We start from the raw sequence: 57,078 nt of genomic DNA, 5'->3' as shown, positions 1-57,078 counted from the left end.
GCCATTGGCGAGCAGATCCGCCACCTGCGCGAACTGGGCATCGATTACCAGATCGTCCCCGGCGTCACGGCCACCGCAGCCAGCGCGGCGCTGCTCGGCTGCGAACTGACCCTGCCAGAGGTCGCGCAGACCGTCATCCTCACCCGCTACGGCGACAGCTCTCCGATGCCTGCAGGCGAACAGCTCGGCGACCTGGCACGGCACGGCAGTACCTTGGCCATTCACCTGGGGGTCAAGCACCTGCCGCGCATCGTCGAAGAATTGCTTCCCCACTACGGCCCAGACTGCCCGGTCGCCGTAGTCCATCGTGCCACCTGGCCAGACCAGGACTCGGTGCGCGGCACCTTGGCCGATATCGTCGAACAGGTCGCCAGCAAGGGTTTCAGGCGCACCGCCCTGATCCTCGTCGGCCATGTACTCGGCGATGCCCCCTTCACCGAGTCAGCGTTGTACCGCGCCGGCCACGCGCACTTGTTCCGCCCCGGCGACTAGCATTGCCAAGCCGGCGAAGGGCGGCGCAGACTGCGCTTTCCACCACCGGAGGACTATCCATGCTGGAGCTGCGCCCTAATTGTGAATGCTGCGATGCCGACCTGCCGGGCGACAGCCCTGACGCCATGATCTGCTCGTTCGAATGTACCTTCTGCCGCCACTGCGCTGACCACCGCTTGCAGGGCCGCTGCCCGAATTGCGGCGGCCAGTTGCTGGCCCGCCCGACGCGGGTGGGCCAGGCCTTGACCAACAACCCCGCCTCGACCCAGCGCGTGCTCAAGCCTCACCCGGCTTGCGCCTGACCCTCGGCCGGTTACAGGCCTCGCCGCTTGCAACGAGGCCTGTAAGACCATTCTTGTAGGAAATTTCCACAATACCGGCTCGCTTGTTCAACACATCTATACTCGCCATTACTACGGATCCGGAATGGTCGTATCGTGCTGCACAGCCGAAAAAGCTGGCAGACGTACCCCCTGATTACTTCAGGAAGCCGACCACATTCCGACAGGAGTTGATGACATGACAACCGTGCTGATCGTTGATGATCACGCCATCGTTCGTTTTTCCCTGCGCATACTGTTCGAGCGCGAGCGCTTTCGTATCGTCGGTGAACTGGACAATGGCAGTGAAGTCGCACAGAAGGTGCGTGAATTACGCCCGGATGTAGTGGTACTGGACATAGGGCTTCCCGGGCTGGATGGCATGGAGGTCATCAAGCGTCTGCAACAACAGGAGCCGGCACCGAAAATCATGGTGCTGACCGGGCAAGCCACCGACCTTTACGTGCGCCGCTGCCTGGATGCCGGTATCGGTGCCTTCGTCACCAAGGGCGAAGACCTGGAAGCTGTGGTGTTCGCCCTCAAGGCACTGATCAAGGGCTACTCGACCTTCCCCCAGATGGCGGTCAACAGCAATACCCTGGAGAGCGAGCCCGCCCGCCTGGGCAGCCTGTCCAACCGTGAAATGGAAGTACTGCGGCGCCTGAGCCGTGGTGAAAACAACAAGAACATCGGCGCTTGCATGAACCTCAGTGCCAAGACCATCAGCACCTACCGTGGCCGCATCATGGAGAAGCTCAAGACCGAATCATTGGTGGAGATGGTCGATCTGGCCAAACGCAACCACGTCAACTGAGCGCGCGGCGCGTATGAAACCTGTCCTGGCTGGCCTGATCCTGTTCGTCGCCCTGCTCGGCTGCCCGCTCATGTCACTCGCCGACGGTGAGCCGCGGCATTTGCTGGCACGCGCCACCAGCGCCGCACAGCCGCTGCAATTGAATGATGCCGACCGCCAGTGGCTGCAGCGACGCGGCGCATTGCTACTGGGTACCTCACGGCCGGATTACCCCCCTTTCGAAATCAACGTCAGCCTGGATGCTTACGAAGGCCTCAGTGCCGACTATGCCGGGCTGATTGCCGAACAACTGGGGGTACCGGTGGAAGTCAGGCGCTACGCCAGCCGCCATGAGGCGATCGCCGCTCTGCGCGCTGGCAGGATCGACCTGCTGGGCAGTTCCAACAGCTTCGAGGCCGCCGATGCCAAGCTCAGCCTCAGCCTACCCTATGCCGAAGACCTGCCTGTTATCGCGACACGCAAGGATGCCCCGCTGAGGCAAGACAAGGCGCTGGCCGGATTGCGCCTGGCAATGGTCGATCACTACCTGCCGGGCGAGGCCGTCCGGGCGCTCTATCCAGAGGTGCAACTGAGTCTGTATCGCTCCACGCTGGCAGGCCTGGCAGCAGTCGACCTGGGTCAGGTCGACGCTTATCTGGGCGATGCCATCAGCACCGACTACCAGATTGGCAAAAGCTACCAGGGCACCGTGAAGATCGACCACTTTTCCCAGATGGCGTCCGGCACCTTTGCCTTTGCCTTCGCCAATGACAACCTGCGGCTGCGCCGCCTGGTCGATAGCGCCCTGGCCAGGATCAGCGAAAGCGAGCGCCTGAACATCCTGCGCCGCTGGAGCAGCAGCAATACCAGTTTGTTGCTGGAGCGACACCTGTCAGCGCTGACCGAGGAAGAAAAAAACTGGATCGCCCAGCATCCGATCGTGACCGTACTGGTCGACACGGCCCTTGCCCCGCTGACGTTCAACGACGCCCAGCAGCATGTCAGCGGGATCACCGTCGACCTGCTCAAGCAAATCACCCTGCGCACCGGCTTGCAATTCAAGTTCATCGAGCAGGACACCGTGCAGGAGATGGTTGAAAAGGTCACCCACGGCAGGGCACAGATGATCGGCGCACTGGGCTATGGCACAGAGCGCGCGGCGCGGCTGCGCTACACCCGCCCCTATCTGGTCAGCCCCAGGGTGTGGGTGACGCGCAACCAAGGGCCCTCGCCATTGCAGGCCAAGAATTTCGACGGGCAGCGCATCGCGCTCCTCCATGGTTCGCACCTGCGTGCCGAGGTATTGCGGCGCTTTCCGCAGGCGACACTGGTGATGGTCAACAATCCCCTCGGCCTGATGGAGGCCGTGGTCAATGGTGATGCTGACGCTGCCTACAGCAGTTATATCAATGCCTCCTATTACATCAATCAAGTGTTCAAGGGGCAGCTGCGTATCGCCAGCGTCATGGACGACGAGCCGGCCGTCGCCGCATTCGCCGTAGCCCCTGACCAGCCGCAACTGCAAGCTATCCTCGACAAGGCACTGATAAGCATTCCCCCCGATGAGCTGGACCAGCTGTTGAACCGCTGGCACACCAGCACCCTGGTCAGCGACAGCCCTTGGCGCGACTACCGCAGGCTGGCCCTGCAGGTGCTGGTGCTCTCAGCCCTGCTGCTCGCGGGCGTAGTGTTCTGGAACAGCTACTTGCGCAAGCTGATCCAGCAGCGCACCGAAGCTCAACGGGCGCTCCAGACACAACTGGCATTCAGCCGGGGGCTGCTGGAGCAACTGCGCCAGGCCAAGGACGAGGCCGAACAGGCCAGCAAGACCAAAAGCGCGTTCCTGGCAACCATGAGCCACGAAATCCGCACGCCCATGAACGCGGTAATCGGCCTGCTGGAACTGGCACTGGAAGACAACCGTACCAGTCGCTGCGACACCCAAACCTTGCAGACCGCTCACGACTCAGCGGTCGGCCTGCTCGGGCTGATCGGCGACATTCTCGACATCTCGCGCATCGAATCCGGGCAGATGACGCTGCAGCCGGTGGCAACCGACCTGCTGGACCTGGTCCGCAGTACCTTGCGTGTATTCGAGGGCAATGCCCGAATCAAGGGCCTGCACCTGCGCGGCGAACTGCCTGAAGGGCCACTCTGGGTCCTGGCTGACCCACTGCGAATCAAGCAGATCCTCTCCAACCTGTTGAGCAACGCAATCAAGTTCACCGACCGTGGCGAGGTCCTGGCCCAAGTCAAGTTCAAAGCCTCGACGGCAGGCGACAGCGCAATGGTCGAACTGGCTGTGAGCGACACCGGCATCGGCATAGCCGCACAGGACCAGGCTCGGCTCTTCAACAGCTTCACCCAGGTTTCAGGCCCAAGGGCGAGTCAAGGGGCGGGTTTGGGTCTGGTGATAAGCCGGACCCTGGCCGAACTGATGGGGGGCAGGCTCGACCTGCAAAGCGTTGAAAGTGTCGGCACGCGCGTGCAGGTCCAGTTGACGCTGCCGCTAAGCGAGCCCCCCATAGCCGTGATGCACAACGCAGCCGACGACGAAGCCGACGTCAGAAAACTGAATGTGCTCGTGGTCGATGACTATCCGGCCAACCTGCTGTTGCTGGAAAAACAGCTCGACAACCTAGGCCACAGGGTGACGCTGGCCGAGCATGGTGAAGCGGCGCTGGCCTTGTGGCAAACGCATGCTTTCGACCTGGTCATCACGGACTGCAGCATGCCGCTCATGGACGGCCATGAACTGACCCGCAGGATTCGCCAGTTGGAGCGCCAACGCGGGCAGCCCGCCTGCTGCATTCTCGGGGTGACCGCCAATGCCCAGGCCGAAGAGCGCCAACGTTGCCAGGAAAGCGGCATGGACGATTGCCTGTTCAAGCCCATCGGGCTGCGAACCCTGAAGGCTTACCTGTCGCAGATACGCGTCACCGTACCGCTATCGAGCGGATTCAACCTGGACGAACTGCGCAACCTGACCCAGGATGACCCACAGTTGACCAGGCAGCTGCTCGAGCAACTGACGCAAAGCGCCCGCGAAGACCTCAACGCCTTGCAAGCCCTTGATCAATCCACTGACCGCGAGGCATTGCGCACCCTTGCCCATCGCATCAAAGGGGGGGCCAAGATGCTGCGGGTACGCGAGGTGGTGAAAGATTGCGAAGCCATCGAGCAGGCCCATGCCCAGGGGCTGCCAACAGACGCGCTGCACCTGCAGCTGGAGACGAGCCTGCAGGCCTTGCTGCGTGAACTGGGCGACACGCTCAGTGCAATTGCAGCGTCGAGTTGATCTGGCTGATCGCATCGACCACATGCCGCGAGCCTTGCTGGATCTCCATGATCACCGTCCCCGCCTCGTTGGCCAGGGCAACGCCACGCCCCGTGCGTGACAGGCTCGACTGCATGCTGGCCACGGCGGTCAACGACAGGTCATGGTTCTGCCGTACCACATCGACAATCTCCAGTGTCGCCTTGCTGGTGCGCGCCGCCAGGCTGCGCACCTCGTCGGCCACCACGGCAAAGCCGCGGCCGTGCTCACCGGCCCGGGCCGCCTCGATGGCCGCGTTCAGGGCCAGCAGGTTGGTCTGGTCAGCAATACCGCGGATGGTCAGCACGATCTGCCCGATCACATCCGACTGCTTGCTTACCGCATCGATGCTGCGGGCAGCATCATTGAGCTCCTGGGAGATCTGCTCGATGACCGCTACGGTCTGCTGGACGACCTCGGTGCCTTTACGCGCGCAGGCATCGGTCTGCACCGAACTGGCATGGGCCGCATCGGCGGCACTCTGCTGGGTATTGACCTGCGCCGTGATATCGCTGGCGAACTTGACCACTTTGTACAAGCGGCCTTTGTTGTCGAAGATGGGGTTATACGAGGCCTCCAGGTAAACCGTCTGGCCCTGCTTGTTGATGCGTTCGAAGCGGTGCGAGTGATATTCACCACGGTTGAGCGATGCCCAGAACTCACGGTATGCGCCCGATTCGCGCTCATGGGGCAGGCAGAACAGTCCATGATGACGCCCCACGACTTCCTCCAGGCGATAGCCCATGGTCGCCAGGAAGTTCGGGTTGGCCTTGATCACCCGGCCTTGCGGCGTGAACTCGACCACCGCCATGGAGCGCCCGATTGCCTTGAGCAGGCTTTCGCTCTCGTGCTCGTCCTTCACCCGCTGGCTGATATCGGCCGCCACCTTGATCACACTGGTCACCTGCTGTTGCTCGTCGAGCACCGGCATGTAGCTGGCCTCCAGCCATACCTCGCGGCCTGCCTTGTCGACACGCTCGAAGGTACCGCTGATGGCCTTGCCTTGCCCCAGCTCACGCCACAATTGCTGGTATTCGGCGCTTTTGGCATAGGTTGGGTCGCAGAACAGGCGATGGTGCTTACCGCGCAATTCGTCCACGCTGTAGCCCATCGCCTGGCAGAACTGGGCATTGGCATCAACAATGGTGCCGTCGGGGGCGAACTCGATCATCGCCATGCAGCGGCTTATCGCCGCGAGCTTGGCCTGGGCGTCGGCCAGGGCCTTGCGGGTGCGCTGAATCTCGATCAAGTCAGATTTGCGGTGGAAGTCGAACATGGCGCCAGGATCCTTGATGCCCAGTGTTTTCTGAGCATAGATCGGCTTTGATGGCGTGCAAGCAACTTGATATCACGTTGTGATTAGCCAGTTAGCGATGTTTCTTCAGGCATTTCATGAGCTCTCGCGCACCATCAGTTCGAAGCCCAGGTCCTGCTGTTCGGTGGCTACCCGCTTGCCATCGAGCAGTGCCAGGAGTGCCTGGGCGGCGCCCCGACCAACGGCTGCCCGCGGGGTGCGGATGGAGGTCAGGCGCGGCACCATGTGCGCCGAAGCCGGCAAGTCGTTGAAACCGACCATGGCCACCTGCCGTGGCACCTCGATCCCTTGCCGCAATGCCTGCAATACCGCGCCCTGGGCAAGGTCGTCGTTGCAGAAGAAGATCCCGTCCACATCCGGCGCCTGTGCCAACAACTGGCTGAACAGTTCGCTGCCCAGTGCAATGGATGACGGTTGCGGCGCCAGAATCTCCAGCTCGGTGGCCTGCATGCCGGCTTCGGCCAGGGCCTGGCGAAAGCCTTCGGCGCGCTGCATCACCCGTGGGTCGAGCTGCGCGGCAATGAACGCCAGGCGCCGTCGGCCGCGCTCGATCAGGTGCGTTGCCGCAGCCCGCCCGGCCTGCTGCTGGGAAAAGCCCACCGACAACGCGCCAGCCTCTCCACCCAGTTCCATCATGTGCACGCAGGGCACGCCGCTGGCTGCCAACATCTGCCGCGCGGCATCGCTGCGATCGAAACCGGTCAGCAGCATGCCGCACGGCTGATAGGCCAGGTAGTTGCGGATCAGGTTTTCTTCTTCGTCGAGATCGTAGTGGTAGTTACCTATCAGCACCTCTAGCCCACGCGGGCGCATCACCTCGTGGATGGCCTCCAGGGTGTCGATGAACAACTGGTTGGACAACGACGGGATCAGCACCACCACCGACTGGCTGCGTGCCGACGCCAGTGCCCGCGCCGCCGGGTTGGCGACATAGCCCAGGGACGTGGCGGCGGCCATGACCTTTTCCACCAGCCCAGGGGCAACCGTACTGACCCCGCGCAGTGCGCGCGAAGCCGTGATCGGGGAAACCCCGGAGAGCCTGGCGACTTCAGCCAGCGTGGGACGACCTGTGGTGCGAGAGCCTGTGCGGGACATGGATGTTGTAATTTTACTACTTGCAGGAATGGGGAACGGCCACTAAGGTAGCGCTGTCTCAGGACGCAGGCAATGTAATCTTTGGTAGTGGCCACTGCAGCACGCTGCCAAGCGTCCATACTGCGTAAGGACAAGATCAATAACACCGGGGAGCTGGCGTTTCGTTTGCAACGGGACAGCGCTGTCTCACCCCGCAGGAGGTACTGATGAATTCTCCCCTGTCCGCCATCGTGGTGATGGGCGTGGCCGGCTGCGGCAAAAGCTGCGTCGGCGATGCCATTGCCAAGCGAAGCGGCGGTCGCCTGATCGAAGGCGACGCATTCCACCCTGCCGAAAACATCCGCAAGATGAGCGCCGGCATCCCCCTGGACGATGACGACCGTGCCGGTTGGCTGGTGCGCCTGGGCCAGGAACTGCAAGCGACGGTGAAAGCGGGCGAACGGCCGATCCTCACGTGCTCCGCCCTCAAGCGTCGTTACCGCGACACCTTGCGCGCGGCGATGCCCGAACTGGTGTTCGTGTTCCTCGAACTCACACCCGCCGAGGCGGAAAAACGCGTGCTCGCCCGCCCAGGCCACTTCATGCCGGCGAGCCTGATCGACAGCCAGTTCGCCGCCCTCGAGTCACCCCGTGGCGAGCCCCTGACCCTGGCGCTGGATGCCACTCAGCCGATTGCGGTACTTGCCGAAACGGTCGACGCCTGGCTAAAGCCCTGCGGTGAGCGGAACCTGGCGCGCACTGCCTGACCCGGCGGTTGTCCTGCCCACCAAAGACAGCGCTGTCTCTGAAATTCACTTGAAGCACGCCAAAAACAACGATAAGACCGAGGCATCAAAACCATGTTCGGACTGGCTACAGATACCTACCTGCTGCTCGACGCGCTGGTCACCATCGTCGGGCTGATCCTGCTGATCACCCATTTCAAGGTCCACCCCTTCGTCGCCCTGACCCTGGCGGCCGGCTTCCTCGGCCTGACCTCCGGCATGCCGGTGGCCAAGGTCATGAAGTCGTTCCAGGACGGTTTCGGTGGCGTGCTCGGCTTCGTCGGCATCGTCCTCGCCCTGGGGACGATGCTCGGCAAGCTGATGGCCGACTCCGGTGGCGCCGACCAGATCGCCCAGACCCTGATCCGCGCCTTTGGCAAGAAGAACGTGCACTGGGCGATGATGTTCGCCGCCTTCCTGGTGGGCATCCCGCTGTTCTTCGAGATCGGCTTCGTGCTGCTGATCCCCCTGGTGTTCATTGTCGCCCGGCGCTCCGGGGTGTCGCTGATCAAGATCGGCATCCCGCTGCTGGCCGGCCTTTCGGTGGTCCATGGCCTGGTCCCGCCACACCCGGGGCCGCTGCTGGCGATCGGCATCTTCCATGCCGACATCGGCAAGACCATCTTCTATGGCCTGCTGGTGGCGCTGCCCACGGCGATCATCGCCGGCCCGCTGTTCGGCAACTTCATTGCCCGCTACATTCCGGGCAGCCCGTCACAGGAGCTGATGGACCAGATCGCCAAGGAGTCGGACCAGAACAACCTGCCAAGCTTCAGTGTCACCCTGATCACCGTGCTGCTGCCGGTGGTGCTGATGCTGCTCAAGACCTTGGCTGACGTGGTGCTGCCGGCCGAGCACATCGTCCGCCAGTGGATGGACCTGATCGGCCACCCGATCACCGCCCTGCTCGCCGCCTTGTTGCTGGCCTTCTATACCTTCGGCTCGGCCCGTGGCTTCAACCGCCAGCAGATCATGAAAATGCTCGACCAGAGCCTGGCACCGACCGCGGCCATCGTGCTGATCGTGGGCGCCGGTGGCGGCTTCAAGCAGATGCTGGTGGATACCGGCGTCGGCAACGTCATCGGGCAGATGGCCGTACAGGCGCAGATCTCGCCGATCCTGCTGGCATGGCTGGTGGCAGCGGTAATCCGTATCGCCACAGGTTCTGCGACCGTGGCCACCATCACCGGCGCCGGCATCGTCGCCCCGGTGATCGACCTGGTGCCGGGGGTCAACCGCGAATTGCTGGTGCTCGCTACCGGCGCTGGCTCGCTGATCCTGTCCCACGTCAACGACGCCGGGTTCTGGCTGGTGAAGCAGTACTTCAACATGACCGTGGCGGAAACCTTCAAGACCTGGAGCATGATGGAGACGATCCTGTCCATCGTCGGCATCATCTTCATCATGGCGTTGTCGACGGTGGTGTGACCGCTGATCGGGGGGATGGCACCTGAGCAACCCGGTAGGGCCCAACGCAAGTATGCGCCCTACCCTAAGCAAAGGAGCTTGCCATGCCCCGTTCAACCTTGCTGCTGGTTGCCCTGCTCACTTCACCGCTGGCCCTGGCAGTCGGCACCGGGCCAACCTACCCCGATGACCCGCACAACCCGGCGCCGCAGCCGGGAGTCGACAGCACCCTTGATCCGATCGAAAAGCCCCTGCCTCGTGATACCGACCCGCGCATCCAGGGCAATGACCCGGAAAGCCCGCCAGCCAGGCAGAATGACAACCGCGACTTGCCGGGGATGGATGGCAGTGGCTCCGAGGGTTCCGGGCGACAAGGCGGAAAGGGCTCAGGCGGCAGTCAACAATAAAGTCCAAGGGGCGCCAGACGCCCCTTGCGTCACCACTGACGTTTGTCAGGCCGGGTCAGCCCCAGCTTCTCGATGCGGTAACGCAGCATGTCCCGCGACAGCCCCAGCATCCGCGCCGACTTGGTGACGTTCCAGTCAGTACGATCAAGGGTCTTGCACACCAGGTCACGCTCCATGTCCGGCAGGCTGGTGCCAGGCTCCGGTTCATGACGCGGCAGTTCGTACACCGTCGCCGTGGGTTGAGCCACCAGCGGCTCGTCGACCAAGGTCAGGCACAGGTTCAGCTGATGCGCCTGTATCACTTCATTGGGCGCCAGCAACACGGTCTGCTCCAGCATGTTGCGCAATTCACGCACGTTGCCCGGCCAGCTGTAGCTCAACATCAAGGCTTCCGCCTCGGCACTGAAGCGCAAGTTCGGCTTGCCATAGCGGCGCCCGTGATGCGCCAGGAAATGCCGCGCCAGCAGCAGCACATCCTGGCCGCGGGCGTATAGCCGTGGCACTTTCAAGGCGATGATGCGCAGGCGAAAGAACAGGTCACGACGGAACTTGCCTTGCTGCACCATCTGTTCAAGGTTGCAGTTGGTGGCACTGATCACCCGCAGGTCGACCTTGCGCTCCTTGACCGCACCGATGCGGCGGATGCTGCGATCCTCCAGCAGCTTGAGCAGCTTGGCCTGCAGCACCAGGTCCATCTCGCCGATCTCGTCGAGGAACAGCGTACCGCCATCGGCCGCTTCCACCAGGCCCACACGGCGCTCCTTGGCGTCGGTGAACGCGCCCTTCTCATGGCCGAACAGCTCGGCCTCGAGCAGATTGGCCGGGATCGACGCGCAGTTGAATTCGATGAACGGCCCCTTGCTGCGCGAACCGTCGAAATGCAACGCGCGGGCGACCAGCTCCTTGCCGGTCCCGGTCTCGCCTTCGATCAACACGGGCGGCAGGTCGTCACTGGCCATGCGCCGCTCGGCGTCCAGCACCTGATGCAAGGTGTGCTTGAGGGTGAGCATCGCCGGCGATTCGCCGATCAGCGCCTGGAACCCTGACTTCTGCGCCTCGCGCTCCTGGTAGAACGACAAGGTGCGTTCCATGCGCTCGGCCGCCAGGGCCTTTTCCAGGGTCAACTTGAGTTCGGCCAACACCACCGGTTTGGTCAGGTAGTGGAATGCGCCCTCTTTCATGGCCTGCACGGCGTCTTCGACATTGCCGTACCCGGTCATCATGATCACCTTCAGGTCCGGCGCCTGCTCCACCAGGGTGCGTAGCAGGTCATGCCCGCTCATGCCCGGCAATGAGTTGTCGGTCAATACCGCATCGGGCTGGGCCCGCTTGATCTGTTCCAGCGCCAGCTCCGCACTGTTGCAGAGCGTCACCTCAAAGCCCTTGAGGCTCAGGTAGGTGCGAATGTTGTCGCCGAGGATTTCGTCATCCTCAACTACCAGGATGCTGTGCTCCATGGTCCTCTCCCGCTGCGATATTGAAAGTGAGGCTGACGCGGGTTCCTTCCTCTTCACGGCTGCTCAGGCTGACCGAGCCGCCAAACCGTTCCATGATCCGCTTGACCAGGGCCAGGCCGACACCCAGGCCGCCCTGCTTGGTCGTGAAGAATGGCTTGAACACCATTCTTTCCTGCTGCTGGCTCATGCCCTTGCCGGTGTCGCTGAGCACCAGTTGCGCACGCTGCCCATCCTGCACGCTGACCTGCGCATGCAGGACGCCGCCCTTGGGCATGGCTTCCAGGGCATTGGAAAACAGGCTGTTGAGGATCTGCGTCAGTTGCAGGGGCTGGCTGGCCACCCATTGCACGTGCGGCCCTTCGAAGCTGAAGCGCACGCCGTTGCGCTCGATCTGCTGGGCGAAGGCCTGGTGGGTATCTTCGATGGCTGCCACCAGGTCCACGGCCTCCGCGGTATCGCTGGCCGGGCGCAGCGACACCAGCAACTCGCGCACCCAGCGCGACATGCGGTCGACCTGGCAGATGATGTCATTGATGTTCTTCTGCGCCAGCGGGCTGGCTATGCCCTCGGCCAGCTCGGCGCTGGAGCGGATATTGGCCAGCGGGTTGCGCAAGCTATGGGCCACTGCGCTGGACATCTCGCCCAGGGCTACGTAAGTTTCGCTGGCCACCAGCCGGTTCTGCTGCTGATTCAGCATGAATGCAGCGCGGCGCACGATCCAGAACAGGCCGAAATAGATCAGCGCGCCACCCACCAGCGTCGAAGCCCAGATCAGCACGTAACCGCGCTGGATTCGCCGTACCAGGTCCTGCGGCTCCTTGTAGATCTCGACCATGGCCAGGACCTGCTCGCCCTGGCTATCGAACAAGGGAATGTAGTTTTCGATGAACAGGTACTTGGGTTCACGGAGGAATTTCTGCTCCTCACGGCCGCCTTCGACCCTGTGGTAGCTGGCAGATACCGCCTTGCGCGAGCTGAATGCGCGGTTCAGGCCACCATCGTCTTCGATGCGCTTGCCGATCAGCTCGGGGTTGGTGGACCAGACGATGGTGCGGTCTCGGGCATAGGCATTGGCCAGCAAGGTATCCGGCAAATGCTCGACGTGGTCGAGGAACTCCGCCCGGGTCGCCGCGACAAGGCCCGGGCTGATCTGCAGGTGCTGCTGGTCCAGCTGCGGGTTGAGCAGTTCGCCCATGGTGGCGCCCGGGGGGAGCTGCGAATGACGCACTTCGGCCACCGCCAGGGACTGGATGAACTGGGCGGTAAGCATGGCATCCCGCTCGACGCTGTCGCGCACCACGAAGCGGGTCGACACGTAGCCCAGCCCGCCAGCCACCGAAGCGATGATCAACAGGCTGATCAGTGAAAACCAGCGCAGCAGGTTGAACTCGCGAAGCGGTACGGCCAGGCCACTGCTAGCGGGCAGTGCAGCGGGTTTCACGGGAACATCTTCATCCAGCATCTGCATCGCGTCGTTCCCGTACAGGGAGTCCGTTCAGAAGGTGGTCATCGCATTGCTACCGATAGTAGCAAATTGACGCCATCCCACCCGGGCAGCTAGTGCCGCCAATGTCGCGCGTTACCTGTCGAGAGCACCTGCAAGAACTTCGCCACGCCCAATAACCAATCGTCACATCTTTATAAATCAATAGCTTAAGCAGCATTATTGATTTAGGTTCGAGGTTCATCCCCCACATTTGGGTGCCGTATACCCATAAATCTGTAAATACTTACAAATCAATAAGTTGCACGTTTTTATTGATGCCCGTTATCACAAGCGCGCCAACCTGAAGCTGAGCGAGACCCGCGTGCCATGGCCTTGGCTGCTGCTCAGGCGGACCGAGCCGCCAAAGCGCTCCATGATGCGTTTGACCAGTACCAGCCCCACACCCAAGCCACCTTGCTTGGTGCTGAAAAACGGCCGGAACGCCAAACGCTGCTGCTGCTCGCTCATGCCTTTGCCGGTGTCGGCAAGGCGCAGGGTCAGGCTGCGCCGGTCACGTTTGACCACCTCGATGCGCAACCGCCCACCGTTCTCCATCGCCTCGAGGGCATTGGCGATCAGGCTGTTGAAGATCTGGGCGAGCAACGCCGGCTGGCCAAGCACCTGCACCGGCGGTAACGGCCGCAGGTCCAGGGTTACTCCGCTGCGGGCCAGCGGTACGGCGAAGCTCTGCAGGCTTTCCTGCAGGACCTGGGGTAAATCGACCGGCACCGCTTCGTCATTCAGCGGCCGCAAGGATTGCAACAATTGACGAATCCACTGCGACATGCGGTCGACCTGGCTGATGATGTCATTGATGTTGCGCTGCGCCGGGCCTTCATCGAAGGCCTGGGCCAGCTCGGCGCTGGAACGGATGCTGGCCAGTGGGTTGCGCAGGCTGTGGGCCACCGCCGAGGACACCTCGCCAAGGGCCACAAAGGTCTCGCTGTTGATCAAGCGTTTCTGTTGCACCGCCATCACCCGCGCGGCGCGGCGCATGATGCCGTACAGGCCGATATAGACCAGCCCGGCACCGACGGTGATGGCCAGCCAGATGAGAATCAGCCCGTGCTCGATGCGCACGATCAGGTCCCGGGGTTCCTTGTAGATTTCCACCATCGCCGTGACGGTATCGCCGTCGGCATCGAACAACGGGATGTAGTTTTCGATCAACAGCTGTTCCGGCGGGGTCACGAACTTCTGCTCGGCACGGGCCTGCTCGAAATTGTGGTAACTGGCCGAGACCCGCATCTTGTATTCGAAGGCACGGTCCAGGTCGCCATCGCCTTCGATCAGCTTGCCCTCCAGCGCCGGGTTGGTCGACCAGATCACCGTCCGGTCAGGGGCATAGATGTTGGCCAGCAGCGTGTCTGGCAGGTGGGCGATATGATCGAGGAACTCACCGCGAGCCTTGCGCCGTGCTTCGGGGTCGACATCGGGCATTGCCGCACGGTCGGTGCGTGGGTCAAGCAGTTCGCCCATGGTGCGCACATTGGGGATCGCCACATGGCGCACTTCGGCGTCGGCGATCGAGGTGATGAACTGCGCGGTGAGCAAGGCGTCTCGCTCGATGCTTTCATCGATGATGAAGCGACTGGAGATCAGCCCCAGGCCAGCGGCCACAGACAGGATGACCGCCAAACTCACCCAGGCGTACCAGCGCAACAGGTTGAATGACCGGTGCGCAGCAGCGGCTTCGGTGCCCGCAGGCGCCTCGAGTACTTCGGAACGGGGGGCGATGACCATGACGGACTCCACTGCCGGGCACCTTTGAAAGGTTATAGCCCAGAGTTGGGTAACCATGGCATTGCTTGAGGACGAGTTGCGCCACTTTCGCGACGCAAGGCCCATTCAGAGTGGCGAGTCATCAGCCAGCCCCTGCAGCTTGCGGTATTCGCGCAACACGGTTGGCACGTAACGGCGGGTCTCGGCGTACGGGGGGACCGCGCCGCGCCGCCGCACGGCATCGGGGCCGGCGTTGTAGGCGGCCACGGCCAGGGTAATGTCATTGTCGAACAGGGTCAGCATGCGCTTGAGGTAACGCGCCCCGCCCTGCACGTTGTCTTCGGGGTCCAGCAGGTCCTCCACGCCCATCTCCCTGGCCGTGTCCGGCATCAGTTGCATCAGCCCCACCGCCCCGGCAGCCGACCGGGCCTTCGGGTTATAGCCTGACTCGGCCTTGATCAGGGCATGCAGCAGCGCCAGCGGCACATCGTAGTCACGGGCGGCCGCCGCCACCAGTTCGGCATAGGGCCGCCCGGTGATCATCTGCGCGTCGACCGGGCCCGCCTGGGCAAGCGATTCACTGATCACCCGTTCGTAATGGCGTCCTGGCCGGTGCACGTTGCTCAGTACATAACCACCGTTGGCATCGATGGAAATGTACATGTCGGCCTGGGCGCTTGCCGCCACCAGCCAGGTCACTACCAGGATCACCACACGCATGTCGGCTACCTCCCCGCCGTGCTCCCCCGATGTGGGGGAAATGCCCCGGAGAACCCGGGCTTTTCTGCTACGACGCAAGCACCGTGCCGCCTGCCATGGCGCATGGCGCAAGGCCCCGTGACAGACGTGCACGGCTGTTGCATGGGCCTGGGCAACCTGTGTCCCCATGCAGCGGAGGGCTTCACCATGCAGCGCAAATCCAACCCCCAACGTGGTTTCACCCTGCTTGAACTCCTGGTGGTCCTGGTGGTGCTCGGTTTGTTGGCCGGTATCGTCGCGCCCAAGTACTTCAGCCAGCTCGGTCGCTCGGAAGCCAAGGTGGCGAAGGCGCAGATCGAGGGCTTGGGCAAGGCCCTGGACCTGTATCGCCTGGAGGTGGGCCATTACCCCAGCAGTGAGCAAGGCCTGCAGGCGCTGGTCACCGCCCCCAGTGGCGAGGCGCACTGGTCGGGGCCCTACTTGCAGAAGGCCGTGCCGCAGGACCCTTGGGGCCGCGCTTACATCTACCGCCAACCCGGGGAAAACGGCGGCGAATACGACCTGCTGTCGATGGGCAAGGACGGCCAGCCCGGCGGCGATGGTGAAAACGCCGAAATCACCAGCTGGCAATGAGGAGAACCGCCATGCGCTATAGCCTCAAGGCCCTCGGCAGACAGGGCATCGTGCAGTTGCAGATCGACGCCGAGGATGCCGAGCACGCGCGTCGCCAGGCCGAGAACCAGGGGCTGCGGGTGGTCAGCGTGCGCGGCCAGGGCAAAGCCCTGGGCGGCCTGGCCTGGCGCCGTGCGGCGGCGTTCGACCTGGTGCTGTTCAGCCAGGAACTGACCACCCTGCTGCACGCTGGCCTGCCGCTGATCGATGCGCTGGAAAGCCTGGCGGAAAAGTCCCCCATCGGCGCTACGCGCAAGGTCCTGACCGAGCTGGTACGCCAGCTCTATGAAGGCCACTCGCTGTCGCAGTCGCTGGCCAGGCAACCGCGGGTATTCCCAACGCTGTACGTGGCGCTGGTGCAGTCCAGCGAGCGTACCGGCGCGTTGGGCGACGCCCTGGCCCGCTACATCGGCTATCGCCAGCGCCTGGACCTGGTTCGGCAGAAGCTGGTGGGGGCTTCGGTCTACCCATTGCTGCTGTTGCTGGTGGGCGGTGGTGTGGTGCTGTTCCTGCTCGGCTATGTGGTGCCACGCTTCAGTTTGGTGTTCGAGGGCATGGGCAGCGAACTGCCCTGGTTGTCCCGGGTGCTTATGGATGTCGGGCTGTTCCTGCATGCCCAGCAGATGCCACTGGCACTGGCGGTTGCCGGCGGTATCGGGACCTTGCTGATAGTGCGGCGCAACCCCCTGGTGCGGCGCTGTGCCTCCCGACAACTGCGGCGCTTGCCAGCCTTGCATCAACGCCTGCTGATGTATGAACTGGCGCGCTTCTACCGCTCGCTGGGCATTCTGCTGCAGGGCGGCATCCCGATCCTTACCGCCATGGGCATGGCCCACGGGCTGCTCGGCAGCGCTTCGGCGCAAGGCCTTGAACAGGCCAGCCGACGCGTCGGTGAAGGGTTGCCGTTGTCGGACGCGCTGGAGGCCGGGCAGTTGGTCACGCCGGTGTCACTGCGCTTGCTGCGGGCCGGGGAACAATCGGGGAACCTGGGGGAGATGCTCGAACGCTGCGCGGATTTCCATGATCAGGAAATCGGCCGCTGGGTGGAGTGGTTCGTGAAACTGTTCGAGCCGCTGCTGATGACCTTCATCGGCCTGCTGATCGGCGGGATCGTGATCCTGATGTACATGCCGATTTTCGACCTGGCTTCAAGCATTCACTAGCTGGTACCGGCCTCTTTGCTGGCGTGCCCGCGAAGAGGCCGCTTCAGATCAGTAGTCGAACCGGTCCACCGCACGCCGCCGCTCGTTGTCATCACGCCGGTCATATGCGGCCGTGGTCTGGATGTTGGCATGGTGCGCAAGCTTCTGCGCGATCGACAGGTCATGCTCCTCGATCACCCGGGTGATGAACGCGCGGCGAAAATCATGGGGCATGATTTTCACTCCGACCTGGGCACCGCGCTGGCGGGCGATGTAATAGATCGCATGCTTGGTGATGCGCGCACGGGTGATGTGGTTGCCACGGCGGATGCGGTTGAACAGGAACGGGTCATCCGAGGCCCCTTCGGGCAGCGCCTGCCGGCGCAGGTCCAGCCAGGCCTGCAGCTTCTCGAAAGCCCAGGCCGGGGCATACTTGATCAACTGCCGGTTACCTTTGCCGGTCACCTGCAGGCTGCGCGCCTCGAAGTCGACCTGACTGAGATCGATATCCACGGATTCCGACTTGCGCATGCCGGTGCCGTAGAGCAAGGCGATGATCGCCGCATCGCGCACACCCTGGGGCCGTGGGTCAGCCTCGCACAGGTCCATCAGTTCGCGAATCAGGCTGCGACGCAGGTTGCGCCCGGGCGGCAGCCGGCTGCCGGACGCCGGCTTGACCTCACGGATTCGCAACAGCTGTTCATGGTCGATCAGACCTTGGCGCCACGCTTCGTTCATCACCCCGCGTACCGCGTTGACATACAGCGAAGAACTGTTAGGCGCGTACCCATCGGCGCGCAATGCCGCCACCAGCGCAATCACATGGCCAGGCTCAAGCCGGTGCCACGGCACGTCGACCAGGTTGCAGTCAACGAAACCAAGCCGGTCGGCAGCATCCTGCAGGATGTAACGCATGGTCTGCTGGCTGGACGGTGCCAGCCGGGCCAGGTATTGCAGCAGTGGATTTTGTGAAAGGTCGGACAAAACGTGAATCCTGAAGCGAATCGAAGCAACGGCGCGCAATGGTACCGTAAACCAGACGACTTGATCGAACCCTCGCCTTGGCAAGTGATCTGTGGTCTAGAGTTCAGCCCAAGCCCTCACCTGCGAGCCCCCATGGTATTCCACCGCCTGACCCGTACTCACCCGCGCCTGAGCATCGCCGCACTGGTCGGCCTGCTCGGTGCCTGGCTGATCCCGGCCGACGATATCGTCCAGCGCATCCTTGCTGGCTGGAACCTGGGCGTCTGGCTGTACCTGTTGCTGGTGCTGTGGCTGACCTGCCGCGCCACCCCCGACAAGGTGCGCAAAGTCGCCCGGGTCGAAGACGAAAACGCCGGCCTGGTGCTGTTCACCGTGTGCATCGCCGCCATCGCCAGCCTGGCCGCCGTGACCCTGCAACTGGTTTCCAGCCGTGGCCTGCAAGGCAACGCACAGGCGCTGCACTACCTTTACACCGGGCTGACCGTGGCCGGCTCATGGCTGCTGATCGGTTGCATCTTCAGCCTGCACTACGCCCGCCTGTTCTACACCGGCGAACGCGATGCGCCGGCGCTGCGCTTCCCCGACGGCGAGTGCAACCCGGATTACTGGGACTTCCACTACTTCTCGTTCACCCTCAGCGTTGCCGTGCAGACCTCCGACGTCGGTGTCGGCGGGCGCGGCATGCGCCGGGTGGTGCTGGCGCATTCGTTGGTGGGCTTCGTGTTCAACACGGCGATTCTCGGTTTCACCATCAACATCGCTGCAGGCCTGCTGGGTTGAATGAACGGCAGCCGGCGTCCAAGGCCATTCGTCCGAAACAAAAGCGGCCGGGGATCCTCGAAAACCAGTGCGATTTCGCCCACCCTCCGTCACAGAGCGTTAGCCACGGCGCTCTGCTTGCCGTCGGCGCCATTGCTCACCTTGTGATCACCGTCATGCATTAGCACATTTGTCATGATTTACACGGAACATGCGCTGTGGCAGGTGCTATGGTTACCTTCCCGGCAGCCGCGCAAGGTTGCCCATCACCCTGACCAGGCAAGGACAAGGAGGCTGGCATGAACAAGATGACGTTCCCCAACGCCTGCCAGGTGATGCGCTGGCATTTCCATCCGCTGGGCTTCGAAGCCACCATGGATGCCCCACGCAGCATGGTTGCACGGCTGTTCGACCGGGCCACCGGCGAGACCCTGCTGGCCATTGCCGGTATCCCCTGCACGGCGATCATGGCCGCAGCGGACGTCGAACGCATCATCGAAGCCGTGGAAGCCGAGATGGATGCGTTTGCACCGGCCTTCGCCTTGCGTGACGCAGGCTAGACAGCCGCGACGCTTTCCTCGCGCAAGGTTTGCAACCTTGCCATGAACTGCTCGGCTGGCACCGGCTGGCCCAACAGGTAGCCCTGCAGCGAATCACAGCCCAGGCGGGTCAGGAAGTCCTGCTGGCGGTCAGTTTCCACGCCTTCAGCCACGATACGCAAGCCCAGCGCCTGGCCCAGGGCGACGATCGCCGAGACAATCGCGGCGTCGTCGCTGTCCTGCTCCAGGTCACGCACGAAGCCCCGGTCGATCTTCAGCTCGTTGGCCGGCAAGCGCTTGAGGTACATCAGGCTCGAATAACCGGTGCCGAAGTCGTCGATGGACAGGTCCACGCCCATGTCGGAAAGCCGTTGCAACACGGCCAGGCTGGCATCGGCGTCGTGCATGGCAGTGGTTTCGGTGATCTCCAGGGTCAGGCGGTTGGCCGGCAGGCCGTTTTCCTGCAGGGCGCGGGCGACACTGTCGACCAGGCCGGCATGGCAGAACTGGATGGCCGACAAGTTGACCGCCATGCGCCATTCGCTGTGGCCTTGCTCGAGCCACTGGCGCATCTGTCGGCAGGCTTCATCCAGCACCCACTCGCCGATCGGAATGATCAGGCCAGTCTTTTCTGCCAGACCAATGAAACGGTCCGGAAGCATCAGGCCGTGCTGTGGGTGTTCCCAACGCAGCAAGGCTTCGGCGCCGATCGGCAGGCAGGCCTGGGCGGCGAACTTGGGCTGGTAGTGCAGGCGGAACTGGCCCTGCTCCAGGGCCGTGCGCAAGTCCTGCAACAGCTGCAACTGCTGGCGGGCGTTACTGTTCATCGAGGCGTCGAAGAAGCTGTAGCCATTCTTGCCGGCGCTCTTGGCGTGGTACATGGCGGCGTCGGCGTTGCGCAGCAGCTCAAGCTGGTCCTGGCCATTGCCGGGGTACAACACGATACCCAGGCTGGCGGTCAGTTGCAGATCATGCTCGGCAACGCGGAACGCGCGCGACACCAGGTTGACCTGCTTGGCCGCCACATCCATGGCGTCTTCAGGCTCCTGCAGCTCCACCAGCAGCACGAATTCGTCACCGCCGATCCGCGCCAGGGTGTCCTGGCTGTGCAGGTGGCCACGCAGGCGGGCCGCGACGGCTTTGAGCAGCAGATCGCCGACATGGTGGCCAAAGGCGTCATTGACCGGCTTGAAACCATCCAGGTCGATGAACATCAGCGCAAAGCAGCCGCCCTGCTCCGCCACCTTGCCAATCGCCTGCTCGATGCGGTCGGACAATAGCGTGCGGTTGGGCAAGCCGGTCAAGGTGTCGTGCAAGGCCAGCTGGGTCAGCTCCTGGTTGGCCAGGGTCAGTGAATGGGCCAGCGCTGCCGTTCGGGCTTCAAGGCGTGCATCCAGCACCGAGGTGAGCAGCACCACAGCCAGCACCGCCAGGGTGGTGATCAGCACCAGATAGACCAGGCCATCGCCCTGCAGGCCATCGGTCAGCGCACCACAGAAACTGCCCTCGGGAAAGTTCGCTGCCGCCATGCCGGTGTAGTGCATGCCGACGATCGCAACACCCATCACCATCGCCGCCAGGCCGCGGATCTGGCGCACGTATGGGGTGTGCTGACGCAGGCGAAAGGCAATCCACAGCGCGGCCGCAGAGGCACCTACCGCGATGGCCAGCGAGGCGCCGAACAAGGCCGGGTCATAATCGATGCCGGGCAGCATGCGCAGCGCCGCCATGCCGACGTAATGCATGCAGGCGATGCCAGTGCCCATGATCAGGGCGCCAAACGCCAGCTGCAACCGGGGCATGCTGGGCTGGCTGACCAGCCACAGGGCGAAGCCGGAAGACAGCACGGCAATCAGCAGCGAAAACGCGGTCAGGCCGATGTCGTAGCCCAGGGCGATGGGCAGGCTGAAAGCAAGCATGCCGATGAAGTGCATCGACCAGACGCCGATGCCCATGGCCAACGCGCCGCCGCCCATCCACAGATGCACGGCACGGCCCTTGGCCGTGGCGATACGGCCAGTCAGGTCGAGAGCGGTGTAGGAAGCAAGGATCGCCACGCAGAGTGATATCAGCACCAGCGCGGAGGAGTAAGTACCGGTCAACATTGGGAAATCCAGCTCGGGACAGGGGGCCCGAAAAAACTGACGATTGTACTCAAGCTTTGGCGAAACGCACGGGCTTTGTGCGAATGGGAATGGATCCAACGAATGAAAAGCACCCTCGGAATGCTTGAGTCAGAGCCTTTTCAACGCAGAATGAAGGCACATTGCCATTTGTCGGCTGACCCGCTCACTCTGAGCGGGTCAGCCGGTCATTCCTGCCGGGCAAACGCCTGCTCGGCATCCCAGCCACCGCCCAGCGCTGCGATCAGTTGCACGCTGGCCACCAGCCGCCCTTCCAGCAGGGTCAGTGCACTGCGCTCGTTACTCAGCGCAGTGGTCTGCACGTTGACCACATCGAGGTAACCGATAAGGCCCGCGCGGTACTGGTTCTCGGTCAGACGCAGCGATTCGCGGGCCGCCTCCAGCGCTTCCTGGCGCACTACGGCTTCGTCGGCATACACCTTCAGCTGCACCAGGAAGTTTTCCACCTCCTTGAAGCCGTCGAGTACGGTCTGGCGGTACTGCGCCACCGTCTGGTCATACACCGCCCGGGTGCGATCAACTTCGGCGCCGCGCTTGCCGGCGTCGAACAACGTCATCGCCAGTTGCGGCCCCACCGACCAGTAGCGATTGGGCAGTTCGATCCAGTTGCTGAAGCTGCTGCTGGAATAACCACCGCTCATGCTCAGGCTCAAGTCCGGGAAGTAGGCGGCGCGGGCCACGCCGATATTGGCGTTGGCGGCCATCACGTTGCGCTCGGCCGAGGCGATATCCGGGCGGCGTTCGAGCAGTTGCGACGGGAGCGTCACCGGGATCTGCGGCAGCGCCGGAATACGCTGGCTGTCAGCCAGGGAGAATTCGGCCGGGGCCTTGCCCAGCAGCACGGCGATGGCGTTCTCGAACTGTGCGCGCTGCCAGACCAGGTCGATCAGGTCCGCTTGCGTGGACTTCAACTGGGTCCGCGCCTGGGCCACTGCGTCCGGGCCGGCGACGCCAGCGCGGTACTGGTTTTCGTTCATCCGCAGTGAGCGCTCGTAGGTTGCGACGGTGGCTTCGAGCAGGCGCTTCTGTTGGTCGATCACCCGCAGTTGCAAGTAGTTCTGTACCAGTTCGGACTGCTGGCTCAGGCGAATCGCGGCCAGGTCGGCAAAGCTGGCTTCGGCGCTGGCCTCGTTGGCGTTCAGGGTCTCGCGCAGCTTGCCCCACAGGTCGACTTCCCAACTGACGCCGAGCTGCGCGTTGTAGGTGTTGCGGATGCCGCTGCTGTTGTTGGACAGGCTCGAACTGGAACTGCCGGTGCCTTGTGCCGAGCGGTTCTTGCTGGCACTCAGGTCCAGGCTGGGGAACAGCGACGCCCGGCTGCTGCGCACCAGGGCCTGGGCCTGACGATACTGGGCTTCCGACTGCGCGACGGTCTGGTTGCTGCGGTTGAGTTCCTCGACCAGCGCATTCAACCCGGCGTCGCCGTAGATTTCCCACCAGGCGCCACGGGCAATGGCATCGGACGGATTGGCCTGGGTCCAGCCTTCGGCCTGCTTGTACTGCGCCGGGGTGCTCAGCTGCGGGCGGTGGTAGTCCGGGCTCAGGGTACAGGCGCTGAGCATGGCCACGCACAGACCGGCGCCGGCCAGGCGAGAGCCCCGCCCACGGGTCAACAGCTGCAAGGCACGGTGAAGTCGGGTCTGGGCGAAGTTCATAGCGGTGTGTCCAGGGCGGCGTCGGTGCGTACACCACGCCAATGGTTGAATCGGTGACGCAGGCGGTCCAGGTACAGATAGACCACCGGTGTCGTGTAAAGGGTCAGCACCTGGCTGACGACCAGGCCGCCAATGATGGTCAGGCCCAGCGGCTGGCGCATCTCCGCACCTTCGGCACGGCTGATCAGCAGCGGCAAGGCGCCCAGTATGGCGGCCAGGGTGGTCATCAGGATCGGCCGCAGGCGCAGCAGGCAGGCGCGGCGGATAGACTCCTCCGGGCTCAGGCCCTGGTGACGCTCCAGCTGCAGCGCCAGGTCGATCATCAGGATGGCGTTCTTCTTCACCACGCCGATCAGCAGGAACAGGCCCAGCAACGAGATCAGGCTGAACTCGCCGCCGGTGGCGTACAGGGCGAGCAAGGCACCGACGCCGGCCGAGGGCAAGGTCGACAGGATGGTCAGCGGGTGGATGTAGCTTTCGTAGAGGATGCCCAGCACCAGGTAAACCAGCACCAGGGCGCCGAGGATCATGAACGGCTGCCCTTCCTGGGTCTTGGCGAAGGCACTGGCCGTGCCACCGAGCTTGGCGATCACCTCCTCGGGCAAACCCAGCTTGGCAACCGCCCGCTCCACGGCAGCCATGGCCTGGTCGGGGCTGTAGCCTTCGGCAACGTCGAAGGCAATGTCTTCGGAGGCGAACTGGCCTTCATGGCTGACCCGATCGTTGGCCAGGCTGTTCTCGTAACGGGCGATGGTCGACAGCGGCACCCGCGCACCGTCACTGGTGATGACCTGCACCTGTTCCAGCGTGCTCGGGTCCCAGGCGTATTTCGGGTTGATCTCCAGCACCACCTGGTACTGGTTGAGGCTGTCGTAGATGGTCGAGATCTGCCGCTGGCTGTAGGCGTTGTTCAGCACGGCGGTGACCATGTCCATGTCGATGCCCAGGCGCTTGGCCTGGTCACGGTCGACCACCAGGGTCACCTGCTGGGTGCCGGAACCGTCGCGGGCATCAATGGCGGTCAGCTCGGGCAATGCGCGCAGTGCCGCGACCACCTTGGGGAACCACTGGCGCAGGGCCGCCAAATCGCCGCTCTGCAGGGTATACAGGTATTGCGAGGAGGACTGGTCGCGGCCACCGCCGCCCAACTGCAGGTCCTGGTCGGCCATCAGGAACAGCCGCCCACCGGCGACCTTGGGCATTTCCTTGCGCAGGCGCTCAATGATCTTCTGCGCGTCGAGCTTGCGCTCGCTGATCGGTTTCAGCCGCACCAGCACCATGGCGTTGTTGGTGCCGCTGTTGCCACCGATGAAGCCTGCCACGCTTTCCACTGCCGGGTCGGCGAGCAAGGCGCGGCGGTAGATTTCCATCTTCGGTTGCATCACGTTGAACGACAGGCCGTCGTCACCACGGATGAAGCCGATCAGCTGGCCGGTGTCCTGTTGCGGTATCAAGGTCTTGGGCACCACCACGTACAGGGCGATGTTCAGGCCGATGGTCGCCAACAGGCTGATCAAGGTCAGGCGCCTGTGGCGCAAGGCCCAGCCAAGGCTTCGATCGTAGACATCGACCATGCGCTGGTGCGCCTTGTCGCTCCAGCGCTGCAGGCGTGTCGGCTCGGCGCGGTGAGGCTTGAGCCAGCGGGCGCAGAGCATCGGCGTGAGGGTCAGCGAGACCACCAGCGAGACGATGATCGCCGCGGCCAGGGTGACCGAGAACTCCTGGAACAGGTTACGTACGATGCCGCCCATGAACAGGATCGAGACGAACACCGCCACCAGCGATACGTTCATCGACAGCAAGGTGAAGCCGACCTCCCTGGCGCCCAGGAACGCCGCACGCATCGGCGGCTGGCCATCCTCGATGTGCCGGGAGATGTTCTCCAGCACCACGATGGCATCGTCGACCACCAGGCCGGTGGCAAGGATCAGCGCCATCAGCGACAGGTTGTTCAGCGAAAAACCGCACAGGTACATCACCGCGAAGGTGCCGACCAGCGACACCGGCACCGCCAGGCTGGGGATCAGCGAGGCGCGCAAGCTGCCGAGGAACAGGTACACCACCAGGATCACCAGCACCACGGCAATCAGCAGCGTGTGCTCGGCCTCCTTCAGGGTCGCCTTGATCACGGGCGAGCGGTCCATGGCCACGTTCAACTGCACGCTGGCCGGCAGCAATGACTGCAGGGCCGGCAGCTGCGCCTTGATCTGGTCGACGGTTTCGATGATGTTGGCGCCGCTCTGGCGGTTGACCACCAGCAGCACGGCGCTCTGGTCGTTGAAGAAACCGCTGTTGTAGCGGTTCTCGACGCCATCGGTAATGGTGGCCACGTCCGACAGCCGCAGGATGGTGCCATTGGACTGGCGGATCACGATCGGCTCGTAGTCCTTGGCGGTTTCCAGCTGGTCGTTGGCCCGCACCTGCCAGTTGCGCTCGGCATCCTCGACAAAGCCCATGGGCCGGCGCTGGTTGGCGTTGGACACGGCCGTGCGCACCTCGTCCAGCGACAGGCTGTACTGGTTGAGCAACTGCGGCTCCACGGCGATGCGCACCGCTGGCAGCGAGCTGCCACCGATCTGCACTTCGCCGACCCCGCTGACCTGCGCCAGGCTCTGCGACAGGATGGTATCGGCCAGGTCGTACAGCTGGCCCTTCTGCAGCACGCTGGAGGTCAGCGAGAGCACCATGATCGGCGCCTGCGACGGGTTGATCTTCTTGTAGGTGGGCATGCTGCGCATGCCGCTGGGCAACAGGTTGCGGGTGGCATTGATCGCCGCCTGCACCTCACGTGCGGCACCGTCGATGTCGCGCCCCATCTCGAAACCGATGATCACCCGGGTCGAGCCCTGGTTGGAGCTGCTGGTCAGGGTGGTGACGCCGGCGATGCTGCCAAGCTTGCGTTCCAGCGGCGTGGCCACGGTGGCGGCCATGACCTCCGGGCTGGCCCCGGACAGGTTGGCTTGCACCACGATCACCGGAAAGTCCATCTGCGGCAACGGCGCCACCGGCAGCAAACCGAAGCTGACACCACCGAGCAGCATGATCGCCAGGCTCAGCAGCATGGTCGCCACAGGCCGGCGGATGAAAGGTCCGGACAGGTTCATGCCTCGGCCTGCTGTGCATCAGCGGCCGGGCGCCAGCGGCGGGCCAGGCGGTCGAAATACAGGTAGATGACCGGTGTGGTGAACAGCGTCAGCACCTGGCTGACCAGCAGGCCGCCGACCATCACCAGGCCCAGCGGCTGGCGCAGTTCGGCACCGGAACCGGTGGCCAGCATCAACGGCACGGCGCCGAACAGCGCGGCCAGGGTGGTCATCAGGATCGGCCGGAAGCGCAGCAGCGCCGCCTGGTAGATCGCATCACGCGGGCTCATGCCCTGGTTGCGCTCGGCCTCCAGGGCAAAGTCGATCATCATGATCGCGTTTTTCTTGACGATGCCGATCAGCAGGATGATGCCGATGATGGCGATCATGCCCAGGTCGTTGCCGCTGAGGATCAGTGCCAGCAACGCGCCGACCGCCGCCGACGGCAAGGTCGAAAGGATGGTCACCGGGTGGATGTAGCTCTCGTAGAGCACGCCCAGCACGATGTACATGGTCACCACGGCCGCCAGGATCAGCAGCAAGGTGCTCGACAGCGAGGCCTGGAAGGCTTCGGCGGCGCCCTGGAAGCGGGTCTGCACGCCGAGCGGCATGCCGATGTCCTGCTGCACCTGCTCGATCACCTTGACCGCCTCGCCCAGCGACGCACCCCGGGCCAGGTTGAACGACAGGGTCACTGCCGGGAACTGGCCGATATGCGAGATGGCCAGCTGCGCCTGGCGCTGCTCGATCCGCGCCAGTGCCGACAGCCGCACCTGACCGCCATCGGTGGCCTTGACGTGGATCGATTCCAGCGCCTGCGGGCCGATGACTGCCGCGTCCTGCGACTGCAGCACCACGCGGTACTGGCTGGCCTGGGTGTAGATGGTGGAAATCTGCCGCTGGCCGAAGGCATCGTACAGGGCGTTGGTGATCTGCGACACACTGATGCCCAGGCGGCTGGCCATGTCACGGTCGATCACCAGGTACACCTGCAGGCCCTTGTCCTGCAGGTCACTGGCCACATCCTGCAACTCCGGGCGCTGCTGCAGGGCGTGCACCAGCTTGCCGCTCCACTGCGCCAGCAAGTCGGCGTCAGGCGAAGACAGGCTGAACTGGTATTGGGTGCGGCTGACCCGGTCCTCGATGCTCAGGTCCTGCACCGGTTGCATGAACAGGCGGATACCGACCAGCTTGTCGAGCTGCGGTTGCAGGCGGCTGATCACTTCCGCGGCGCTGACATCACGCTCGCCGTGGGGCTTGAGGTTGATCAGCAGGCGGCCACTGTTGAGCGTGGCGTTGTCGCCGTCGACACCGATGTAGGACGACAGGCTCTGCACCGCAGGGTCTTGCAGGATCACCTTGCTCAGCGCCTGCTGGCGCTCGCTCATGGCGGCGAACGAGGTGGATTGCGGCGCTTCGGAAATGCCCTGGATCACCCCGGTGTCCTGCGCCGGGAAGAAGCCCTTGGGCACCACCATGTACAGCAGCACGGTGAGCGCCAGGGTCGCCACGGCCACCAGCAAGGTCAGCGGCTGGTGCTTGAGCACCCACTGCAGGCCGCGGCCGTAGTGTTCGATCATCCAGTCGATCCAGGCACCACTGGCGCGGTAGAAGCGGCCCTGCTCTTCCTCCTTGGGCTCGCGCTTGAGCAGGCGCGCGCACATCATCGGGGTCAAGGTCAGCGACACCACCAGGGAAATCAGGATGGCCACCGCCAGGGTGATGGCGAATTCGCGGAACAGCCGGCCGACCACATCGGCCATGAACAGCAACGGGATCAAGACGGCGATCAACGAGAAGGTCAGCGAAATCAGGGTGAAGCCGATCTGCCTGGCACCTTTGAGTGCCGCCTGCAGCGGCGTTTCGCCTTCCTCGATGTGGCGCGAGATGTTCTCGAGCATGACGATGGCGTCGTCAACCACGAAACCGGTGGCAATGGTCAGGGCCATGAGCGTCAGGTTGTTCACCGAGAAGCCGGCCAGGTACATCACGCCGAAGGTGCCGATCAGCGACAGCGGTACGGCAATCGAAGGAATGATCGTGGCACTGAAGCGGCGCAGGAACACGAAAGTGACCATCACCACCAGCACGATGGCGATCAGCAGCTCATGTTGCACGTCCTTGACTGCGGCACGGATGGTTTGCGTGCGATCGGTCAGCACCGACACATCGAGGCCGGCCGGCAGGTTGTCGGTGACCGATGGCAGCAGCGCCTTGATGCGGTCGACCACGTCGATGACGTTGGCCCCAGGCTGGCGCTGGATATTCAGCAGCACGGCCTGGCTCTGGTTGGCCCAGGCAGCCAGGCGTTCGTTCTCGGCGCCGTCGACGATCTCGGCGACGTCCTTCAGGCGCAGCGGCGCGCCATTGTTGTAGGCGAGGATGAGGTTGGCGTATTCCTCAGGCGAACGCAGCTGGTCGTTGGCGTCGAGCATCGACACCCGGGTCGGGCCGTCGAAGTTGCCCTTGGGCTGGTTGACGTTGGACGCGCCGATCAGGGTACGCACATCGTCGAGGTTGAGGCCGTTGGCTGCCAGAGCGTCGACGTTGACCTTGATCCGCACCGCCTGGCGCTGGCCGCCGGCGATGCTGACCATGCCCACGCCGCTGATCTGCGCGAGCTTCTGCGCCACCCGGGTGTCGACCAGGTCGTTGAGCTTGGGCAGCGGCATGGTCTTGCTGGAAATGGCCAGGGTCAGCACCGGGGTGTCGGCCGGGTTGACCTTGTTGTATACCGGCGGCGCAGGCAGGTCGCTGGGCAACAGGTTGCTGGCGGCGTTGATCGCGGCCTGCACCTGTTGCTCGGCGACGTCCATGTTCATGTCCAGGCTGAAACGAAGGGTCAGCACCGAGGCGCCGCCGGAGCTGGTCGATGCCATTTGCTCAAGGCCGGGCATCTGGCCGAACTGGCGCTCCAACGGTGCGGTGACCGCACTGGTCATCACCTGCGGGCTGGCGCCCGGGTACAGGGTCATGACCCGGATGGTCGGGTAGTCGACCTGGGGCAAGGCGGAAACGGGCAACAGCTTGTAGGCGATCAGCCCGGCCAGGACGATGGCCAGCATGGTCAGCGTGGTGGCGACCGGGCGCAGGATGAACAGGCGTGACAGGTTCATGCGCCCGCCTTGGCTGCCGCTTTGCCGGAAGGCGCCTCATCGCTCTGGGCTGATCCCTTGGCGTCCTGGCCCTGCAGGTGCTGACCCGGGGTGGTCGGCACTTGCGAGCTGTCTTCGACCACTTCGACCTTGGTCCCTTCGCGCAGGCGGTCGGTGCCTTCCAGCACCAGGCGCTCACCGGCCTTGAGGCCCTCGAGGATGACACTGTTCTGGCCATCGCTGGCGCCAACCTTGACCTTGCGGATGTTGACCGTGCTCTGGTCATTGACCACGTAGGCGAAGGTGCCCTCGTTGCCGAACTGCACGGCCGCGGCCGGCGCCATCACCACCTGCTTGAGGGTGTCGGCCAGCAGACGCACGTTGACGAACTGATTGGGGAACAGGGCCAGGTCCTTGTTCTCGAAGCGGCCTTTGAACTTCAGGGTACCGGTGGTGGTGTCGATCTGGTTGTCGATGCTGCCCAGCACGCCGGTCGACTGCAGTTTGCTGTCGGTGCGGTCCCAGGCCTCGACCGGCAGGCTGGCGCCGCTGCGGTAACGGTCAAGCACGGTGTTCAGCTCGGTCTCGGGCAAGGTGAAGGCGACGCTGATCGGCTCGGTCTGGGTGATCACCACCAGGGCGGTGGTGTCGTTGGCCGCCACCAGGTTGCCCAGGTCGAGCTGGCGCAGGCCCACGCGGCCGTTGATCGGGGCGCGGATCTGGGTGAAATCGAGGTTCAGGCGGGCATCGTTGACCTGGGCCTGGTTGGTCTTGACCAGCCCCTGGAACTGCGCAACCTGGGCTTCGGCGGTATCGAGGGTCTGCTTGGCGATGCTGTCCTGGGCATACAGGCCCTTGTAACGCGCCAAGTCGACCTGGGCGTTCTTCAGTTGCGCCTGGTTCTGTGCCAGGGTGCCTTCGGCCTGCTGCAAGGCAATGCGGTAAGGGCGTGGGTCGATTTCCGCGAGCAGGTCGCCTGCCTTGACCTGCTGGCCCTCCTTGAACAGGATTTTCACCAGCTCGCCGGCCACCCGGCTGCGCACATTCACCGTGTTGGTCGCCGTGACAGTGCCCAAGGCCTTGTAGTAGAGCGGGAAGTCGCCCACTCGCACCGGCTCGACACGCACCGGCACCGGGTCGGTGGAGCCGCCGAAGCCCGGCCGGCCCATGCCCATCCCCATGCCCTTGCCGCCGCGCCCTGCGCTGGCCGCTTTGTGGGCAGGCGTTGCCGCAGGCCACAGCCACCAGGCCAGCAGGGCCACCAGCAGCAGGATCAGCAGGCCGACGAGCCAGCGACGAGGGGATCGGGAATTGGACACTTGCATGGGTTGAACGAACCTTGTTCAGAAATGGCGGCTTGGGAAGGTTGAACGATAAGCACTGGCACTGTTTTAGCAAAGGCCCTTTACCAGAGGTTTACCTTTGCCTGACGTTGCCAAAAGGCTGAACTTTAAACGAAAACGGCCCGGAAAGCGTTCCGGGCCGTTACAGGGTGTTGCTTGGAGAGGGGCCAGGCAGAAGAGTTCCTGTACCCCAGGCAACCCTTACTTGAGTACCGCCAGGGCTGCTTCGTAGTTCGGCTCGTCGGCGATCTCGCCAACCAGCTCGCTGTGCAGCACCTTGTCGTTCTCATCCAGTACCACCACAGCACGGGCAGCCAGGCCGGCCAGCGGGCCGTCGGCGATGGCAACGCCATAGTTCTTGAGGAATTCGGCGCCACGCAGGGTGGACAGGTTCTTCACGTTGTCCAGGCCTTCGGCACCGCAGAAGCGCGCCTGGGCGAACGGCAGGTCGGCCGAGATGCACAGTACGACGGTGTTGGCCACGTCGTTGGCCTGGGCGTTGAACTTGCGAACCGACGTGGCGCAGGTCGGGGTGTCGACGCTCGGGAAGATGTTCAGCACCTTGCGCTTGCCGGCGAAGTCCTTCAGCGACTTGTCAGCCAGGCCTTCACCGACCAGGGAGAAAGCCGGAGCCTGGGCACCGACCTGCGGCAGAGTGCCGTTGACCTGAACCGGGTTGCCTTTGAGGGTCACTTGAGCCATGACGAAATCCTTATGCGGGGTTTTGAAAAGGACACTGAGTTAATCATGAAGGCGGCCGGGTGCCTATGGGGGCATTGAAATTGTTCTATCTCCGGACTGTTCCTGTGGACAAAAAAAAGCCCGGATGGCGACAACCACCCCGGGCCTTTTCCGATTCAGGCAGTGAGTCAGCTGATCAGGCTATACACCACGGAGGTCAGCGCAACCAGGCCGACCACCACCACGAACACGTTCGACAGCGCACCACTGTATTGGCGCATCGACGGCACGCGACGGATGGCGTACATCGGCATCAGGAACAACAGCACGGCGAGGATCGGGCCGCCGAGCGATTCGATCATGCCAAGGATGCTCGGATTGAGGGTGGCGACGATCCAGCAGACCACCAGCATCAGCGCGGCGACCACGCGGTCCAGGGTCTTGGCGCCTGGGCGGGCACCGGCCTTGGCGATGATGCCCTTGAGGCCTTCACTGGCACCGATGTAGTGGCCCAGGAACGACTTGGCAATGGCGACAAAGGCGATCAGTGGCGCGGCAAAGGCAATGGTCGGATTGCTGAAGTGGTTGGCCAGGTACGACAGGATCGACAGGTTCTGCGCCTTCGCCTCGGCCAGCTGGGCGCTGCTCAGGGTGAGCACGCAGCTGAACACGAAGAACAGCACCATCACCACCATCAGCAGGTGGGCACGGCGCAGTATCTGGCCGCTGCGCTCGTCGGCGTGTTCGCCATAGCTGCGCTTCTGGTCGACGGCGAAGGCCGAGATGATCGGCGAATGGTTGAACGAGAACACCATCACCGGAATGGCCAGCCACAGGGTGTGCAGGAAGGCCGAGCCCGACGGCACCTGGGCGGCGCTGTCGAGGATACCACCGGTCCAGTGCGGAATCAGGTACAGGCCCAGTAGCCCCAACGCAACGATGAACGGGTACACCAGCAGGCTCATGACCTTGACCGTGGCCTGCTCGCCGCAGCGCACGATCGCCAGCAGGCCGAGGATCAGCACGAATGACAGCACTGCCCGTGGTGGCGGCGCCATGTGCAGTTGGTGCTCCATGAAGCTGCTGACGGTGTTGGTCAGCGCCACGCTATAGATAAGCAGGATCGGGAAGATGGCGAAGAAGTACAGCACGGTGATCAGCGCACCGGCCTTGATGCCGAAGTGCTCTTCGACCACTTGGGTGATGTCGCCGCCGCTGCGCCCGGACAGCACGAAGCGGGTCAGGCCACGGTGCGAGAAATAGGTCATCGGGAAGGCCAGCGCGGCCAGGATCAGCAGCGGCCAGAAGCCGCCCAGACCGGCGTTGATCGGCAGGAACAAGGTGCCTGCGCCGATGGCTGTGCCGAACAGGCCCAGCATCCAGGTGGTGTCGTTACGCGACCAGCTGCCGAGGGTGGCGGGGGTCGATTCTGCAAAGCGTTGTTCAACGCTTGGGGCCTGCTCATTCATTCCGGGTGAAGCTCCACTCGCAAGACTGCAACAGGCTGAGAATGGCGAAATTGCGTGATCGCCCAACTCAACCGGGAAAGAGGGGCGCGATTGTGCACCGAAAGGTTGCACTTGCGAAGCCCCTTTCCGAGAGGCGGTTGCACTTGTCTTTACAAGCAGGTTGTGCCGGGGGCTGCGCTGCAGCCCCCGGCAGCCTTACTTCTGTACTGCGGCGAAGGCTTCGGCAACCCGCTGCAGGTTGGCCGGGCGCAAGCCAGACATGCACACCCGGCCGCTGTCGATCAGGTACACGCCGAACTCGTCACGCAGGCGACGCACCTGCTCGACGCTGAAGCCGGTGTAGCTGAACATGCCGCGCTGGCGCACGAAGAACTGGAAGTCCTGGCCTGGCAGCAGCACCGCCAGGGCATCGACCAGCGCCTGGCGCATGTCGAGGATGCGCTTGCGCATCACTTCCACTTCTGCGGCCCACTGGGCGTTGAGCGCGGCATCGCCGAGCACGCCCGCCACCAGCTGGGCACCGAAGTTGGGCGGGCTGGAGTAGTTGCGGCGCACGGTGGCCTTGAGCTGGCCGAGCACGCTCTGGGTGGTGGCTTCGTCATCGCAGACCACCGACAGGCCGCCTACCCGCTCGCCGTACAGCGAGAAGATCTTGGAGAACGAGTTGCTGACCAGGCACGGCACGCCGGCACGGGCCATTTCGCGGATGGCGTAGGCGTCTTCCACCAGGCCTGCGCCGAAGCCCTGGTAGGCGATGTCGAGGAACGGGATCAGCTGGCGCGCCTTGACCACTTCCACCACCTGCTGCCACTGGGCCGGCTCGAGGTCGGCACCGGTCGGGTTGTGGCAGCACGGGTGCAGCAGCACGATGCTGTTGGCCGGCAGGCCTTGCAGGGCCTGCAGCATGCCGTCAAAGTCGACGCCACGGCTGGCCTGGTCGAAGTACGGGTAGGTGTGGACCTTGAACCCGGCACCTTCGAAGATGGCGCGGTGGTTGTCCCAGGTCGGGTTGCTGACCCAGACTTCCGACTGCGGGAAGTAGCGCTTTAGGAAGTCGGCACCGACTTTCAGCGCGCCGGAGCCGCCAACGGTCTGCACGGTGGCTACGCGCTTGCCGGTCACGGCCGGGTGGTCGGCACCGAACAGCAGCGCCTGGATCGCCTGGCGGTAGCTGGCCAGGCCTTCCATCGGCAGGTACAGCGAGGCTTCATGGGCCTGGCCGGCAATGCGTTTTTCCACCGCATCCACCGCTGCCAGCTGCGGCACCACACCGGCCTCATCGTAATACAGGCCGATACTCAGGTTGACCTTGTCGGCGCGCGGGTCGGCCTTGAAGGTTTCCATCAACGAGAGGATCGGGTCGCCGGCATAGGCATCGACATGTTTGAACACAGCGTGCAGCTCCTTGGATCAGGACAGTTCGGAAAGACTGCCCTGAGGATACCCGGAGTCAGGCCCAAGGAACATCACATAAGTGCAAGGTTGTCTATGCAACTTTGCACAGCCGGGGATTCGTGCTGGATTCTTCGCGGGTAAACCCGCGAAAGGGGCGGTTCAGCCGAGCAATTCTCTCAGGCCTTGCAACTCCTGTTCAGTCACCGCCACCCCTTCCCGCTCGGCCTGTTCCCGCTCGCGGTAGCGACGCTCGCCTGGCATGCGCGACAACCCGGCGGCTTGCATCTGCTCAACCAGTTCGCGGCTGCGCTGGGCAAACCGCTCACCCTCGGCCTTGCTCGGGTCGATGACGATGATCAGTTGCCCGGTCCACGGCGTTTTCGCCCCCGGGTGGCCGGACCAGTCGAATTCCCAGGAGAAATGCCCGCCGGTCAGCGCCGCCGCCAGCAATTCGACCATCATCGACAGCGCCGAGCCCTTGTGCCCGCCAAATGGCAACAGCGCGCCGCCTTCGAGGATGGCCTTGGGGTCGGTGGTCGGCTGGCCTTGGGCATCCACGCCCATGCCCTCGGGCAATGCCTGGCCGGCCCGCGCAGCGATCTGCACATCGCCGTGGGCCATGGCGCTGGTGGCCATGTCGAAAACGATCGGGTCATGCCCGGCGCACGGCGCGGCAAAGGCGATCGGGTTGGTGCCGAACAGCGGTTTGCGCGCACCGTGCGGCACCACGCAGGTCATGCTGTTGACCACGCTCAGCGCCACCAGGCCCTCATCGGCAAAGGGCTCGACATCCGGCCACAGTGCAGCGAAATGGTGCGAGTTGTGGATCGCCAGCACGGCAATGCCGGCGCTGCGGGCCTTTTCCACCAGCAACCCACGCGCTGCGGCCAGGGCGGGCTGGGCGAAACCACCGGCGGCATCCACGCGCACGTAGCCTGGCGCCAGGTCGGTTACCTGGGGGATGGCACGCCCGTCGACCCAGCCACTGGCCAGGGTCGAAACGTAACCGGGAATACGGAACACGCCATGGCTGTGGGCGCCATCGCGCTGGGCACTGGCGCAGTTGTGGGCCAGCACGTTGGCTACCGCCTCGCTGCAACCGTGCTGCTGGAGGATCGCTTGCAACAGCCCCTGCAGCTCGGCGAAGGGCAGGCGCACGAGCGGGCTGGTGGAAGGTGCGGACATCTGTAGCTCCTTTCTTGGAATTGGAATGGCAACAGCGTATGCAACGACAAAAACTTTCCGATAAGTGACAGCTATCTGTCAAATGTTGACGCGATGACAGAAAACAGCCATTTTCTATTCCACGCCTCACCTGGAGCCGCAGCATGAGCCAACCGATCAAGCAACGCCTGGAAAACAGCCTGCAAGGGGCCGCAGCCTCAGGCCGCAAGATCGCCAGCTACATGCTCGCCAACCTGCACGAACTGCCGTTCCAGACCTCGGCCAGCATTGCCGCCAAGCTGGGTGTCAGCGAGTCCAGCGTCGGGCGTTTCTGCCGCTCCCTCGGTTATGCCCATCTCAAGGCGCTCAAGCAAGACCTGCAGAGCGACCTCGGCGACGGCCCCTGGCTGATGGGTGATCGCCTGCAAGAATACCGCCAGAACCAGGATGTCAGCGACAACGCCGGCAGCCTGGAGCGGGAAATCGCCGCGCTGGTACGCGTCCACGAATACCGCCAGAGCGACGCCTGGCACGCCGTGGCCCAGCGCCTGGCAGCAAAGCCACGGGTGTGCATCGCCGGCTTCCAGACCGAACGCGGCATCGCCATGTGCATGAGCCACCTGCTGCAATACCTGCGCGATGGCGTGCAGCTGGTCGATGGCAGCGCCGGGCACTTCGGCGAGGTGCTGCTCGGCCGCAGTGAAGACACCGCGCTGGTGGTGTTCGAGGCCCGCCGCTATTCGCGCCACGCCCTGCAGCTGTGCCAGAAGGCACGCGCCGCCGGCATCCCGGTCACCCTGGTGACCGATACCTTCTGCGACTGGGCCGATGCCCATGCCGACGAAGTGTTCCGCATCCCCACCGAATTCAACCTGTTCTGGGAGTCCACCGCGACCATGCTGTCGTGGGTGCACCTGATGGTCAACGAGGTCTGCAAGAAGCTCGGGCCTGATGTTGAAAAACGCTTGGAAGCAACTGCCGCTCTACATAACGAGTTCGTCGGCTACACCTCGTGGCCCGCGGGCAAACAACAATAGCAAGAGTGCAAGAGGTGCGAGATGAACAAGACCATGGCAATGCTGGGTGCGTGTGCCCTGCTGCTGGCCGCTAACGCCAGCGCCGAGACCCTGCGCTTCGCCACCGAAGGGGCCTACCCGCCCTTCAACTATGTCGATGCCGATAATCAGCTGCACGGCTTCGACATCGACATCACCCATGCCCTGTGCGAGCAGATGAAAGTCGAATGCACCCTGGTTGCCCAGGACTGGGAAGGCATCATTCCCGCCTTGATGGCGCGCAAGTACGACGCGGTGGTGGCCTCGATGATCGACACCGAGGAACGGCGCAAGAAAATCGCCTTCACCGACCACTACTACCGCACCCCGCTGACCGTCGCCGTGGCCAAGGACAGCAAGATCAGCGACGCGCAAACCACGTTCGACGGCTATACCGTCGGCGCCCAGTCGTCCTCGACCCAGGCCATCTATGCCGAAGACGTTTACGCCAAGGCCGGCGCCGAGGTGAAGCTCTACCCGACCATGGACGAGGCCAACGCCGACCTCGCCGCCGGCCGCCTGGACGGGGTGATCGCCGACAAGTTCCCGCTGCACGAGTGGATGAACAAGAATGGCGGCGACTGCTGCAAGATCCTTGGCGATGTAGCCAACACCAAGGCCGACGCTGCGATTGCCGTGCGCAAGGACGATGACGCGCTGCGCCAGCGGCTGAACACCGCACTGGCCGAGATCGTTGCCAACGGCACCTACCAGAAGATCGCCAGCAAGTACTTTGCCTTCGATATCTACAACTGATCTTCGGAAAACTGCGCAATTTGTGTAGGAGCGGCCTGTGGGAGCGGCCTGTGGGAGCGGCCTTGCGTCGCGAAAGGGCCGCAAGGCGGCCCCGGCATTCTGTGCTGATGCATAAATCCTGGGGCTGCTGCGCAGCCCTTTCGCGACGCAAGGCCGCTCCCACAGGCATTCCCACAGGCATTCCCACAGGCATTCCCACAGGCATTCCCACACAGACACCGCATTACCCGTCAAAGGGGTTCGTCATGCTCGATCAATTGTCCTTGCTGTCCTTCGCCAGTGGCGGCTGGGGCCAGGCGCTGCTGGCCGGCGCGCTGGTTACCGTGTCGCTGGCCCTCGCCTGCCTGCCCATCGGCCTGCCGCTGGGCCTGGCCGTCGCCCTGGCGGCGCGCTCGCGCAAACGCCTGGCCCGAGCCTGGGCCACCAGCTTTTCCACGGTGTTCCGCGGGCTGCCCGAGTTGCTGACCTTGCTGATCATCTATTACGGCTGCCAGATCGCTGCACAAAAGCTGCTGGCCGCCATGGGTTATGAAGGCGAGTTCCTGATCAACACCTTCCTGGCCGCCATGATCGCCTTCAGCCTGGTCTTCGCAGCGTTCTCCAGCGAAATCTGGCTGGCGGCGTTCAAGACCCTGCCCAAGGGCCAGCTGGAGGCCTGCTCGGCGCTGGGCCTGAGCAAGCGCACCGGGTTCTTCAAGGTGGTGCTGCCGCAACTGACCCGCATCGCCCTGCCAGGCCTGTCGAACAACTGGCTGTCGTTGCTCAAGGACACTTCGCTGGTATCCACCATCTCGCTGGTCGACCTGATGCGCCAGACCAACCTTGCGGTCAGCGTGACCAAGGAGCCGATGTTCTTCTATGGCGTCGCCTGCCTGGCTTACCTGCTGTTCTCGGCAGTCTCCGGGCGGGTCTTCGCCTATATCGAGCGCCGCAGCAACCGCCACCTGCAAGGAGCACGCGCATGAGTGCCGAACAACTGCTGGGCCTGGTACTGGACCCGGACCTGCTGGAGCGCTATGGCCCGCGCTTCGTCGATGGCCTGCTGGTGACCGCCAAGCTGGTGGCGATCTCCTTCAGCCTGGGCGCCGTGCTCGGCCTGCTGCTGGCGCTGGCGCGCCTCTCGCACCACCGCTTGCTGCAACGCATGGCGGCCGGCTACATCTACTTCTTCCGCGGCTCGCCACTGCTGGCACAGCTGTTTCTGCTGTATTACGGCCTGGGCTCGCTCAAGGGCTTCTGGCAGGACCTGGGCCTCTGGTGGTTCTTCCGTGAAGCCTGGTTCTGCACCTTGCTGGCGTTCACCCTGAACACCGCCGCCTACCAGGCCGAGATCTTCCGCGGCAGCCTGATGGCCGTGGCGCCGGGGCAGTACGAAGCGGCACGGGCACTGAACCTCAAGCGTTCGACCACCTTCTTCAAGGTCATCCTGCCGCAATCGTTGCTGGTGGCCATCGGGCCGCTGGGCAACGAGCTGATCCTGATGATCAAGGCCAGCGCCATCGCCTCGCTGGTGACCCTCTACGACCTGATGGGCGTGACCAAGCTGGCGTTCTCGCGCAGTTTCGACTTCCAGATCTACCTCTGGGCCGCGGTGCTCTACCTGGTGATCGTCGAGCTGGTCCGACGCGTGCTCAAACACCTGGAAGCCCGCCTGGGCCGCCACCTGAACTGACCGAAGGATACATCCATGCATTGCCAGACCCTTGTCCTCGGCGCCGGCATCGTCGGTGTCAGTACCGCGCTGCACCTGCAGGCCCGCGGGCGCCAGGTGATCCTGCTCGACCGCGATGACCCCGGCACCGGCACCAGCCATGGCAACGCCGGGCTGATCGAGCGCTCCAGCGTGATCCCCTATGCCTTCCCGCGGCAATTCGGCGCCTTGCTGCGCTATGGGCTGAACCGCCAGCCCGATGTGCGCTACAGCGTGCTGCACTTGCCCAAGGCGGCGCCGTGGCTGCTGCGCTACTGGCAACAGTCGGCGCCCGGGCGCCTGGCCGGGGCCGCGGCCGACATGCTGCCGCTGGTTCAGCGCAGCGTCGAGGAACATGATGCGCTGGTCCAGGCGGCCGGCCTTGAAGGGCTGATCCAGGCCAAAGGCTGGATCGAGGTCTATCGCGACCCGGTGCTGTTCCAGCAGGCCAAGGCCGAGCTCAAGGGCCTGGCCCGTTACGGCCTGCAGTACCAGATCCTCGAACGTGGCCAGTTGCAGGCGTGCGAGCACCAGCTCGACAGCACCGTGGTCGGCGGCATCCACTGGCTCGATCCGAAGACCGTCACCAACCCCGGCGCCCTCACCCGTGGCTATGCCGCACTGTTCGTGCAGCGCGGCGGGCAGTTCGTGCATGGCGATGCGCGCAGCCTGCGCCAGGTCGACGGCCGGTGGCAGGTCGACAGCCAACGGGGGCTGATTACCGCCGAGGAGGTGGTGGCCTGCCTCGGGCCACAGTCGGGCGACCTGTTCGAGCGCCTGGGCTACCGCATTCCGCTGGGCATCAAGCGTGGCTACCACATGCACTACAGCACCCGCGAGGGTGCGCAGCTGCTGCATGCGATCTGCGACACCCAGGGTGGCTATGTACTGGCGCCGATGGCCCGCGGCGTGCGCCTGACCACCGGTATCGAGTTCGCCGCCAGTGACGCACCGGGCAACGAGATCCAGCTCAAGCGCTGCGAAGCGCTGGCGCGCAAGCTGTTCCCGGCGCTGGGTGAGCGCCTTGATGACAAGCCCTGGCTCGGCCGCCGGCCCTGCCTGCCCGACATGCGCCCGGTAATCGGCCCTGCGCCACGGCATAAAGGCCTTTGGTTCAATTTCGGCCACGCCCACCACGGCCTGACCCTGGGCCCTGTCAGCGGCCGCCTGGTGGCCGAGCTGCTCACGGGCGAGCGCCCTTTCACTGACCCTGCGCCTTACAGCGCGGCACGTTTCGACTGACACCCAGCGGGAGAACAACAACATGACCGCCCCCTTGAGCGTTGCCAGCCTTGCCCCCGAAACTGCCCCTCGTCCGGAGCTGATCCGCATCGAGGGGCTGAACAAGCACTATGGCGCCTTCCACGTGCTGCGCGACATCGACCTGCAGGTGCGCGAAGGTGAGCGCATTGTCCTGTGTGGCCCGTCCGGTTCGGGCAAATCGACGCTGATCCGTTGCATCAACCGCCTGGAAATCGCCCAACAGGGCAGCATCCGGGTTGCCGGCACCGACCTGGCGGCCAACACCCGCCAGGCGGCCCAGGTGCGCAGCGAGATCGGCATGGTGTTCCAGCACTTCAACCTGTTCCCGCACATGAGCGTGCTGGACAACTGCCTGCTCGCCCCCACCAGCGTGCGCGGCCTGTCGCGCAAGGACGCCGAGGAACGGGCGCGCCTGTACCTGAGCAAGGTCGGTATCGAGAGCCAGGCGCACAAGTACCCCAGCCAGTTGTCCGGCGGCCAGCAGCAGCGCGTGGCCATCGCCCGGGCGCTGTGCATGAAACCGCGGATCATGCTGTTCGACGAGCCGACCTCGGCGCTCGACCCCGAGATGGTCGCCGAGGTGCTGGACGTACTGGTGCAACTGGCCGGCACCGGCATGACCATGCTCTGCGTCACCCATGAAATGGGCTTTGCCCGCCAGGTGGCGGAGCGGGTGCTGTTCCTCGAAGGCGGGCAGATCATCGAGGACAGCCCGCCCCAGGTGTTCTTCAACCAGCCGCGCACTGCACGGGCCAAGGCCTTCCTGGCGCAGATACTGCACTGAGCGGTCGATCATTGCAGCGCTGCAATGAACCGACTGCGTCGTTAAATATAATTGACCATAGCCCCCGCCAAACCCTTGCCGGCTCAGGCTCGCAAGGGTTATGGCCCCGTAATTCGGCGCCTTAACCGCTTTTTGCTCGTTTGACATATCGAACGGCTCTGGCAAGCTATCAACAAGCCCCGACCGGAATCGTCCCGTGATGAGCCGGCAGTGCTCGGGACTTCAGGTAGCACATCAAGGCCACGGGCCGTGCACCTGCACAACAACGACAGGCAGAGCCCTGTCATAAGGTGACATATGTCCAACAGCAACATTGGCAACAAGCAACCTTCCCTGCGCAAACCCGTCGTCCTGATGACCATGGGCAGCCAAGAGCGCAAAGGCCATGACTATCAGGTCATGACCCACAAATACATCACCCCGCTGGTCGACTTCGCCGATTGCGTCCCGGTACTGGTGCCCACCTGCTGTGGCATCGATGACCTGGAGACCTATCTGGACATGGCCGACGGCGTGTACCTGACCGGTGCCGGTAGTAACATCGACCCGACCCTGTACGGCCAGGAAAACGAAACCCCTGGCAAAGGCCAGGACAAGAACCGCGACCTGTTCGACATCCCCCTGGTGAAGGCAGCGCTCAAGCGCGGCCTGCCGATTTTCGGCATCTGCCGCGGCATGCAGGAAATCAACGTTGCCCTGGGCGGCGACATTTACCAGAAGGTCTACGCCGAGCCTGGCTTCAACGACCACCGGGAAAACCCGGAAGACCCGGTCGATGTGCAATACGCCCAGGTGCATGGCGTGAAGATCAAGCCGGACAGCTGGCTGCATGAAACCCTGGGCACCGACGAGATCCGCGTCAACTCGCTGCATGGCCAGGGCCTGCGCAACCTTGGCGCCGGCATCGAGCCGATCGCCCACGCCGAAGATGGCCTGGTCGAGGCGATCCACGCGCCAAGCATCTCGCCGTTCCTGTTTGCCGTGCAGTGGCACCCGGAATGGCAAGCGGCGAAGAACCCTGATTCGATCAAGATCTTCCAGGCCTTCGGCGATGCCTGCCGCGCGCAGGTGCGCAAAAGCCAGATCAAGTGCCAGCAGGCTGCCTGATACCCGGTTTCAGCTTCGTTAGCTTTGATCGCGGGGCGGCGCAAGGTCGCCCCCGCTTCCCCGGTCACCCTCTGCTGGTCCCAGAACACTTCCCGTGGAAGCGGGCGGCGGGCTTGTGCCTGTCTCCGCGATCGTTTTTTCCCCTCCCTCCTTAAGAGATATGATGACTGCCGATTGGTTGTCGTCAGATCTTTTGCGCCTATGAGATCGAGCGCCGCCCGCGCGGCGCATCGCGGATAAATCCGCTCCTACAGTTTGTTGCAACGTGCCGAACCTGTTACGCCATAGTTGCCAGCCTTGATGCATGACTTGAGCCGTGAAAACCGGCTGACAACCATGGCCTCGCAGGCATGGCCACGTTGCAACAAACCGTAGGAGCGGATTTATCCGCGATGCGCCGCGCGGGCGGCGCTCGATATTTGCACCAGCACCAACCTTGCACCGATCACCTGTGCGCCCTCACAAAAAATTTCTGCAGGGGACTGTTCATTACCCAAGTTGTACGATAACTTACCTCCAACGCAGAACAACACCCTTTCACCCCAAGCGCCACAGGATGCCTACAACAATGACTCCACAAGAACTGAAATCCATCCTCTCCCACGGCCTGCTGTCTTTCCCGGTCACCGACTTCAATGCCCAGGGCGACTTCAACCAGGCTGGCTACATCAAGCGCCTGGAATGGCTCGCCCCTTACGGCGCCAGCGCCCTGTTCGCCGCCGGTGGCACCGGTGAGTTCTTCTCCCTGGCCGCCAGTGAGTACAGCCAGGTGATCAAGACGGCAGTCGACACCTGCGCCAAGTCGGTGCCAATCCTCGCCGGCGTCGGTGGTTCCACCCGCCAGGCCATCGAATATGCACAAGAAGCCGAGCGCCTGGGCGCCAAGGGCCTGCTGCTGCTGCCGCACTACCTCACCGAAGCCAGCCAGGACGGCGTTGCCGCCCACGTCGAAGCGGTGTGCAAGTCGGTCAACATCGGCGTGGTGGTGTACAACCGCAATGTCTGCCGCCTGAATGCCAACCTGCTGGAGCAGCTGGCCGAGCGCTGCCCGAACCTGATCGGCTACAAGGACGGCCTGGGCGATATCGAACTGATGGTGTCGATCCGTCGCCGCCTGGGTGATCGTTTCAGCTACCTGGGTGGCCTGCCGACTGCCGAGGTGTATGCAGCGGCCTACAAGGCATTGGGTGTGCCGGTGTACTCTTCGGCAGTGTTCAACTTCATTCCGAAGACCGCGATGGACTTCTACCACGCCATCGCCCGTGACGATCACGCCACCGTGGCCAAGCTGATCGACGACTTCTTCCTGCCGTACCTGGACATCCGTAACCGCAAGGCCGGCTACGCCGTGAGCATCGTCAAGGCCGGCGCCAGGATCGCCGGTTACGACGCAGGCCCGGTGCGCACCCCGCTGACCGACCTGAGCGCCGAAGAGTACGAGCTGCTCGCAGCACTGATGGACAAGATGGGTCCGCAATAAGCGCCCCCGCGCGGCCTGCCATTGCCGCCTCCGGAGTGGGCCTGCCCCACTCCGGCTACAACGCGTGAGCCCGCACAAAAATAACTAGTGGGAGTGTTTACAGCATGCAAGCGACTAAAAAGACGCATGTGCGCTACCTGATCCTGTTCATGCTGTTCCTGGTGACCACGATCAACTACGCAGACCGAGCAACCATCGCTATCGCAGGCTCCAGCCTGCAGAAAGACCTCGGCATCGACGCCGTTACCCTTGGCTATATTTTTTCCGCCTTCGGCTGGGCTTACGTGGCCGGGCAGATACCCGGTGGCTGGCTGCTGGACCGCTTCGGCTCGAAGAATGTCTACGCCTTCAGCATCTTCACCTGGTCGCTGTTCACCCTGCTGCAGGGCTTTGTCGGCGGCCTGCCGGTGGCCTGGGCGGTGGTGACCCTGTTCACCCTGCGCTTCCTCGTCGGCTTCGCCGAAGCCCCGTCGTTCCCGGGTAATGCCCGTATCGTCGCGGCCTGGTTCCCGACCCAGGAACGCGGCACCGCGTCGGCAATCTTCAACTCGGCGCAGTACTTCGCCACCGCACTGTTCGCCCCGATCATGGGCTGGATCGTGTTCAGCTTCGGCTGGGAACACGTGTTCGTGGTCATGGGCGCGCTGGGCATCGTGTTCTCCATGGTGTGGCTGAAGACCGTCTACAACCCACGCCAGCACCCGCGCATCAGCAAGGACGAGTTCGAGCACATCGAGCAGAACGGCGGCCTGGTCGACATGGACCAGAAGCGTGGCAACGACGGCCCGAAATGGGGCTATATCAAGCAACTGCTGACCAGCCGCATGCTGCTGGGCGTGTACCTGGGCCAGTACTGCATCAACGCCATCACCTACTTCTTCCTCACCTGGTTCCCGGTGTACCTGGTGCAGGAACGTGGCATGACCATCCTCAAGGCCGGCTTCATCGCCTCGTTGCCGGCGGTGTGCGGCTTCATTGGCGGTGTATTGGGTGGGGTGATCTCGGACTGGCTGCTGCGCCGCGGCAACTCGCTGACCTTCTCGCGCAAGCTGCCGATCGTCTGCGGCCTGTTGCTGTCGACCACCATGGTCTTCTGCAACTATGTCGACGCCGAGTGGATGGTGGTCGGTTTCATGACCCTGGCCTTCTTCGGCAAAGGCATCGGCGCATTGGGCTGGGCGGTGGTGGCCGACACCTCGCCCAAGCAGATCGCCGGGCTGTCCGGTGGCCTGTTCAACACCTTCGGCAACATCGCCTCGATCACCACTCCCATCGTCATCGGCTACATCATCAGCGCCACCGGCTCGTTCAAGTGGGCCCTGGTGTATGTGGGTGCCAACGCCCTGGTGGCGGTGTTCAGCTACCTGGTGATCGTCGGCCCGATCAAGCGTATCGAGTTGCGCGACGATGCGCCAAAGCCACAGCCTGAGCCGGCCGCCCGTGGCGAACTGGCCAGCTCGCGGCACTAACCGAGCACGCCTGCGCCGGCGCAAGCCTGCGCGGGCGGATGTACAAAAGCCTGAGAACCTGACAAGTAGGGCCCAAACATGCAGTTGATCGAACATTCCGACTCGCCCCGCTACGTCCGCCTGCACGACGACGACAACGTCGTGGTGGTGGTCAACGACGGCGGCCTGGGCGAAGGTGCCCGCTTCGCCGATGGCCTGACCCTGGTCGAAGGCGTGCCCCAGAGCCACAAGGTTGCTACCGTGCCGATCGCCAAGGGCGAGCCGGTGCGTCGCTACGGGCAAATCATCGGGTATGCTCTGAAAGACCTGCGCCAGGGCAGCTGGGTGCAGGAAAGCCAGCTGGCCATGCCAGCCGCCCCCGAACTGGACAGCCTGCCGCGCTGCGATGCCGTACCCGATGCCCTGCCACCGCTGGACGGCTTCACCTTCGAAGGCTACCGCAACGCCGACGGCACCGTCGGCACCCGCAATATCCTCGGCATCACCACTACCGTGCAGTGCGTGACCGGCGTGCTGGAACACGCGGTCAAACGCATCCGCGCCGAACTCTTGCCCCAATACCCCAATGTCGATGACGTGGTCGCCCTGACCCACAGCTACGGCTGCGGCGTGGCGATCAATGCCCGCGATGCCTACATCCCGATCCGCACCGTGCGCAACCTGGCGCGCAACCCCAACCTCGGTGGCGAAGCGCTGGTGATCAGCCTGGGTTGCGAAAAGCTCCAGGCCGGCCAGGTGATGCACGACAACGACCCGTCGGTCGACCTCAGCGAGCCTTGGCTGTATCGGCTGCAGGATGCCAGCCTCGGCTTCGGCGAAATGATCGAACAGATCATGGGCCTTGCTGAAACCCGCCTGAAGAAGCTCGACCAGCGCCGCCGCGAAACCGTGCCGGCCAGCGAGCTGATCCTTGGCATGCAGTGCGGCGGCAGTGACGCCTTCTCCGGCATCACCGCCAACCCGGCACTTGGCTATGCCGCCGACCTGCTGGTGCGCGCTGGCGCCACCGTGCTGTTCTCGGAAGTGACCGAAGTCCGCGATGCCATCTACATGCTCACCTCGCGTGCCGAAAACCAGGAAGTCGCCGCTGCCCTGGTGCGCGAGATGGACTGGTACGACCGCTACCTGCAGCAAGGTGCAGCAGACCGCAGCGCCAACACCACGCCGGGCAACAAGAAAGGCGGCCTGTCGAACATTGTCGAGAAGTCCCTCGGTTCGATCGTCAAGTCCGGCAGTGGCGCCATTCAGGGCGTGCTCGGCCCGGGCGAGCGGGTCAACCGCAAGGGCCTGATCTTCTGCGCCACCCCGGCCAGCGATTTCGTCTGCGGCACGTTGCAACTGGCCGCCGGCATGAACCTGCACGTGTTCACCACCGGCCGTGGCACGCCGTATGGCCTGGCCATGGCGCCGGTGGTCAAGGTCTGCACCCGCACCGAGCTGGCCCAGCGCTGGCCGGACCTGATCGACATCGACGCCGGACGCATCGCCAGCGGGCGCGCGACCATCGAGGAGCTGGGCTGGGAGCTGTTCCACTACTACCTGGACGTGGCCAGCGGCCGCAAACAGACCTGGGCCGAACAGCACCGCCTGCACAACGACATCACCCTGTTCAATCCGGCACCGATAACCTGATCATTCAACCCTAGGAGCCCCACATGCCAGAGATCCTCGGCCACAACTTCATCGCCGGCCAGCGCAGCGCCGCTGGCTCGCAACGCCTGCAGAGCCTGGACGCCACCACCGGCGAGGCCCTGCCCTACAGCTTCGCCCAGGCTACCGAGGCCGAAGTGGACCAGGCCGCCAAGGCTGCCGCCGGCGCATTTGTCGAATTCCGCAATCTGCAACCGGCTCGCCGCGCCGAGTTCCTCGACGCCATCGCTGCCGAACTGGACGAGCTGGATGACGCCTTCGTCGCCATCGTCTGCCGTGAGACCGCCTTGCCTGCCGCCCGTATCCAGGGCGAACGCGGCCGCACCAGCGGGCAGATGCGCCTATTCGCCCAGGTGCTGCGCCGCGGCGATTTCCTCGGTGCGCGCATCGACCTCGCCCTGCCCGAGCGTCAGCCGCTGCCGCGCGTGGACCTGCGCCAGATGCGCATCGGCGTCGGCCCGGTCGCCGTGTTCGGTGCCAGCAACTTCCCCCTGGCCTTCTCCACCGCCGGTGGTGACACCGCCGCCGCACTGGCCGCCGGTTGCCCAGTGGTGTTCAAGGCGCACAGCGGCCACATGGCGACCGCCGACCTGGTCGGCTGCGCCATCCAGCGCGCCGCCGAGCGCACCGGCATGCCCAAGGGTGTGTTCAACATGGTGTTCGGCGCTGGCGTTGGCGAGCCGCTGGTCAAGCACCCGGCTATCCAGGCCGTGGGCTTCACCGGTTCGCTCAAGGGTGGCGACGCCTTGTGCCGCATGGCCGCCGAGCGCCCGCAACCGATCCCGGTGTTCGCCGAGATGTCCAGCATCAACCCGGTGATCATCCTGCCGGGCGCCCTGGCCAAGCGTGGCGAGGCCATCGCCCGTGAGCTGGCCGGCTCGGTCTGCATGGGTGCCGGGCAGTTCTGCACCAACCCGGGCCTGGTGATCGGCATGCAGTCGGCGCAGTACAGCCAGCTGCTCGCCGACCTTGGCCAGCACCTGGACCAGCAGGCCGGGCAGACCATGCTCAATGCTGGCGGCCTGCGCAGCTACGTCGGCGGCCTCGAGCACCTGCACGCGCACGCGGGCATCGAGCACCTGGCCGGCCAGGCCCAGCAAGGCAGCCAGGCCCGCGCCCAGCTGTTCAAGGCCGATGCCCGCCTGCTGGTAGAAGCCGACCCGTTGCTGCAGGAAGAAGTGTTCGGCCCGACCACCGTGGCGGTCGAGGTCAAGGACAACGCGCAACTGCGTGACGCCCTGCTCGGCCTGCGCGGCCAGCTGACCGCAACGCTGATCGGCGAGCCAGAGGACTTCGAAGCCTACGCCTGGCTGGTGCCGCTGCTGGAAGAGAAAGTCGGCCGCATTCTGGTCAATGGCTACCCGACCGGCGTGGAAGTGTGCGACGCGATGGTCCACGGCGGGCCGTACCCGGCCACCTCCGATGCCCGTGGCACCTCGGTCGGCACCCTGGCCATCGACCGCTTCCTGCGCCCGGTGTGCTACCAGAACTACCCGCAAGCGCTGTTGCCGGAGGCGCTGCGTGACGGCAACCCGCTGGGGCTGCGTCGCCTGGTGAATGGGCAGTGGAGCGAAGGCTCGATCTGAGTGCTCTGAAACTAGAAAGCCCCGCACATGCGGGGCTTTTCTTTATCGCCTGTACCGGCCTCTTCGCGGGTGAACCCGCTCCCACAAGTACTGCACAGCCCTCAGGCTTGGCGCCATCCCTGTGGGAGCGGGTTCACCCGCGAAGAGGCCGGTACAGGTTATGAAGGGCTCAGGCCCCCTGGGCCTCGGCTTCTTCATGAGCCTGGCGCAAGCGCTCGCGGCTATTGCTCAGGTGCATGCGCATGGCCATCTTCGCCCCTTCGCTGTCGCGCCGGGCGATGGCTTCATAAATCGCTTCATGCTCATGCATCAGGCGGCTCATGTAGTGCGCCTGGTCATCATGGGCCAACCGCGCCGAATTCAACCGGGTACGTGGAATGATGCTGGTCCCCAGGTGGTTGATGATATCGGCGAAATAACGGTTGCCGCTGGCCTGGGCAATGCGCAGGTGGAACTGGAAGTCCGCCGACACTGCATCGGTGGCATGCGCCGCGCCCTCGTTGAGTTCGTCCAGCGCTGCACGCATGCCAGCCAGCTCTTCATCGCTGCGCCGTTGCGCCGCCAAGCCCGCCGACTCGATTTCCAGGGCGATGCGCAGCTCCAGCACCGCCAGCACCTCGCGCAAGGTGACCACGGTCGCCGGGTCGATACGGAAGCCTCCGGTCGCCGGTGCATCCAGCACGAAAGTGCCGATGCCATGGCGCGTCTCGACCTGCCCGGCCGCTTGCAGCCTGGAGATCGCCTCACGCACCACGGTGCGGCTGACGCCCTCCTCGGCCATGATCTGCGATTCGGTCGGCAGCTTGTCGCCGCGCTTGATCTGGCCGCTGCGAATGCGCTCGGTCAGCACCGTGACCAGTTCCTGGGCCAGACTGCGCGGCTTGCGCCGGGTCCTTGCCTGTACCTGCTGCTCTGTCATGCCCTGTATTTCACCTTGAAAGACAGCCGTCATGATAGCGCAAGCAGTTGTACGATCACATACACCCGACGCGGTATTTCATCAAGGCGCTGCGTCAGGTGCAGGCGCCAGCACTGGTACACTGCCAAACGGCGCATCTGACCGGACTCACCGAAGGCATGAACGAAACACGATACACCCTGGTGGCGAAAGACTTGATGAAAGGCATCGCCAATGGCCGATACCCAGTGGGCAGCCTGCTGCCGACCGAATTTGAACTGTGCGATCTGTATGGGGTGAGCCGGCATACGGTGCGGGCGGCGATCAACCAGCTGCTCAACCAAGGGCTGGTGTCACGCCGCAAGCGGGTTGGCACCCGGGTCGAGGCCAGCAGCCCGCGTGGTGGCTATTCCCAGACGCTGGCGACAGTGGCCGACCTTGCGCAGCTGACGCAAACCCAGCAACGCAGGATCCGGCAAGTGCGCCACTTCGTCGCCAACCTGAGTGAAGCAGAGCGCCTGGGACTGGTGCCGGGGGAACACTACTTCTGCCTATCGAGCATCCGCGTCGACCGCCAGCACGATGCCGCGCCGCTGTGCTGGAGCGATGTCTACGCCCAGCGCGACTACGCCGACGTCATCGCACTGGCCCATGAGCACCCCGACCAGCTGATCGCAGCGCTGATCGAACAGCACTACGGCCGGTCGATCGCAGTCGTCGACCAGCAGGTACGGGCCGTGTTGCTGACGGCAGAGATGGCGCTCGAACTGAAGGCCGAGACGGGTTCGCCGGGGCTGGAGATCATCCGCCATTATCGCGAGAAAAACGGCGACCTGATGGCAGTTTCCGAGACCGTGCATCCACAAAACCGGTTCACCCTGGTGACCCAGATGCGCCGGGACACGCAGGGCTGAAACCGCTACAGTAGGTGCTTTCCATGGAAGGAACACGCGCATGAAACCGCTCGACCGTGCCCTGCTCGCCTGTGGCCTGCTTATCCCGTTCTGGCTACTGATCGGCGTCTGGCTCACCGCCCATGCCTACCCTGGCTATGACCACCTGCAACAGGCCATGAGCCAGCTCGGCGCCCAAGGTTCCCCGACCCAGCACTGGTCGCCCCTGGTCAACAACTTCCCCCTCGCCCTGCTGTTCGCCCTGTTTGCCTGGGGCCTTGCCCGCCGTTGGCGCGCCTCGAAACTTGCGCTGCTGAGCGCTGCCCTGGTCCTGCTGCATGGCCTGGGCAGCCTCGGCACTGGCCTGTTTCCGTGCGACCAGGGTTGCGCACCTGCCGAGCCGTCGAGCTCGCAGCAACTGCACAACCTCTGCGGCCTGCTGATGTTTCTCTCGTTGACCCTGGCCAGCGCGCTATGGGCTTGGCTCGGCAAGCGCCTGGCCGGCTCAAAGGCCCTGGGCTGGTTTTCGCTGATCTGCCTGATTGCCGCGGTGGTTACCGTTGTGCTCATGGCCCAGGCCGCCAAGAGCGGTCAGTTGTTCGGGCTGTACCAACGGCTGAACTATGGCGTGTCGGTTGTGTGGATCGCCGGCCTGGCGCTGAGCAGCCTGCGCTCGGCGCTGGCAAATCGCATTCGCATCGCCATTACCTGATTCGAAAATACTGGCCCCCAGGCAACTGAAGCGAAGGCAAACTCCCTTCATCTTCAGATGCTTAGGACAGCAACATGCGAGTATTTCTAGCCATGATGACCGGCTGCCTGCTGGCCACCGCCGCCTTCGGCGCCCAGGCCAAAGCGCTTAGCCAGAATGACCGCGAAACCTGTGGATGGGGCTCGCAGATCGCCGCCGAGGCGCAGCAGGCCAAGCTCTCCGGCGTCACCCTGTACGCCACGCGCAAAAAGCTGCAGGTGCGCCGGTTCGCCAAACCCTGGATGCGCATGACCGCCATGGGCATTACCGAACAGACCTACAACAGCCGTTCACGACTCAAGCCCGCTGCGATTAAGCAGACCTACTACGAGCAGTGTGTCCAGCACACGCTCGCCAGGCGGTAAACGCTAATAATCAATAGGTTATCTGATACATCTAATCTGATTTATTTAAGAATTTAGCTGAGATACACCGGCTCGCAGCGCACTGCGGTCTTCACCGAATTGGTGATGAAGCGTTCTTCGTGGGCCAGGTGATGCAGGTGTTCGAGCCGCCATAGCCCAGCAACATGCCGCCGATTACTGCGGCAATCAGCGAAGGCAGCGGGTTCTTCAGGCTTGGCGCAAGGCGGCCAGCCAGGCCTGCCGCAAGCGCGCGCCGAGCGATGCCGATGTCCATCCCTGTGGTGATGTCCTGCAACAGCGGTGCGGCCAGGCCAGCAGCAGGGCCAGGGCGATCAAGGGCGCGCGAGTATAACCCCTGGCTGCCTTGTGTTGTCTGCACTGCCGATTCGCGGGCTTGCCCGCGAAGGGGCCGGCACATCTGTTAGGCTGATAATCACCCGCCAAAGCCAACCGAAGCATTCGCCCCATGGATGAACTGCGCAAGATCGACCTCAACCTGCTGCTCACCCTGCACGCCCTGCTCAGTGAAAAGCACGTGACCCGCGCCGCCCTGCGCCTGCACCGCAGCCAACCCGCCGTCAGCCATGCCCTGGCGCAGCTGCGTGCACACTTCGACGACCCCTTGCTGATCCGTCAACACGGCAGGATGGCCCTGACCGCCCGCGGCCAATCCCTGGCCAAACCGCTGCAGGACGCCCTCGGCAGCCTCAACGGCCTGCTGGCCGCGCCTCAGTTCGATCCGGCCCGGTCCCGGCGCCGCTTCCGCTTGTCGCTGTCGGACTATTCTTCGCGCATTATTCTGCCGCCTTTGGTCCGCCACCTGCGCCAGGTCGCTCCCGGTGTCGACTTGGCCATCAGCCAGGCCAGCCGCGAAACCATGCTCGCGCAGTTGCTCGATGGCGAACTCGACCTGGCCCTGGGCATCTTCCCGGAACTGCCTGCCGACATCATCGCCCAGACCTTGTTCGATGACCGCTTCATCAGCGTCGCCGATCGCCAGGTGCTGCCGGCCAAGGGCGGGCTTGCGCTGGAGGACTGGCTGACGCGCCCACACGTGCTCATGGCCATGCATCCGGATGCCCACGATGAAATCGAGCGGGCCCTGGCCGAACAAGGCCTGCGCCGGCATATCGCACTGGCGCTGCCCCATTGGAGCGCCGCAGTTGAAGTGCTCGCCGGCACCGACCTGATTCTCACCGTGGCCAGGCGGGCGGTTGGTTCGATGCGCCAGCACCCGTCACTGCGCCAGTTCACGCCCCCCTTGCCGATCCCCGCCCTCGCCTATCAACAGGCCTGGCATGCCAGAAAGAACAGCGACCCCGGCCATCGCTGGCTGCGCGAAGCCGTATGGGCCTGCAGCCAGCCCGGGCAGTGATCAGCGCTCGACCACCGCCTGGCCAGACGTTGGCGTCGAGGTCCAGCCGCCCTGCACCAGCAACACGCCACCAAGGATCAGCAGCACACCGGCAACCCGGGCCAGGTTCACCGGCTTGCTGGCAACCCCCATCAGGCCGAAGTGATCGACGATCACCGAGGTCAGGATCTGCCCCGCCACTACCAGCACCAGAAAGCCCGCCGTGCCCAGCTTCGGTGTCAATGCTGCCGCGCCGGCCACATACAGCGCACCCAGCACGCCACCGATCCACAGCCACCAGGGGCCTTGCAACGCCTTGCCCAGGTCAGGCATGGGCACCCGCAGGATCAGCAGCGCCGTGATGACCACCACCGAACTGACCGTCAATGAGGTGAAGGCGCCCCACAACCAGTGCCCCAGCGCACGGCCGACGGCCGCGTTGCTGGCGGCCTGGTAGGGCAGCACGAAGCCCGCAAGAAGGGCCATCATCACGGGGAGGAATGCAAACATCAGGGCCTTGTACGACATGGAAAGTCTCATCTGAAACAGGATGAGCGCATGATCGGTAATAGACACCGCTGATGGAAATCGAAAAGGCGCACGTTGGCTATTCGTGTCATGCATGCATTCATGCTTTCAGTGCCGGCCCTTTCGCGGCTAAAGCCGCTCATACAGGGAGCGGCATTAGCCGCGAAGAGGCCAGAGCAGGCGGCCCTGACCTCACAGCCTGCCTTAACGCCAGGTATCGACCCGCAGCACTTCGGTGTAGATCGCATCGACGGTCTGGCCGACCTTGAGGTTCTTCATGCGCGCCTGCAGGTCAGGGTTCTCGACCTTGACCACCTGCAGCTTGCCTTCCGGCGGCAGCAGGCTGACCTCATGTTTCTTCAGGTCGATCTTCTTGATCTGCGAGGTCACCCGGACCTGGCGGAACGCTTCGCCGCCGGGGTTGGGGTTGTCCTTGGTGGCGCGGATTTCCCCGGATTCTTCAGTGGCCTTGGGCGCGCCGCCCACGTCGCTATTGAGCACATAGGCAACGGCCCGGGTGACATAGATATCGACGTTGTCACCCACCTTCAGGTTAGGCAGTGCCTTGGCCTTTTCCGTCAGTTGCAGGGTCACATCCTTGTCGTTCGGCCCTTTGACCGTGACCTGGCGGTTGGCAAGGTCGATGGCGGTGACTTGGGTTTTGACATGGCTTTCCAGTGCCTCGCTGCCAATCGGAATCTCGGCAGCCTGCACCGTAAAGGTGGCAGCGGACATCAGGGTGGCGAGGGCGACAGCGCGAGCGAGGGTGCAAATAGGATTCATAGGCCTGCTTCCATGTAATCGAGACCGGGGTTGTGCGTGCAATGGCTACGCGCACACAAGCATAGCCATTGCTCGCCACTCTGCAGGCAAACGCCCCGCCCGCGACACCTGTCAACCCCGTTGTGTCAACGGACCCGCAGCTACCTGCTACCCCAGCCGACAGGGCCTCCACATCAGTTGCGCGTCACCCTCCACACCGTGTTGGCAAGGTCATCTGCGATGATCAGGGCGCCACGTGGGTCCACGGTAACCCCCACGGGCCGGCCACGGGTCTTGCCATCTTCCCCGCGGAACCCTGTGGCGAAGTCGATCGGCTCACCGGCCGGTTTGCCCGCCTTGAACGGTACGAAGATCACTTTGTACCCCACCGGGTTGGGGCGATTCCAGCTGCCATGCTCGCCCACGAACACCCCGTCGGCAAAGCGCTCGCCCATGGCCGGGATGGAGAAGTCCACACCCAGCGCGGCAACATGCGACCCCAGGCTGTAATCCGGCTTGATGGCAGCCGCCACCTTGTCCGGGTTCTGCGGCTTCACCCGCTCATCGACGTTCTGCCCCCAGTAGCTGTATGGCCAACCATAGAAGCCACCTTCACGCACCGAAGTGAGGTAGTCCGGCACCAGGTCCGGCCCCAGTTCGTCACGCTCGTTGACTACCGTCCACAACTGCCCGGTGTCCGGCTGAATGGTCAGCGCCGTCGGGTTGCGCAAACCGGTGGCATAAGGCCTGTGCGCCCCGGTCACGGCGTCGATCTGCCAGACCATGGCGCGGTCGATCTCCACTTCCATGCCACGCTCGGTGATGTTGCTGTTCGAGCCGATGCCCACGTAGAGGTAGCGGCCATCGGGGCTGATCGTCAGCGCCTTGGTCCAGTGGTGGTTGATCTCGGCCGGCAGGTCGGTGACCTTGGTCGGCGGGCCGCCGGCCTTGGTCTGGCCGTCCTGGTAATCGAAGCGCACCAACGCATCCTGGTTGGCCACGTACAGCTTGCCGTCGGCAAAGGCCAGCCCGTAGGGCGCGTTGAGGCCTTCGGCGAACACCGTCTGCACCTCGTAGTTGCCATCACCATCGACGTCACGCAGCAAGGTCAGGCGGTTGCCGCCCTTCACCTGGGTATTGCCCTTGGCCTTGATCTGGCTGGCGATCACGTCCTTGGGCTTGAGCTTGGCCGCACTGCCGCCCCGCCCTTCGGCGACCAGGATATCGCCATTGGGCAGCACCAGGCTCTGGCGCGGGATGTTCAGGCCCGTGGCGATGGCCGTGATGCGATAGCCCTCAGGCACGGTGGGTTTCTGATCCCCCCACTGCGCCGGTTGTGCGATCTTCATGCTCGGCAGCAGGCCGCGCTCCGGGGCCGGCAGTTTCGGGTCAGGCCCCAGTGCCTGGGTCGGCTCACCGTCCCCCCCGCAGGCGGCCAACAGCACCGCCACACTCAACAACGACAGTCCATGCAACGGCTTCATGCCTCACCTCCCGAACCCAGGTCGCTCATGCCCAGCCATGCCGCCACGCAGGCCAGCAAGGTGACGATCACCGACAGCACCAGGCCCGCGGGCATGACCGCCCAGGCATCCTTGGCATGTTCGAACGCGTTGATCAGTCCCAACACCCAGGTCACCAGCAACAGCAGGAAGTACAGGGTTGGCCGCCCGCCCTTGCGCGGGGCGCGGATCAGGTTGGCCAGGGCGAACAACAACGTCAGCCCACAAAACAGCAAGCCACCGGCAATCAGCCAGGCGGCGAAGTTGCTCCACTGGATCTGGTAGCTCTTGAAGTAGGCAATGTCGCTCAGCAGCGCGCCGAGAAACAGCGGGACCGTGCCAGCCAGCAGGATCGCATGCAGCGGTCCGGGCGTGCATCGGTAGAGGGTTTGCTCTGTAGCGGTCACGGCGCCTCCTTATTCATCGGTGACCCAAGGCTGACAGACAGGCGCGTGGGCCTGGTCCATCAGGCGTGCGCAGGGTGCGCTTAAGAAGGGATCACCTTGACGTTCGGATAGTTCACCGCTTGGCTTGAGAGAAATATCCTGAAAGACTTGATGCGTCGGGATGAGGGATAGCATGAAGACTCGCAACACACGACCGTACGCGTACTGGACCGCGCATGCCTTGCTGGCCGTCAGCCTGGCACTCAATGCCGGCTGTTCGAGCAAAACCGGCAAGGCACGCTATTACGCCGCCGCGCCGGGCGCCAACTGCTACGCCAAGGCGCTTCCGAGCAGCGGTGAAGGCGGCCTGGCCTGGGGCAACACACTGGGCATTGCCCGGCAGAAGTCGCTGAACAACTGCATCCGCTATGCGGGGCGCTCAGGCGGTACGCCTGACACCTGCCAAGTGGTGCTGGCCAAGTGCAAGAACTGACGCCTGCACCGGTGCTGCGCCCCCCGGGGTCGGTCAGGCAAACCTGGCCCGCGCGGCATGCAGCTTCTTGTAGCTCTCGATCAGCCGCAGATGGCGGTCCAGCCCTTCAAGCTTCATGCTGGTCGGGGTCAGCCCATGGAAGCGCACGCTACCGTCGACCGAACCCAGCACCGCGTCCATCCGCGGGTTGCCGAACATGCGGCGGAAGTTGGCCTCGTAATCGGCCAGTTGCAGTTCATCATCCAGCTGCACTTCCAGCACCACGTTCAGCGCCTGGTAGAACAGGCCGCGCTCGACGGTGTTGTCGTTGAACTGCAAGAACGCCTCGACCAGCTCCTTGGCATCTTCGAAGCGCTTGAGCGCCAGGCAGATCAGCAGTTTCAGCTCCAGGATGGTCAGTTGGCCCCACACCGTGTTCTCGTCGAACTCGACGCCGATCAAGGTGGTGATCGTGGTGTAGTCATCCACCTCACATTTATCCAGGCGCCGGCGCAGCGCGCGCAGGGCGCGGTCATCCAGGCTGTGCAGGTTGAGGATGTCGGCACGGAACTCCAGGGCGCGGTTGGTGTTGTCCCAGATCAGGTCTTCGACCGGATAGATCTCGGAATAACCCGGCACCAGGATGCGGCAGGCCGTGGCGCCAAGGTTGTCGTACACGGCCATGTACACCTCTTTGCCAAGGTCTTCGAGGATGCCGAACAGGGTTGCGGCTTCCTGCGCGTTGGAGTCCTCGCCCTGGCCCGAGAAGTCCCATTCGACGAACTCTAAATCGGCCTTGGCACTGAAGAAACGCCACGACACCACACCGCTGGAGTCGATGAAGTGCTCGACGAAGTTGTTCGGCTCGGTCAGCGCATGGCTTTCGAAAGTCGGTTGCGGCAGGTCGTTGAGGCCCTCGAAGCTGCGGC

General features: G+C 63.9%; 48 protein-coding genes and 3 pseudogenes (2 of these 51 only partly in view). 27 read left to right on the top strand and 24 right to left on the bottom strand.

The window, feature by feature from the left end:
• The 4 genes from cobM to HU738_RS13095 all read left to right on the top strand — a co-directional run.
• Positions 1–492, top strand: partial view of a precorrin-4 C(11)-methyltransferase gene (gene cobM, locus HU738_RS13110; RefSeq protein WP_186602522.1) — the 3' portion only. The gene continues 261 nt to the left of window position 1, outside the view; the window shows 492 of its 753 coding nt (coding positions 262–753); its start codon lies off the left edge, out of view; its stop codon occupies positions 490–492.
• Positions 493–551: 59 nt separating this feature from the next.
• Positions 552–794 carry a DUF1272 domain-containing protein gene (locus HU738_RS13105; RefSeq protein ID WP_186602524.1) on the top strand — a complete coding sequence of 81 codons (243 nt, stop codon included), beginning with the start codon at positions 552–554 and terminating at the stop codon, positions 792–794.
• 217 nt (positions 795–1,011) lie between these two features.
• Complete coding sequence (locus tag HU738_RS13100; RefSeq protein WP_176507977.1) at positions 1,012–1,626, top strand: response regulator transcription factor; 615 nt, start codon at positions 1,012–1,014, stop codon at positions 1,624–1,626.
• Between the two features lie 13 nt (positions 1,627–1,639).
• A complete protein-coding gene (locus tag HU738_RS13095) occupies positions 1,640–4,903 on the top strand; it encodes a transporter substrate-binding domain-containing protein (RefSeq protein WP_186602525.1) in 3,264 nt (1,087 codons plus the stop codon).
• On the opposite strand, the pseudogene HU738_RS26365 reads toward HU738_RS13095, so the two are convergent.
• The 3 genes and pseudogenes from HU738_RS26365 to gnuR form a co-directional block, all read right to left on the bottom strand.
• Positions 4,878–5,309: pseudogene (locus HU738_RS26365) on the bottom strand (methyl-accepting chemotaxis protein); the annotation flags it as partial. The gene HU738_RS13095 and the pseudogene HU738_RS26365 sit on opposite strands and share 26 nt — an antisense overlap.
• Before the next feature lie 105 nt (positions 5,310–5,414).
• Positions 5,415–6,092, bottom strand: a pseudogene (locus HU738_RS26360) (PAS domain-containing protein); the annotation flags it as partial.
• Positions 6,093–6,311: 219 nt separating this feature from the next.
• Positions 6,312–7,331: a transcriptional regulator GnuR gene (gnuR, locus tag HU738_RS13085; protein WP_176507974.1), complete on the bottom strand. Its 1,020-nt coding sequence runs from the start codon at positions 7,329–7,331 to the stop codon at positions 6,312–6,314.
• Positions 7,332–7,537: 206 nt separating this feature from the next.
• Between gnuR and HU738_RS13080 the strand changes: the two genes are divergently transcribed.
• The 3 genes from HU738_RS13080 (at position 7,538) to HU738_RS13070 (ending at position 9,909) form a co-directional block, all read left to right on the top strand.
• On the top strand, positions 7,538–8,077 hold the full coding sequence (locus HU738_RS13080) for a gluconokinase (RefSeq protein ID WP_186602529.1): 540 nt from the start codon (positions 7,538–7,540) through the stop codon (positions 8,075–8,077).
• Between the two features lie 93 nt (positions 8,078–8,170).
• Positions 8,171–9,523 (top strand): GntP family permease, encoded by a 1,353-nt coding sequence (locus tag HU738_RS13075; protein WP_054886576.1) that lies wholly within the window; start codon positions 8,171–8,173, stop codon positions 9,521–9,523.
• Between the two features lie 83 nt (positions 9,524–9,606).
• Positions 9,607–9,909, top strand: coding sequence for a hypothetical protein (locus tag HU738_RS13070; protein ID WP_186602531.1), 303 nt, complete (start codon positions 9,607–9,609; stop codon positions 9,907–9,909).
• A 29-nt stretch (positions 9,910–9,938) separates the two neighbouring features.
• Here HU738_RS13070 and HU738_RS13065 read toward each other — a convergent pair whose 3' ends face one another.
• From HU738_RS13065 to HU738_RS13050, 4 genes are all read right to left on the bottom strand, one after another.
• Positions 9,939–11,366, bottom strand: a complete 1,428-nt coding sequence (locus HU738_RS13065; RefSeq protein WP_186602533.1) for a sigma-54-dependent transcriptional regulator — start codon at positions 11,364–11,366, stop codon at positions 9,939–9,941.
• Positions 11,341–12,834, bottom strand: coding sequence for a sensor histidine kinase (locus HU738_RS13060; RefSeq protein WP_176507970.1), 1,494 nt, complete (start codon positions 12,832–12,834; stop codon positions 11,341–11,343). Before HU738_RS13060 ends, HU738_RS13065 begins: the two co-directional genes overlap by 26 nt.
• A 303-nt stretch (positions 12,835–13,137) precedes the next feature.
• The gene (locus HU738_RS13055) at positions 13,138–14,595 is read right to left on the bottom strand and encodes a sensor histidine kinase (protein WP_186602534.1); all 1,458 of its coding nucleotides are present in this window, start codon (positions 14,593–14,595) and stop codon (positions 13,138–13,140) included.
• Between the two features lie 105 nt (positions 14,596–14,700).
• A complete protein-coding gene (locus tag HU738_RS13050) occupies positions 14,701–15,294 on the bottom strand; it encodes a lytic transglycosylase domain-containing protein (protein ID WP_186602536.1) in 594 nt (197 codons plus the stop codon).
• 186 nt (positions 15,295–15,480) lie between these two features.
• Here HU738_RS13050 and gspG point away from each other — a divergent pair, with 186 nt between their 5' ends.
• Together gspG and HU738_RS13040 are read left to right on the top strand one after the other, a co-directional pair.
• Positions 15,481–15,906 carry a type II secretion system major pseudopilin GspG gene (gene gspG, locus HU738_RS13045; protein ID WP_054886602.1) on the top strand — a complete coding sequence of 142 codons (426 nt, stop codon included), beginning with the start codon at positions 15,481–15,483 and terminating at the stop codon, positions 15,904–15,906.
• Positions 15,907–15,917: 11 nt separating this feature from the next.
• On the top strand, positions 15,918–17,108 hold the full coding sequence (locus tag HU738_RS13040) for a type II secretion system F family protein (protein ID WP_186602538.1): 1,191 nt from the start codon (positions 15,918–15,920) through the stop codon (positions 17,106–17,108).
• A gap of 48 nt (positions 17,109–17,156) precedes the next feature.
• On the opposite strand, the gene HU738_RS13035 is transcribed toward HU738_RS13040, so the two are convergent.
• Positions 17,157–18,071, bottom strand: a complete 915-nt coding sequence (locus HU738_RS13035; protein WP_176507966.1) for a site-specific integrase — start codon at positions 18,069–18,071, stop codon at positions 17,157–17,159.
• Positions 18,072–18,203: 132 nt separating this feature from the next.
• Here HU738_RS13035 and HU738_RS13030 point away from each other — a divergent pair, with 132 nt between their 5' ends.
• Both HU738_RS13030 and HU738_RS13025 read left to right on the top strand, forming a co-directional pair.
• Entirely contained in the window at positions 18,204–18,851 is a 648-nt protein-coding gene (locus HU738_RS13030) for a DUF1345 domain-containing protein (RefSeq protein WP_186602540.1), read from the top strand.
• Positions 18,852–19,129: 278 nt separating this feature from the next.
• Entirely contained in the window at positions 19,130–19,390 is a 261-nt protein-coding gene (locus tag HU738_RS13025) for a DUF1652 domain-containing protein (RefSeq protein WP_054886585.1), read from the top strand.
• On the opposite strand, the gene HU738_RS13020 is transcribed toward HU738_RS13025, so the two are convergent.
• From HU738_RS13020 to HU738_RS12980, 9 genes are all read right to left on the bottom strand, one after another.
• Positions 19,387–21,474, bottom strand: coding sequence for a putative bifunctional diguanylate cyclase/phosphodiesterase (locus tag HU738_RS13020; protein ID WP_186602542.1), 2,088 nt, complete (start codon positions 21,472–21,474; stop codon positions 19,387–19,389). The genes HU738_RS13025 and HU738_RS13020 overlap by 4 nt on opposite strands.
• A gap of 206 nt (positions 21,475–21,680) precedes the next feature.
• Complete coding sequence (locus HU738_RS13015; RefSeq protein ID WP_176507963.1) at positions 21,681–23,168, bottom strand: efflux transporter outer membrane subunit; 1,488 nt, start codon at positions 23,166–23,168, stop codon at positions 21,681–21,683.
• Positions 23,165–26,272 (bottom strand): efflux RND transporter permease subunit, encoded by a 3,108-nt coding sequence (locus tag HU738_RS13010; RefSeq protein WP_176507962.1) that lies wholly within the window; start codon positions 26,270–26,272, stop codon positions 23,165–23,167. Before HU738_RS13010 ends, HU738_RS13015 begins: the two co-directional genes overlap by 4 nt.
• Positions 26,269–29,367 carry an MdtB/MuxB family multidrug efflux RND transporter permease subunit gene (locus HU738_RS13005; protein WP_186602544.1) on the bottom strand — a complete coding sequence of 1,033 codons (3,099 nt, stop codon included), beginning with the start codon at positions 29,365–29,367 and terminating at the stop codon, positions 26,269–26,271. The genes HU738_RS13010 and HU738_RS13005 overlap by 4 nt, the downstream gene beginning before the upstream one ends.
• Entirely contained in the window at positions 29,364–30,671 is a 1,308-nt protein-coding gene (locus HU738_RS13000; protein ID WP_186602546.1) for an MdtA/MuxA family multidrug efflux RND transporter periplasmic adaptor subunit, read from the bottom strand. Before HU738_RS13000 ends, HU738_RS13005 begins: the two co-directional genes overlap by 4 nt.
• Before the next feature lie 219 nt (positions 30,672–30,890).
• Positions 30,891–31,391, bottom strand: coding sequence for a thiol peroxidase (gene tpx, locus HU738_RS12995; RefSeq protein ID WP_176507959.1), 501 nt, complete (start codon positions 31,389–31,391; stop codon positions 30,891–30,893).
• A gap of 167 nt (positions 31,392–31,558) precedes the next feature.
• Positions 31,559–32,839: a serine/threonine transporter gene (locus HU738_RS12990; RefSeq protein ID WP_099813664.1), complete on the bottom strand. Its 1,281-nt coding sequence runs from the start codon at positions 32,837–32,839 to the stop codon at positions 31,559–31,561.
• Positions 32,840–33,034: 195 nt separating this feature from the next.
• Complete coding sequence (locus tag HU738_RS12985) at positions 33,035–34,231, bottom strand: amino acid aminotransferase (protein ID WP_186602550.1); 1,197 nt, start codon at positions 34,229–34,231, stop codon at positions 33,035–33,037.
• A gap of 162 nt (positions 34,232–34,393) precedes the next feature.
• Positions 34,394–35,419, bottom strand: a complete 1,026-nt coding sequence (locus HU738_RS12980; RefSeq protein WP_186602552.1) for an Ldh family oxidoreductase — start codon at positions 35,417–35,419, stop codon at positions 34,394–34,396.
• A gap of 143 nt (positions 35,420–35,562) precedes the next feature.
• Between HU738_RS12980 and HU738_RS12975 the strand changes: the two genes are divergently transcribed.
• The 11 genes from HU738_RS12975 to HU738_RS12925 all read left to right on the top strand — a co-directional run bounded on the left by HU738_RS12975 (position 35,563) and on the right by HU738_RS12925 (position 48,238).
• Positions 35,563–36,435 carry a MurR/RpiR family transcriptional regulator gene (locus HU738_RS12975; protein ID WP_186602554.1) on the top strand — a complete coding sequence of 291 codons (873 nt, stop codon included), beginning with the start codon at positions 35,563–35,565 and terminating at the stop codon, positions 36,433–36,435.
• A 21-nt stretch (positions 36,436–36,456) separates the two neighbouring features.
• Positions 36,457–37,209 (top strand): transporter substrate-binding domain-containing protein, encoded by a 753-nt coding sequence (locus HU738_RS12970; protein WP_176507954.1) that lies wholly within the window; start codon positions 36,457–36,459, stop codon positions 37,207–37,209.
• Positions 37,210–37,454: 245 nt separating this feature from the next.
• Positions 37,455–38,174 carry an ABC transporter permease gene (locus HU738_RS12965; RefSeq protein ID WP_186602556.1) on the top strand — a complete coding sequence of 240 codons (720 nt, stop codon included), beginning with the start codon at positions 37,455–37,457 and terminating at the stop codon, positions 38,172–38,174.
• The gene (locus HU738_RS12960; RefSeq protein WP_176507952.1) at positions 38,171–38,881 is read left to right on the top strand and encodes an ABC transporter permease; all 711 of its coding nucleotides are present in this window, start codon (positions 38,171–38,173) and stop codon (positions 38,879–38,881) included. Before HU738_RS12965 ends, HU738_RS12960 begins: the two co-directional genes overlap by 4 nt.
• A gap of 15 nt (positions 38,882–38,896) precedes the next feature.
• Positions 38,897–40,141, top strand: a complete 1,245-nt coding sequence (locus HU738_RS12955) for an NAD(P)/FAD-dependent oxidoreductase (RefSeq protein ID WP_186602557.1) — start codon at positions 38,897–38,899, stop codon at positions 40,139–40,141.
• Between the two features lie 22 nt (positions 40,142–40,163).
• Complete coding sequence (locus HU738_RS12950) at positions 40,164–40,946, top strand: amino acid ABC transporter ATP-binding protein (protein ID WP_186602558.1); 783 nt, start codon at positions 40,164–40,166, stop codon at positions 40,944–40,946.
• Positions 40,947–41,243: 297 nt separating this feature from the next.
• Complete coding sequence (locus HU738_RS12945; RefSeq protein WP_186602559.1) at positions 41,244–42,053, top strand: gamma-glutamyl-gamma-aminobutyrate hydrolase family protein; 810 nt, start codon at positions 41,244–41,246, stop codon at positions 42,051–42,053.
• 568 nt (positions 42,054–42,621) lie between these two features.
• A complete protein-coding gene (kdgD, locus tag HU738_RS12940; protein WP_176506622.1) occupies positions 42,622–43,533 on the top strand; it encodes a 5-dehydro-4-deoxyglucarate dehydratase in 912 nt (303 codons plus the stop codon).
• Between the two features lie 104 nt (positions 43,534–43,637).
• Positions 43,638–45,002, top strand: a complete 1,365-nt coding sequence (locus HU738_RS12935) for an MFS transporter (protein WP_186602560.1) — start codon at positions 43,638–43,640, stop codon at positions 45,000–45,002.
• A gap of 78 nt (positions 45,003–45,080) precedes the next feature.
• Positions 45,081–46,634, top strand: coding sequence for a galactarate dehydratase (gene garD, locus HU738_RS12930; RefSeq protein ID WP_186602561.1), 1,554 nt, complete (start codon positions 45,081–45,083; stop codon positions 46,632–46,634).
• A gap of 23 nt (positions 46,635–46,657) precedes the next feature.
• On the top strand, positions 46,658–48,238 hold the full coding sequence (locus HU738_RS12925; protein WP_186602562.1) for an aldehyde dehydrogenase (NADP(+)): 1,581 nt from the start codon (positions 46,658–46,660) through the stop codon (positions 48,236–48,238).
• A 169-nt stretch (positions 48,239–48,407) separates the two neighbouring features.
• Here HU738_RS12925 and HU738_RS12920 read toward each other — a convergent pair whose 3' ends face one another.
• Positions 48,408–49,157: a FadR/GntR family transcriptional regulator gene (locus tag HU738_RS12920; RefSeq protein WP_186602563.1), complete on the bottom strand. Its 750-nt coding sequence runs from the start codon at positions 49,155–49,157 to the stop codon at positions 48,408–48,410.
• Between the two features lie 158 nt (positions 49,158–49,315).
• Between HU738_RS12920 and HU738_RS12915 the strand changes: the two genes are divergently transcribed.
• The 3 genes from HU738_RS12915 (at position 49,316) to HU738_RS12905 (ending at position 51,145) form a co-directional block, all read left to right on the top strand.
• Positions 49,316–50,050 (top strand): GntR family transcriptional regulator, encoded by a 735-nt coding sequence (locus HU738_RS12915; protein WP_186602565.1) that lies wholly within the window; start codon positions 49,316–49,318, stop codon positions 50,048–50,050.
• 40 nt (positions 50,051–50,090) lie between these two features.
• On the top strand, positions 50,091–50,741 hold the full coding sequence (locus HU738_RS12910; RefSeq protein WP_186602567.1) for a DUF998 domain-containing protein: 651 nt from the start codon (positions 50,091–50,093) through the stop codon (positions 50,739–50,741).
• Positions 50,742–50,815: 74 nt separating this feature from the next.
• Entirely contained in the window at positions 50,816–51,145 is a 330-nt protein-coding gene (locus HU738_RS12905; RefSeq protein ID WP_176506628.1) for a hypothetical protein, read from the top strand.
• A 148-nt stretch (positions 51,146–51,293) separates the two neighbouring features.
• Here the strand turns inward: HU738_RS12905 and HU738_RS12900 are convergent.
• Positions 51,294–51,473 (bottom strand): annotated as a pseudogene (locus HU738_RS12900) (YeeE/YedE family protein); the annotation flags it as partial.
• A gap of 138 nt (positions 51,474–51,611) precedes the next feature.
• On the opposite strand from HU738_RS12900, the gene HU738_RS12895 reads away from it, so the two are divergent.
• Positions 51,612–52,520, top strand: coding sequence for a LysR family transcriptional regulator (locus HU738_RS12895; protein ID WP_186602569.1), 909 nt, complete (start codon positions 51,612–51,614; stop codon positions 52,518–52,520).
• Here the strand turns inward: HU738_RS12895 and HU738_RS12890 are convergent, their stop codons facing one another.
• From HU738_RS12890 to HU738_RS12875, 4 genes are all read right to left on the bottom strand, one after another.
• Positions 52,521–53,027 (bottom strand): DMT family transporter, encoded by a 507-nt coding sequence (locus HU738_RS12890; protein WP_186602571.1) that lies wholly within the window; start codon positions 53,025–53,027, stop codon positions 52,521–52,523.
• A gap of 204 nt (positions 53,028–53,231) precedes the next feature.
• A complete protein-coding gene (locus HU738_RS12885) occupies positions 53,232–53,810 on the bottom strand; it encodes a hypothetical protein (protein ID WP_186602573.1) in 579 nt (192 codons plus the stop codon).
• 173 nt (positions 53,811–53,983) lie between these two features.
• Complete coding sequence (locus tag HU738_RS12880) at positions 53,984–55,273, bottom strand: PQQ-dependent sugar dehydrogenase (RefSeq protein ID WP_186602575.1); 1,290 nt, start codon at positions 55,271–55,273, stop codon at positions 53,984–53,986.
• Positions 55,270–55,698, bottom strand: coding sequence for a DUF2231 domain-containing protein (locus tag HU738_RS12875; RefSeq protein ID WP_176506636.1), 429 nt, complete (start codon positions 55,696–55,698; stop codon positions 55,270–55,272). Before HU738_RS12875 ends, HU738_RS12880 begins: the two co-directional genes overlap by 4 nt.
• A 172-nt stretch (positions 55,699–55,870) precedes the next feature.
• Here HU738_RS12875 and HU738_RS12870 point away from each other — a divergent pair, with 172 nt between their 5' ends.
• Positions 55,871–56,170, top strand: a complete 300-nt coding sequence (locus tag HU738_RS12870; protein WP_176506637.1) for a hypothetical protein — start codon at positions 55,871–55,873, stop codon at positions 56,168–56,170.
• A gap of 33 nt (positions 56,171–56,203) precedes the next feature.
• Here HU738_RS12870 and HU738_RS12865 read toward each other — a convergent pair whose 3' ends face one another.
• A protein-coding gene (locus HU738_RS12865) for an OsmC domain/YcaO domain-containing protein (RefSeq protein ID WP_186602577.1) crosses the window boundary here: on the bottom strand, positions 56,204–57,078 show its 3' end. 1,312 nt of this gene lie beyond the right edge of the window; the window shows 875 of its 2,187 coding nt (coding positions 1,313–2,187); its start codon lies off the right edge, out of view — the gene reads right to left on this strand; the stop codon is at positions 56,204–56,206.

It is taken from the genome of Pseudomonas vlassakiae (genome assembly GCF_014269035.2).
Taxonomy (GTDB): Bacteria; Pseudomonadota; Gammaproteobacteria; order Pseudomonadales; family Pseudomonadaceae; genus Aquipseudomonas; species Aquipseudomonas vlassakiae.
The sequence above is the reverse complement of the archived record's forward strand: the minus strand, read 5'-3'. Positions and strand labels throughout refer to the sequence as shown.

What these genes read in the sequence shown, in the direction of transcription:
- garD (WP_186602561.1), top strand. Translation starts at nt 45,081, where the DNA reads ATGCAGTTGATCGAACATTCCGACTCGCCCCGCTACGTCCGCCTGCAC.
- HU738_RS12950 (WP_186602558.1), top strand. Translation starts at nt 40,164, where the DNA reads ATGACCGCCCCCTTGAGCGTTGCCAGCCTTGCCCCCGAAACTGCCCCT.
- HU738_RS12990 (WP_099813664.1), bottom strand. Translation starts at nt 32,839, where the DNA reads ATGAATGAGCAGGCCCCAAGCGTTGAACAACGCTTTGCAGAATCGACC.
- HU738_RS12970 (WP_176507954.1), top strand. Translation starts at nt 36,457, where the DNA reads ATGAACAAGACCATGGCAATGCTGGGTGCGTGTGCCCTGCTGCTGGCC.
- tpx (WP_176507959.1), bottom strand. Translation starts at nt 31,391, where the DNA reads ATGGCTCAAGTGACCCTCAAAGGCAACCCGGTTCAGGTCAACGGCACT.
- HU738_RS13030 (WP_186602540.1), top strand. Translation starts at nt 18,204, where the DNA reads ATGGTATTCCACCGCCTGACCCGTACTCACCCGCGCCTGAGCATCGCC.
- HU738_RS13040 (WP_186602538.1), top strand. Translation starts at nt 15,918, where the DNA reads ATGCGCTATAGCCTCAAGGCCCTCGGCAGACAGGGCATCGTGCAGTTG.
- HU738_RS13065 (WP_186602533.1), bottom strand. Translation starts at nt 11,366, where the DNA reads ATGGAGCACAGCATCCTGGTAGTTGAGGATGACGAAATCCTCGGCGAC.
- gspG (WP_054886602.1), top strand. Translation starts at nt 15,481, where the DNA reads ATGCAGCGCAAATCCAACCCCCAACGTGGTTTCACCCTGCTTGAACTC.
- HU738_RS13000 (WP_186602546.1), bottom strand. Translation starts at nt 30,671, where the DNA reads ATGCAAGTGTCCAATTCCCGATCCCCTCGTCGCTGGCTCGTCGGCCTG.
- HU738_RS12960 (WP_176507952.1), top strand. Translation starts at nt 38,171, where the DNA reads ATGAGTGCCGAACAACTGCTGGGCCTGGTACTGGACCCGGACCTGCTG.
- HU738_RS13075 (WP_054886576.1), top strand. Translation starts at nt 8,171, where the DNA reads ATGTTCGGACTGGCTACAGATACCTACCTGCTGCTCGACGCGCTGGTC.
- HU738_RS13010 (WP_176507962.1), bottom strand. Translation starts at nt 26,272, where the DNA reads ATGAACCTGTCCGGACCTTTCATCCGCCGGCCTGTGGCGACCATGCTG.
- HU738_RS12955 (WP_186602557.1), top strand. Translation starts at nt 38,897, where the DNA reads ATGCATTGCCAGACCCTTGTCCTCGGCGCCGGCATCGTCGGTGTCAGT.
- HU738_RS13100 (WP_176507977.1), top strand. Translation starts at nt 1,012, where the DNA reads ATGACAACCGTGCTGATCGTTGATGATCACGCCATCGTTCGTTTTTCC.
- HU738_RS12980 (WP_186602552.1), bottom strand. Translation starts at nt 35,419, where the DNA reads ATGTCCGCACCTTCCACCAGCCCGCTCGTGCGCCTGCCCTTCGCCGAG.
- HU738_RS13025 (WP_054886585.1), top strand. Translation starts at nt 19,130, where the DNA reads ATGAACAAGATGACGTTCCCCAACGCCTGCCAGGTGATGCGCTGGCAT.
- HU738_RS13050 (WP_186602536.1), bottom strand. Translation starts at nt 15,294, where the DNA reads ATGCGTGTGGTGATCCTGGTAGTGACCTGGCTGGTGGCGGCAAGCGCC.
- gnuR (WP_176507974.1), bottom strand. Translation starts at nt 7,331, where the DNA reads ATGTCCCGCACAGGCTCTCGCACCACAGGTCGTCCCACGCTGGCTGAA.
- HU738_RS12905 (WP_176506628.1), top strand. Translation starts at nt 50,816, where the DNA reads ATGCGAGTATTTCTAGCCATGATGACCGGCTGCCTGCTGGCCACCGCC.
- HU738_RS12935 (WP_186602560.1), top strand. Translation starts at nt 43,638, where the DNA reads ATGCAAGCGACTAAAAAGACGCATGTGCGCTACCTGATCCTGTTCATG.
- HU738_RS12945 (WP_186602559.1), top strand. Translation starts at nt 41,244, where the DNA reads ATGTCCAACAGCAACATTGGCAACAAGCAACCTTCCCTGCGCAAACCC.
- HU738_RS12885 (WP_186602573.1), bottom strand. Translation starts at nt 53,810, where the DNA reads ATGAATCCTATTTGCACCCTCGCTCGCGCTGTCGCCCTCGCCACCCTG.
- kdgD (WP_176506622.1), top strand. Translation starts at nt 42,622, where the DNA reads ATGACTCCACAAGAACTGAAATCCATCCTCTCCCACGGCCTGCTGTCT.
- HU738_RS12870 (WP_176506637.1), top strand. Translation starts at nt 55,871, where the DNA reads ATGAAGACTCGCAACACACGACCGTACGCGTACTGGACCGCGCATGCC.
- HU738_RS13020 (WP_186602542.1), bottom strand. Translation starts at nt 21,474, where the DNA reads ATGTTGACCGGTACTTACTCCTCCGCGCTGGTGCTGATATCACTCTGC.
- HU738_RS13055 (WP_186602534.1), bottom strand. Translation starts at nt 14,595, where the DNA reads ATGGTCATCGCCCCCCGTTCCGAAGTACTCGAGGCGCCTGCGGGCACC.
- HU738_RS12890 (WP_186602571.1), bottom strand. Translation starts at nt 53,027, where the DNA reads ATGTCGTACAAGGCCCTGATGTTTGCATTCCTCCCCGTGATGATGGCC.
- HU738_RS12965 (WP_186602556.1), top strand. Translation starts at nt 37,455, where the DNA reads ATGCTCGATCAATTGTCCTTGCTGTCCTTCGCCAGTGGCGGCTGGGGC.
- HU738_RS12880 (WP_186602575.1), bottom strand. Translation starts at nt 55,273, where the DNA reads ATGAAGCCGTTGCATGGACTGTCGTTGTTGAGTGTGGCGGTGCTGTTG.
- HU738_RS13015 (WP_176507963.1), bottom strand. Translation starts at nt 23,168, where the DNA reads ATGAACTTCGCCCAGACCCGACTTCACCGTGCCTTGCAGCTGTTGACC.
- HU738_RS13005 (WP_186602544.1), bottom strand. Translation starts at nt 29,367, where the DNA reads ATGAACCTGTCACGCCTGTTCATCCTGCGCCCGGTCGCCACCACGCTG.
- HU738_RS12895 (WP_186602569.1), top strand. Translation starts at nt 51,612, where the DNA reads ATGGATGAACTGCGCAAGATCGACCTCAACCTGCTGCTCACCCTGCAC.
- HU738_RS12910 (WP_186602567.1), top strand. Translation starts at nt 50,091, where the DNA reads ATGAAACCGCTCGACCGTGCCCTGCTCGCCTGTGGCCTGCTTATCCCG.
- HU738_RS12920 (WP_186602563.1), bottom strand. Translation starts at nt 49,157, where the DNA reads ATGACAGAGCAGCAGGTACAGGCAAGGACCCGGCGCAAGCCGCGCAGT.
- HU738_RS13080 (WP_186602529.1), top strand. Translation starts at nt 7,538, where the DNA reads ATGAATTCTCCCCTGTCCGCCATCGTGGTGATGGGCGTGGCCGGCTGC.
- HU738_RS13095 (WP_186602525.1), top strand. Translation starts at nt 1,640, where the DNA reads ATGAAACCTGTCCTGGCTGGCCTGATCCTGTTCGTCGCCCTGCTCGGC.
- HU738_RS13070 (WP_186602531.1), top strand. Translation starts at nt 9,607, where the DNA reads ATGCCCCGTTCAACCTTGCTGCTGGTTGCCCTGCTCACTTCACCGCTG.
- HU738_RS13105 (WP_186602524.1), top strand. Translation starts at nt 552, where the DNA reads ATGCTGGAGCTGCGCCCTAATTGTGAATGCTGCGATGCCGACCTGCCG.
- HU738_RS12925 (WP_186602562.1), top strand. Translation starts at nt 46,658, where the DNA reads ATGCCAGAGATCCTCGGCCACAACTTCATCGCCGGCCAGCGCAGCGCC.
- HU738_RS12975 (WP_186602554.1), top strand. Translation starts at nt 35,563, where the DNA reads ATGAGCCAACCGATCAAGCAACGCCTGGAAAACAGCCTGCAAGGGGCC.
- HU738_RS13060 (WP_176507970.1), bottom strand. Translation starts at nt 12,834, where the DNA reads ATGCAGATGCTGGATGAAGATGTTCCCGTGAAACCCGCTGCACTGCCC.
- HU738_RS12915 (WP_186602565.1), top strand. Translation starts at nt 49,316, where the DNA reads ATGAACGAAACACGATACACCCTGGTGGCGAAAGACTTGATGAAAGGC.